This is a genomic window from Pseudonocardia sulfidoxydans NBRC 16205 (assembly GCF_007989085.1).
In the GTDB taxonomy this organism is placed as follows: Bacteria; Actinomycetota; Actinomycetes; order Mycobacteriales; family Pseudonocardiaceae; genus Pseudonocardia; species Pseudonocardia sulfidoxydans.
In genome coordinates this window covers 57,147-100,901 of sequence record NZ_BJVJ01000013.1, presented here as the reverse complement: position 1 = coordinate 100,901, position 43,755 = coordinate 57,147, and the positions used below count along the sequence as shown (strand labels likewise).

44 protein-coding genes (1 of these 44 cut by a window edge) are annotated in these 43,755 nt (G+C 72.6%); 23 read left to right on the top strand and 21 right to left on the bottom strand.

Features of this window, described 5'->3' with window-relative positions:
- A partial coding sequence (locus PSU4_RS09460; RefSeq protein WP_246115014.1) for a hypothetical protein occupies nt 1–679 on the top strand: 679 nt, incomplete at its 5' end.
- Nucleotides 676–3,120: a pyruvate, phosphate dikinase gene (locus PSU4_RS09455; protein WP_147105086.1), complete on the top strand. Its 2,445-nt coding sequence runs from the start codon at nt 676–678 to the stop codon at nt 3,118–3,120. The genes PSU4_RS09460 and PSU4_RS09455, both read left to right, overlap by 4 nt.
- A 169-nt stretch (nt 3,121–3,289) precedes the next feature.
- Here the strand turns inward: PSU4_RS09455 and PSU4_RS09450 are convergent, their stop codons facing one another.
- The 3 genes from PSU4_RS09450 to PSU4_RS09440 are packed head-to-tail and all read right to left on the bottom strand — an operon-like array spanning nt 3,290 to nt 6,022.
- Nucleotides 3,290–4,027: a tyrosine-protein phosphatase gene (locus PSU4_RS09450; protein ID WP_147105083.1), complete on the bottom strand. Its 738-nt coding sequence runs from the start codon at nt 4,025–4,027 to the stop codon at nt 3,290–3,292.
- Complete coding sequence (locus tag PSU4_RS09445) at nt 4,024–5,007, bottom strand: HAD family hydrolase (protein ID WP_147105080.1); 984 nt, start codon at nt 5,005–5,007, stop codon at nt 4,024–4,026. The genes PSU4_RS09450 and PSU4_RS09445 overlap by 4 nt, the downstream gene beginning before the upstream one ends.
- Nucleotides 5,008–5,014: 7 nt before the next feature.
- Nucleotides 5,015–6,022, bottom strand: a complete 1,008-nt coding sequence (locus PSU4_RS09440; RefSeq protein ID WP_147105076.1) for a DUF7064 domain-containing protein — start codon at nt 6,020–6,022, stop codon at nt 5,015–5,017.
- A 195-nt stretch (nt 6,023–6,217) separates the two neighbouring features.
- Between PSU4_RS09440 and PSU4_RS09435 the strand changes: the two genes are divergently transcribed.
- The 8 genes from PSU4_RS09435 (at nt 6,218) to PSU4_RS09400 (ending at nt 14,381) form a co-directional block, all read left to right on the top strand.
- Nucleotides 6,218–6,511 carry a EutN/CcmL family microcompartment protein gene (locus PSU4_RS09435; protein WP_147105073.1) on the top strand — a complete coding sequence of 98 codons (294 nt, stop codon included), beginning with the start codon at nt 6,218–6,220 and terminating at the stop codon, nt 6,509–6,511.
- Between the two features lie 38 nt (nt 6,512–6,549).
- Nucleotides 6,550–6,879 carry a BMC domain-containing protein gene (locus PSU4_RS09430; RefSeq protein ID WP_147105070.1) on the top strand — a complete coding sequence of 110 codons (330 nt, stop codon included), beginning with the start codon at nt 6,550–6,552 and terminating at the stop codon, nt 6,877–6,879.
- Between the two features lie 85 nt (nt 6,880–6,964).
- Nucleotides 6,965–8,353 carry an aldehyde dehydrogenase family protein gene (locus PSU4_RS09425; protein WP_147105068.1) on the top strand — a complete coding sequence of 463 codons (1,389 nt, stop codon included), beginning with the start codon at nt 6,965–6,967 and terminating at the stop codon, nt 8,351–8,353.
- Nucleotides 8,354–9,166 carry an ethanolamine utilization protein EutJ gene (gene eutJ, locus PSU4_RS09420; RefSeq protein WP_147105064.1) on the top strand — a complete coding sequence of 271 codons (813 nt, stop codon included), beginning with the start codon at nt 8,354–8,356 and terminating at the stop codon, nt 9,164–9,166. It abuts the gene before it with no gap.
- On the top strand, nt 9,163–9,804 hold the full coding sequence (locus PSU4_RS09415; protein ID WP_147105060.1) for a BMC domain-containing protein: 642 nt from the start codon (nt 9,163–9,165) through the stop codon (nt 9,802–9,804). Before eutJ ends, PSU4_RS09415 begins: the two co-directional genes overlap by 4 nt.
- Nucleotides 9,801–11,153, top strand: a complete 1,353-nt coding sequence (locus PSU4_RS09410) for a malate dehydrogenase (RefSeq protein WP_147105057.1) — start codon at nt 9,801–9,803, stop codon at nt 11,151–11,153. The genes PSU4_RS09415 and PSU4_RS09410 overlap by 4 nt, the downstream gene beginning before the upstream one ends.
- Entirely contained in the window at nt 11,150–12,184 is a 1,035-nt protein-coding gene (locus PSU4_RS09405; protein WP_147105054.1) for an alcohol dehydrogenase catalytic domain-containing protein, read from the top strand. The genes PSU4_RS09410 and PSU4_RS09405 overlap by 4 nt, the downstream gene beginning before the upstream one ends.
- A gap of 16 nt (nt 12,185–12,200) precedes the next feature.
- Nucleotides 12,201–14,381 (top strand): helix-turn-helix domain-containing protein, encoded by a 2,181-nt coding sequence (locus tag PSU4_RS09400; protein ID WP_147105051.1) that lies wholly within the window; start codon nt 12,201–12,203, stop codon nt 14,379–14,381.
- Between the two features lie 4 nt (nt 14,382–14,385).
- Here the strand turns inward: PSU4_RS09400 and PSU4_RS09395 are convergent, their stop codons facing one another.
- Nucleotides 14,386–14,679, bottom strand: coding sequence for a BMC domain-containing protein (locus tag PSU4_RS09395; protein ID WP_147105048.1), 294 nt, complete (start codon nt 14,677–14,679; stop codon nt 14,386–14,388).
- Nucleotides 14,680–15,001: 322 nt separating this feature from the next.
- Between PSU4_RS09395 and PSU4_RS09390 the strand changes: the two genes are divergently transcribed.
- From PSU4_RS09390 to PSU4_RS09380, 3 genes are all read left to right on the top strand, one after another.
- The gene (locus PSU4_RS09390; RefSeq protein ID WP_147105045.1) at nt 15,002–16,870 is read left to right on the top strand and encodes a helix-turn-helix domain-containing protein; all 1,869 of its coding nucleotides are present in this window, start codon (nt 15,002–15,004) and stop codon (nt 16,868–16,870) included.
- 164 nt (nt 16,871–17,034) lie between these two features.
- The gene (locus tag PSU4_RS09385; protein ID WP_147105042.1) at nt 17,035–18,078 is read left to right on the top strand and encodes an alcohol dehydrogenase catalytic domain-containing protein; all 1,044 of its coding nucleotides are present in this window, start codon (nt 17,035–17,037) and stop codon (nt 18,076–18,078) included.
- Nucleotides 18,079–18,248: 170 nt separating this feature from the next.
- Nucleotides 18,249–18,785 carry a GNAT family N-acetyltransferase gene (locus PSU4_RS09380; protein WP_147105040.1) on the top strand — a complete coding sequence of 179 codons (537 nt, stop codon included), beginning with the start codon at nt 18,249–18,251 and terminating at the stop codon, nt 18,783–18,785.
- On the opposite strand, the gene PSU4_RS09375 is transcribed toward PSU4_RS09380, so the two are convergent.
- The 4 genes from PSU4_RS09375 to PSU4_RS09360 all read right to left on the bottom strand — a co-directional run bounded on the left by PSU4_RS09375 (nt 18,758) and on the right by PSU4_RS09360 (nt 23,458).
- On the bottom strand, nt 18,758–20,731 hold the full coding sequence (locus PSU4_RS09375; RefSeq protein WP_147105037.1) for a flavin-containing monooxygenase: 1,974 nt from the start codon (nt 20,729–20,731) through the stop codon (nt 18,758–18,760). The genes PSU4_RS09380 and PSU4_RS09375 overlap by 28 nt on opposite strands.
- Before the next feature lie 95 nt (nt 20,732–20,826).
- Nucleotides 20,827–21,423 (bottom strand): TetR/AcrR family transcriptional regulator, encoded by a 597-nt coding sequence (locus PSU4_RS09370; protein WP_147105034.1) that lies wholly within the window; start codon nt 21,421–21,423, stop codon nt 20,827–20,829.
- A 9-nt stretch (nt 21,424–21,432) separates the two neighbouring features.
- Complete coding sequence (locus PSU4_RS09365; RefSeq protein ID WP_147105031.1) at nt 21,433–22,983, bottom strand: AMP-binding protein; 1,551 nt, start codon at nt 22,981–22,983, stop codon at nt 21,433–21,435.
- A gap of 25 nt (nt 22,984–23,008) precedes the next feature.
- On the bottom strand, nt 23,009–23,458 hold the full coding sequence (locus PSU4_RS09360; RefSeq protein ID WP_147105028.1) for a MaoC/PaaZ C-terminal domain-containing protein: 450 nt from the start codon (nt 23,456–23,458) through the stop codon (nt 23,009–23,011).
- A 163-nt stretch (nt 23,459–23,621) separates the two neighbouring features.
- On the opposite strand from PSU4_RS09360, the gene PSU4_RS09355 reads away from it, so the two are divergent.
- Complete coding sequence (locus tag PSU4_RS09355) at nt 23,622–24,917, top strand: IS110 family transposase (protein WP_281290666.1); 1,296 nt, start codon at nt 23,622–23,624, stop codon at nt 24,915–24,917.
- 23 nt (nt 24,918–24,940) lie between these two features.
- Here the strand turns inward: PSU4_RS09355 and PSU4_RS09350 are convergent, their stop codons facing one another.
- From PSU4_RS09350 to PSU4_RS09310, 9 genes are all read right to left on the bottom strand, one after another.
- Nucleotides 24,941–25,444 carry an FAS1-like dehydratase domain-containing protein gene (locus PSU4_RS09350; RefSeq protein ID WP_147105022.1) on the bottom strand — a complete coding sequence of 168 codons (504 nt, stop codon included), beginning with the start codon at nt 25,442–25,444 and terminating at the stop codon, nt 24,941–24,943.
- Complete coding sequence (locus PSU4_RS09345; RefSeq protein ID WP_147105019.1) at nt 25,441–26,778, bottom strand: MmgE/PrpD family protein; 1,338 nt, start codon at nt 26,776–26,778, stop codon at nt 25,441–25,443. Before PSU4_RS09345 ends, PSU4_RS09350 begins: the two co-directional genes overlap by 4 nt.
- 14 nt (nt 26,779–26,792) lie before the next feature.
- Nucleotides 26,793–27,845, bottom strand: a complete 1,053-nt coding sequence (locus tag PSU4_RS09340; RefSeq protein WP_147105015.1) for a zinc-binding dehydrogenase — start codon at nt 27,843–27,845, stop codon at nt 26,793–26,795.
- Nucleotides 27,842–28,657: an enoyl-CoA hydratase/isomerase family protein gene (locus PSU4_RS09335; RefSeq protein ID WP_147105011.1), complete on the bottom strand. Its 816-nt coding sequence runs from the start codon at nt 28,655–28,657 to the stop codon at nt 27,842–27,844. The genes PSU4_RS09340 and PSU4_RS09335 overlap by 4 nt, the downstream gene beginning before the upstream one ends.
- Nucleotides 28,654–29,520 (bottom strand): branched-chain amino acid ABC transporter permease, encoded by an 867-nt coding sequence (locus PSU4_RS09330; protein WP_147105009.1) that lies wholly within the window; start codon nt 29,518–29,520, stop codon nt 28,654–28,656. The genes PSU4_RS09335 and PSU4_RS09330 overlap by 4 nt, the downstream gene beginning before the upstream one ends.
- Nucleotides 29,521–29,524: 4 nt before the next feature.
- Complete coding sequence (locus PSU4_RS09325) at nt 29,525–30,232, bottom strand: ABC transporter ATP-binding protein (protein WP_147105007.1); 708 nt, start codon at nt 30,230–30,232, stop codon at nt 29,525–29,527.
- A complete protein-coding gene (locus tag PSU4_RS09320; RefSeq protein ID WP_222596209.1) occupies nt 30,229–30,999 on the bottom strand; it encodes an ABC transporter ATP-binding protein in 771 nt (256 codons plus the stop codon). The genes PSU4_RS09325 and PSU4_RS09320 overlap by 4 nt, the downstream gene beginning before the upstream one ends.
- Nucleotides 30,996–32,054 (bottom strand): branched-chain amino acid ABC transporter permease, encoded by a 1,059-nt coding sequence (locus PSU4_RS09315; protein ID WP_186816838.1) that lies wholly within the window; start codon nt 32,052–32,054, stop codon nt 30,996–30,998. The genes PSU4_RS09320 and PSU4_RS09315 overlap by 4 nt, the downstream gene beginning before the upstream one ends.
- Before the next feature lie 82 nt (nt 32,055–32,136).
- Nucleotides 32,137–33,300, bottom strand: coding sequence for an ABC transporter substrate-binding protein (locus PSU4_RS09310; RefSeq protein ID WP_147105001.1), 1,164 nt, complete (start codon nt 33,298–33,300; stop codon nt 32,137–32,139).
- A 211-nt stretch (nt 33,301–33,511) separates the two neighbouring features.
- Here PSU4_RS09310 and PSU4_RS09305 point away from each other — a divergent pair, with 211 nt between their 5' ends.
- Complete coding sequence (locus tag PSU4_RS09305; RefSeq protein WP_147104999.1) at nt 33,512–34,186, top strand: enoyl-CoA hydratase/isomerase family protein; 675 nt, start codon at nt 33,512–33,514, stop codon at nt 34,184–34,186.
- The gene (locus PSU4_RS09300; RefSeq protein ID WP_147104996.1) at nt 34,183–34,833 is read left to right on the top strand and encodes an enoyl-CoA hydratase/isomerase family protein; all 651 of its coding nucleotides are present in this window, start codon (nt 34,183–34,185) and stop codon (nt 34,831–34,833) included. Before PSU4_RS09305 ends, PSU4_RS09300 begins: the two co-directional genes overlap by 4 nt.
- 263 nt (nt 34,834–35,096) lie before the next feature.
- On the opposite strand, the gene PSU4_RS09295 is transcribed toward PSU4_RS09300, so the two are convergent.
- Genes PSU4_RS09295 through PSU4_RS09285 form a run of 3 tightly spaced genes read right to left on the bottom strand, consistent with a single transcriptional unit; the run spans nt 35,097 to nt 36,498 of the window.
- Nucleotides 35,097–35,723 carry a TetR/AcrR family transcriptional regulator gene (locus PSU4_RS09295; protein ID WP_147104994.1) on the bottom strand — a complete coding sequence of 209 codons (627 nt, stop codon included), beginning with the start codon at nt 35,721–35,723 and terminating at the stop codon, nt 35,097–35,099.
- A gap of 29 nt (nt 35,724–35,752) precedes the next feature.
- Complete coding sequence (locus PSU4_RS33000) at nt 35,753–36,064, bottom strand: DUF2752 domain-containing protein (RefSeq protein WP_373866038.1); 312 nt, start codon at nt 36,062–36,064, stop codon at nt 35,753–35,755.
- Nucleotides 36,065–36,111: 47 nt separating this feature from the next.
- Nucleotides 36,112–36,498, bottom strand: a complete 387-nt coding sequence (locus PSU4_RS09285; RefSeq protein ID WP_147104987.1) for a hypothetical protein — start codon at nt 36,496–36,498, stop codon at nt 36,112–36,114.
- 118 nt (nt 36,499–36,616) lie between these two features.
- Here PSU4_RS09285 and ku point away from each other — a divergent pair, with 118 nt between their 5' ends.
- Entirely contained in the window at nt 36,617–37,639 is a 1,023-nt protein-coding gene (ku, locus tag PSU4_RS09280) for a non-homologous end joining protein Ku (protein ID WP_147104984.1), read from the top strand.
- A 141-nt stretch (nt 37,640–37,780) separates the two neighbouring features.
- Nucleotides 37,781–38,797, top strand: a complete 1,017-nt coding sequence (locus PSU4_RS09275; protein ID WP_147104975.1) for a Dyp-type peroxidase — start codon at nt 37,781–37,783, stop codon at nt 38,795–38,797.
- Nucleotides 38,798–38,925: 128 nt separating this feature from the next.
- Here the strand turns inward: PSU4_RS09275 and PSU4_RS09270 are convergent, their stop codons facing one another.
- A complete protein-coding gene (locus PSU4_RS09270) occupies nt 38,926–39,219 on the bottom strand; it encodes a Dabb family protein (protein WP_147104972.1) in 294 nt (97 codons plus the stop codon).
- A gap of 158 nt (nt 39,220–39,377) precedes the next feature.
- Between PSU4_RS09270 and PSU4_RS09265 the strand changes: the two genes are divergently transcribed.
- The 5 genes in view from PSU4_RS09265 to PSU4_RS09245 are tightly spaced (at most 26 nt apart) and all read left to right on the top strand, a layout consistent with a single transcriptional unit that may run on beyond the window.
- On the top strand, nt 39,378–40,352 hold the full coding sequence (locus tag PSU4_RS09265; RefSeq protein WP_147104969.1) for an LLM class flavin-dependent oxidoreductase: 975 nt from the start codon (nt 39,378–39,380) through the stop codon (nt 40,350–40,352).
- Nucleotides 40,353–40,378: 26 nt separating this feature from the next.
- Nucleotides 40,379–41,152 (top strand): enoyl-CoA hydratase-related protein, encoded by a 774-nt coding sequence (locus tag PSU4_RS09260; RefSeq protein WP_147104967.1) that lies wholly within the window; start codon nt 40,379–40,381, stop codon nt 41,150–41,152.
- On the top strand, nt 41,149–42,294 hold the full coding sequence (locus PSU4_RS09255; protein WP_147104964.1) for an acyl-CoA dehydrogenase family protein: 1,146 nt from the start codon (nt 41,149–41,151) through the stop codon (nt 42,292–42,294). Before PSU4_RS09260 ends, PSU4_RS09255 begins: the two co-directional genes overlap by 4 nt.
- A complete protein-coding gene (locus PSU4_RS09250) occupies nt 42,287–43,330 on the top strand; it encodes an acyl-CoA dehydrogenase family protein (RefSeq protein WP_147104961.1) in 1,044 nt (347 codons plus the stop codon). Before PSU4_RS09255 ends, PSU4_RS09250 begins: the two co-directional genes overlap by 8 nt.
- Nucleotides 43,327–43,755 carry the start of an AMP-binding protein gene (locus PSU4_RS09245; RefSeq protein ID WP_147104958.1) on the top strand. Its footprint extends 1,176 nt past the window's final position, so only the first 429 of its 1,605 coding nucleotides appear in the window; it begins with the start codon at nt 43,327–43,329; its stop codon lies off the right edge, out of view. Before PSU4_RS09250 ends, PSU4_RS09245 begins: the two co-directional genes overlap by 4 nt.

Genomic DNA, 43,755 nt, shown 5'->3' with positions numbered 1-43,755 from the left:
CCCGGGCGGCGCGGCGGACCCCCGCCGCGCCGCCCGGTCCTGCTGTGAGAGGGCAGCCATGAGCGCGACCGTGTCCGACAAGACCGACTACGACGTCCTCAACGTCGTCGCACTGAAGAAGATGGCCACCGCACCCGCCGTCGCCGCGGCCTCCGGGGTCGCGCAGGCCGACGTCGAGGCCGCGTTCGACCGGCTCGCCGCGCAGGGCCTCGTCGTCGTCGCCGGCGGCGCCGCCCTGCCGACCGACGGTGCCGAGCCCGCGCTCGCCTCGGCCGCCGCGCTCCGATACGCCGCGGTCCGCGAGGATGCCGATGTCGCGGCGCTCGTCGACCGTTTCGAGACCGTCAACTCCCAGTTCCTGACGACGATGTCGTCGTGGCAGCAGATCGACGTCGGCGGCCGGAAGGTCGCCAACGACCACTCCGACTCCGAGTACGACGACAAGGTCATCGCGCGGCTGGACAAGCTGATCGCCCGGCTCGGCCCGCTGCTCGAGGCACTCGCCGGCCACGATCCGCGGTTCGGCACCTACCCGGCACGCTTCGCCGCCGCCGTCGACCGCATCGACCGGGGCGAGCACGAGTACGTCTCGTCGCCGACGCTCGACTCCGTGCACAACGTCTGGTTCGAGTTCCACGAGGACCTGCTGCGCACGCTCGGCCGGGAACGGACCGAATGACCGCGTTCACCATCGCCTTCGACGAGGCCGATCCCGCGGACGTCGACCGCTTGGGCGGCAAGGGTTCCGGGCTCGCCCGGATGACCCGTCAGGGCCTGCGGGTGCCGCCCGGGTACGTCATCGGCACCGACGCGTGCCGCGCATACCTCGGCGCCTCCTCGTTGCCCGACGGTCTCGTCGACGAGGTCCGGGGCCGGCTCGCGGCGCTGGAGTCGACGGCCGGCAAGACGTTCGGTGGTGGGCCCGTCCCGCTGCTGCTGTCCGTCCGCTCCGGCGCGCCGATCTCGATGCCGGGGATGATGGACACGATCCTCAACCTCGGTCTCGACCGGGCGGCCGCCGTCGCGCTCGCCGAGGCCACCGGCGACAGCCGCTTCGTCGCCGACGTCGTCGCCCGCTTCCACGCCATGTACGCCGAGACCGTGCTCGACGCGCTCGACCCCGGCGAGGGCGTCGACGCCCTCGTCGCCGCCGTCGACCCGGGCGAGGACCCCGGCGCGGTGTACGACCGCATCTGGGCGGCCTGCGAGGAGACGCTGCTCGGCGAGTCCGTCCCCGCGGATCCCCGCGAGCAGCTCGTCGGGGCGATCGAGGCCGTCTTCCGCTCCTGGAACACCCGCCGCGCCCGCACCTACCGCGACTTCCACGGCATCCCCCACGACCTGGGCACCGCCGTCGTCGTGCAGTCCATGGTGTTCGGCAACCTGTCCGACGACTCCGGCTCCGGCGTCGTGTTCACCCGCAACCCGGTGACCGGCGAGCCCGGGCTGTTCGGCGAGTACCTCGCGCACAGCCAGGGTGAGGACGTCGTTGCCGGGACCCGCACCCCCGACCCCGTGGCCGAGGCACTCGCCCCCGACGTGCTGGCCGAGCTGCGCGCGACCTGCGACGGGCTGGAACGTGCGCAGGGCGACGTCCTCGACATCGAGTTCACCGTCGAACGCGGGACGCTCTACCTGCTGCAGGTGCGCAGCGCCAAGCGCACCCCCGAAGCGGCCGTCCGGATCGCGGCCGACCTCGTCGCCGAGGGCCTGGCCGCGCCCGCCGCCGCGCTGCGCGGGGTCAGCGCCGAGCAGGTCCGGCAGGTGCAGCGGCCCGGGTTCGCCGACGCCGACGTCGCCCGGGCCCGCGCCGAGGGCCGCGTACTGACGACGGGCATCGGCGCCTGCCCCGGCCAGGTCAGCGGTGTGCTGGTGCTCGACCCCGACCGGGCCGGCGAACGGGCCGCCGCGGGCGAGGACGTCGTGCTGGCGCGGACCGTGACCAGCCCCGCCGACCTGCACGGCATGATCGCGGCCCAGGGCATCGTCACCGCCACCGGCGGCTCGACCAGCCACGCCGCCGTCGTCGCCCGGGCGCTGGGGACGACGTGCGTCGTCGGCGCGGGTGCGTTGCGTGTCGACGAGACCGCCCGGACCCTGCACGTCGACGGCCGGACCCTGCACGAGGGCGACGAGGTCTCCCTCGACGGGTCCACCGGCGAACTGTTCGCGGGCCGCTTCGCGGTGTCGACGCCCGCCGCCGCCACCGGCGCGCTCGGCGACCTGCTGGCGATGGCCTCCGACGGCGCCGGTGCCGAGGTGCTGGCGCGGGTCACGCTGCCGTCGGACGTCTCGGACGCCCGCGACGCCGGCGCGTCCGGGCTGGTCACCGCGATCGACGACGTCCTCGTCGCTACCGGGCACCTCGACGGGCTGGTCTCGCACCTGCTGGCCGACGACGGGGCCACCGCTCTCGACGGGGTCGCCGACCTCGTCGCCACCGAGTTCGCGCCGCTCCTCGCGGCAGCGGGCGACGTCGAGATCGGGGTCCGCGCGATCGACCTCGTCGCCGACGAGGCCCGCGAGCTGCTGCAGCAGACCGCTCTCACGACGCGGCACCCGGAGCTGACCGTGCCGCTCGGGCGGCCCGCGCTCGTCGAGGCGCAGCTGCGGGGGCTGGAGCGGGCCGCGGGCGCCGCCCGGGTGCACCTCGCCGTCCGGCACCTCACCGACGCCGCCGAGGCCGCTGCCCTGCGCGAGCTGGGCACGGGTTCGCCGGTGGGGGTGGGCGCCTACGTCACCGGGCCGCGGGCGGCGTTCGCGGCCAAGGAGATCGCGGCCGCCGGCGACGTGCTGTGGGTCGAGGTCCGGACGCTGCAGGCCGCCGTGTTCGGCATCCCCGCCCGGCACCTGCTCACCGCCGAGCCGCTCGACGGCTACGTCCGCCGCGGGCTGCTCTCCTGCGATCCGCGGGTGGCGCTGGACCCGGCCGTGGAGGACCTGCTGGTGCGGGTCGCCGCCGCGCAGGACGCGGGGTGCCGGGTCGGGATGCGACTGTCGGGGCGAGTCTCGGAGCAGATGGTCGCGCAGCTCTACGCCCTGGGGTTCCGACGTTTCGCCGTCGACGTCGGCGAGGTCCGTCCCGTGCGCCTGGCCCTGGGCAAGGCGGCGCTGCAGTAGCCCCGCGACCTCACCCCGCGCGCACCCTCACGGTCGTCCTGGACGCCGAACCACCATCGGGTTGCGCGCGGAGTGGGGTTCACCCTCACACCGCGCGCAACCTCACGGTCGTCCGGCGCCCGGATCACGACAGTGAGGTTGCGCGCGAGGTGGGTCGCGGGGCAGGACCTCAGGTGAGCAGGCCCGCGCGGAGACGGTCCAGGTCGGCGTCCGCGATACCGCGTTCGTGGGCCCACTGCCGGGCGCCGCCGAAGCGGGTGTCGAGCTCGGCGAGGAAGCCGCGGATCGTGTACTCCAGCGCGTCGTAGACCTCACCGGGAACCGTCGCCATGTGGTCGCGGTAGCGCGGCCAGCCCAGGAACCGCTCCTTGATGCGCGGCATGTTGAGCCCGGAGCGCAGGTAGTCGGCGACGATGTCCTCGTCGTCGACGCCGAGCAGCCCTAGCAGCAGGGCGACGACGAGACCGGTGCGGTCCTTGCCCGCGGCGCAGTGCAGCAGCACCGGGCGCCCGGCCATGGCGGCGACGATCCGCACGACCGTGGAGAGCACCGAGGTCGGCGACTCCACGTGTTCGAGGTAGAACTGCAGGCTCTGCTCGTGCGGCGGGAGGTCGGAGACGGGCAGGTCGCGCAGCGGGGCGTTGAGGTAGCTGACGGGCACCTCGGCCATGGGGCCGCGGCCCTCGGAGACGGCCTCCGGCCCGATCCGCAGGTCGACGATCAGCTCGAGGCGCAGGCGTTCGGTGAGGTGCGCGACGTCGGCGGGGGTGAGGGCCTGGAGGGTGTCGCTGCGGAACAGGACGCCGGTCCGGACGTGCGCGCCGGCGCCGGCGCGCAGGCCGCCGAGGTCGCGGAAGTTGAACGCGCCGTCGAGGCCTCTCTCGGTGACGGGCGAGGGGTCGGTCACCGTCGCACCACCCGTCGGACGGCGTCGAGGAGCTCGGCATCGGCAGAGGGGTGCGACGGGGCGGACGAGGGCGGGGCGGACGAGGGCGGGGCGGCAGAGGGGGGCGGGGCGGCAGGAGAGGGCGGGGCGGCAGGCGACACGGGCACCGCAGCCCGGCGGCGTTCCCGGCGCACCGACGCGGCACGAACACGCTCGTCCGGCCCTCGTGAGCGGGAATAGTCGCCATGGCGACTATTCCCGCTCACAGGCTCTACCGCGCAGGCGCCCGTTGCGGGCTCGGAGGCGGTGTCGCCCAACAGGTGCGCGGTGATCTCCTGCGGCCACAGGGCGACGAACTCGGCGCCGGCCGCGGTCAGCTCCTCGACGCTGTGCATTCCCCACGCCACCCCGACGACGCGGATGCCGACCTCGACCCCGTCGCGGACGTCGCCCGCGGTGTCGGTGACCAGCACGGTGGCGGCGGGATCGGGCAGGGGCCGGAGGCCGGCCTCGTCGTAGTCGGCGGCGCAGCGGCGGCCGAAGCCGCTGCCGGGGTCGGCGAGGAAGGTGCGCATGGCGGTCCGCTTGTCGGGGGTGACGTCGCCGCCGAAGACGTGGGCGAAGCAGAACGCCAGGTCGTTGGCGGTGAGCACGCGCCGCAGCACCTGCATGGCATTCGACGACATGACCGCCAGGGTGGACGAGGAAGCGAGCCGGCGCACCACGTCGGCGACCCCGGGCACGAGCGGCGGGGTGTACTCGCTGCGCAGCAGGTGCAGGAACTCGTCGCGGACGAGCGTGGCGTGCGCCTCGTCGCGGCACAGCTTCGCGATCGAGTCGTAGATGTTGCCGCGGAACAGGTCGAAGTACTGCTCGGGTTCGTCGACGCCCAGGTCGTGTCGCCGGTTGAGCTTCTCGAAGACCTCCCAGGACGCGATGCGCGTCTGGACGAGGGTGCCGTCGAGGTCGAAGATCACCGCCTGGACCGGCGGGGCGCTCACCGTCGGCTCACACGCCCGCGGCGGCGGCGTGCACGCGGTCGTAGACGCGGCCGAGCTCCCCCATGCCGACGAAGTCCATGCACTCGCCGTAGGCGGTCCGGCCGTCGAGGGTCCAGCGCAGCAGGCTGTTGTGGCCGACGACGCCGGGCTGGGACTGCCAGGGGAACGTCGTCAACGCGTCGCCGGTGGCGTCCCAGGTGCGGCCCTCGGCGTCGGCCACGGTGATCTCGATGTGCTCGGGGTAGAGGCCGGAGCGCGTCGTCTCCCCCGACCCGGACGCGAGCCCGCGGACGACGCCGTTGTCGAGGACGTAGCCGTGGGTCATCGTCAGCGGGGAGGGGCCGTCGGGGCCGTTGTCGGTGGTGAAGTCGAACAGGGCGTGCAGCGCGAGGTCGGGGCCGACGTGGGCGTGCATCCAGCTCAGCCGCGACGTCTGCCGTTCGGCGCGCACCCCCCAGCTGTGGTCCATCGTGGACACGCAGTCGATGGGTGTGGTGGTGCCGCGCAGGCGGATCTCGCCCTCGAAGTGCCCGGTCTGGTCGAAGTGCCCGGCGTAGGCGTGGCCCCAGGTCTTGTTCATGTCCCGGCCGGCGGCCTTGGGGTCCTGGTCGGGGTCGTTGATGTCGTAGGGCTCCATGAGCGCGGTGTAGCGGAAGTGCAGCTCGAGGTCGGCGGCGGCGTCGGAGTAGTCGACGTCCCAGACCTTGTTGGGCTCGGAGCAGACGACGTGCAGCCCGTTGGCGAGGGTGTAGTCGAGCAGGTTCGACGGCTGCGGGACGACGAGGTGCTCCCAGGCGTCCCAGTAGTCGGCGGCCCAGGGCATCGTGACGCGGCGGCTGTTGACCGACACCGTCGACCCGACGACGCCGAGGGGCTCGCGGAACAGCCCGTACACGCCGATGTTCATCGGCCGGTCGGTGTCCTGGCCCGCGTAGAGGCCGAAGTAGTTGGTCTCGGCCCACAGGGGGTCGTCGCTGGTCGGGGCGTGGAACTGCGCGTCCTCGGGGCGGATCACCGGTGAACCTCCTGGCACGGCGGCGTCGTGTCCGACCAGTCTCGTCGGTCCGGGAGCTGCGGCCAGTACGTCCGGGGACAACGACACCCGGAGACGTTGTCCGTCCGGGATAACGCAGCCGCGACGCGGGCCGCCTTACCGTTCGGCCAGCGGAGCCGCCGGGTGCGGCCCGCCGACCGACGGGGGTGACCGGGCATGCAGCTGGCCAAGGTGCTGGGCCAGGTCGTCTCGACGGTGAAGGACCCCGGACTCGAGCGGTTCACCCTGCTGCTGGTGCAGGACGCCGAGGACGCCGACCCGGAGGAGACGAGCGGGACGGCCTACGTGGCCGTCGACGTCGTCGGTGCCGGGGTGGGCGAGGTGGTCCTCGTCGCGACGGGAGGCGCCGCACGGGTTGCCGCCGGCGCCGACGCCCCGACCGACCGCGCGGTCGTCGCCATCGCCGACACCGTGATCCGCTCGGGAACCGTGAGCTACCGCAAGTCCTGAGCCACCCGAGCACTCAGCACACCGACATGGAGGACGACATGGCGACCACCGCCGCGGGAACCCCTGCCGCACCAGCGACGCCGCGCGGCGCGCTGGGCCTGATCGAGACGAAGGGCCTGGTCGGCGCCATCGAGGCCGCCGACGCGATGGTCAAGGCCGCGAACGTGCAGATCGTCGGGCACCGCGAGATCGGCGGCGGCCTGGTCACGGTCATGGTGCGTGGCGACGTCGGCGCGGTGAAGGCCGCCACCGACGCGGGCGCGGTCGCCGCGGGCAAGGCGGGCGAGGTCGTGTCCGTGCACGTCATCCCCCGCCCGCACGACGAGACCGAGGGCATCCTCGCGGTCCTCACCCGCCCGAAGAGCTGACCCGGCGCACGGGTAGCGGGCGCCGATCCCAGGTGTCCCGCGGCCCCGCCGTGCCCGCACGTCCGTCCGACCTCCGAGGTGGGAGATGACCGCAGCACTGGACGCCGATCTGGCCGGCCTCGCAGACGTCCGCGTGAAGGCCCGGGCCGCTCGGCGCGCCTTCGAGCAGCTCGAGGGCACCGACCAGGACACGCTCGACGGCTGGGTGCGGGCCATGGCCCGGGCCGGGACCGCCGCGGCCGAGGAGCTGGCCCGGCTCGCCGTCGACGAGACCGGGTACGGCGTCTACGAGCACAAGATCCACAAGAACCGCTACAACACGGGCTTCGTCGCGCGCTGGATGCTGGAGCGCCGCGCCGTCGGCGTCCTGTGGGTCGACGACGAGGCCCGGGTGACGGCCGTCGGCTGCCCGATGGGCGTGATCGCGGGGATCATCCCGGTCACGAACCCGACGTCGACGGCGCTGTTCAAGTGCCTGGCCGCGGTGAAGTCGGGCAACGCGATCGTGCTCGCGCCGCACCCGCGTGCCGCCCGCTGCACGCTGCGTGCCGCGGAGGTCATGGCGCGGGCCGCGGTGGCGGCGGGTGCCCCGGAGGGCCTGATCTCCTGCCTGGAGAACCCGACCCTGCCCGCCACCCGGGAGCTCATGAGCCGCAAGGAGATCGCGCTCGTCCTGGCGACGGGCGGGCCCGGCATGGTCCGGGCGGCCTACTCCAGCGGGAAGCCAACGATCGCCGTCGGCGCCGGGAACGTGCCGGCCTACGTCGGCGTCAGCGTGCCCGACCCGGCCGAGGCCGCCGAGATGATCATCACCTCGAAGTCGTTCGACAACGGGACGGCCTGCGTCGCCGAGCAGTCGGTCGTCGTCGTGGACGAGGTCGCGCCCGCGTTCCTGACCGCGTTCGAGGCCCGCGGCGCCTACTGGATGAACGCTCCGCAGCAGGCAGCGCTCGTGCGGGTGCTGTTCGACGAGCGCGGCGCGCTGCGCCCGGACTCGGTGGGGCAGACCGCGATCAAGCTCGCCGAGCTGGCCGGGTTCGGCGTCCCGTCGACGACACGGGTGCTGGCCTGCAAGCTCGACGCCGTCGGCGCGGACACGCCGCTGTCGCGGGAGATCCTCGGACCGGTCCTGTCGGTCTACCAGGTGCCCGATCCCGCGGCGGGTCTGCGGCGCTGCCGCGAGATCCTCGCCCTCGACGGCGAGGGCCACACCACCGCGGTGCACGCGTCGGACCCGGAGGAGATCGCGCCGTTCGGGGCGCTCCCGGCGGGGCGGATCGTCGTCAACACCCCGGCGTTGTTCGGCGGCATGGGGTTCTCGACGGAGGTCGATCCCTCGTTCCAGCTCGGCACGGGCACGTGGAGCGGCTCGATCTGCTCGGACAACGTGACGCCGCTGCACCTGATCAACATCAAGCGGATCGCGCACGAGGTGCGGCCGTGGCGGACCGTCTACGACCCGGTGGAGCTGTAGATGCTCCTCACCGGCGTGCACCGCCTCCTCGACGACGCCGCCGCGGTCGCCGCGACCGGGGTCGCCGGCAGCATCGACGGCGAGCCACTGCAGGTCGGCGTCGACCTCGGCACCGCCAGCTGCGTGCTCGTCGTGCTGGCGGGCGACCGGCCGGTGTGGGTCGACAGCCGCCCCTCGGGCGCGCTGGCCGACGGTGTCGTCGTCGACTTCGCGCGGGCCGCCGCGACCGTCCGCGACCTGCGTGACGCCGCGCAGGAGGCCCTCGGCACCGAGCTGGCCTCCGCGGCGACCGCCTATCCGCCGTGCATCCCGGTCGCCGACGCCCGCGCCTGCACCTTCGTCTGCGAGGCAGCGGGTTTCGACGAGGTCGCGCTCGTCGACGAGGTCGCCGCGGCCCAGCGCACCCTCGACGTGCGGGACGGGGTCGTCGTCGACGTGGGTGGTGGGTCGACCGGCGTCGGCGTCTACCGCGACGGCGCGCTCGTGCGTCTCGACGACCGGGCCGGCGGCGGCCACCACCTCGATCTCGTGCTGGCGGGAGCGCTCGGCGTCGCGCTGGAGGAGGCCGAACCGTACAAGCGCGCGAACCCGCGCGAGGCCCTGCCCGTCCTCGTGCCCGGGCTGCAGCGGATCGCGGAGAACGTGCGCGCGCTGACCGTCGGGCACGAGGACCTGCCGCTGCACCTCGCGGGCGGCGCACTGATGATCCCCGGCGCGGGTGACGTGCTGGCCGGCTACCTGGAGCGAACCGTCGTGACCTACCCGCACGCCCTGCTGATCACCCCGGTCGGGATCGCGAGGTCGGCCCTGTGAGCACCTCGAACCCGGCGCCGACGCTGCGCACCTACGCCTTCGTCGACCGCATGCAGCCCCAGTGCGCGGCGCACATCGCCGCCACCAGCCCCGGCGACGTGCCGCTCGCCGGGATGGCCGAGCTCTACATCGAGATGGCCCCCGGCAACGAGGTGTTCCGCGCCGCCGACATCGCCCTCAAGGCCGCCGGGGTGCGCCCGGCGCTGCAGATCATCGAGCGCGAGTTCGGGCTGCTGGAGATCCACTCCGAGCAGCAGGCCGAGGTGCTCGCCTCCGGGCAGGCGGTGCTCGACGAGCTGGGCATGACCGAGGCCGACCGCATCCGCCCGACGATCGCGTCGACGCAGTTCATCACCAACGTCCATCCCTACCAGGCGCAGCTGCTCAACAAGTGGCGCAAGGGATCCATGCTCATGCCGGGGCAGAGCCTGTTCGTCATGGAGGTCGCCCCGGCCGCGTACATCTCCGTCGCGGCCAACGAGGCGGAGAAGGCGGCGTCGATCACCGTGATCGAGCTGCGCGCCGTGGGCCGGTTCGGGCGGATGTTCCTGTCGGGCACCGAGAGCGAGGTGCAGACGGCCCGCGACGCGGCCGTCGCCGCGCTGGAGGGCATGCACGGCCGGGAGGACCGGCGATGACCGTGTGGGGTGCGGCTGCGGTCGACGAGGCAGCCGGGGCCGGCGTCGTCCACGTCGGGACTCGTGACGTCGTCACCCCGCTGGCCCGGGAACGGGCCCGGGAGCTGGGGGTGGAGATCGTCGTCGGCTCCCCTGCCGGACCCCCGGCGGCCACCTCTGCGACCACCGCGGCCCGGCCGACGGTCGTCGTCCCCGCCCCCGCGCCGACCGCCGCGCCGACCGCTGCGCCGCTGAGCCCGGCACCGGCCGCGTTGTCGGCGGCGCTCGGGTCCGCGCCGCGACCGGTGCGCCCGCCGTCCGGGGCGCTCTACCGCCGCGGCGCCCCGATCGGCCGCTCGCCTGCGCGCTCGCACACTCCCGGCCACGCTGCGTCCGCTCCCGGCGCCGCCCCGACCGGTCCCGGCCGCGCCGCCGCGGGCGGGCGGGTCGGCCGCGTCGTCGTCGTGGGCGCCGGGAACGTCGGCATGATCGCCGCGATGCGCCTGGCCGACGCCGACACGTTCGACGAGGTCGTCCTCGTCGACATCGACGAGGGCCGCGCCGCCGGCATCGCGCTCGACCTCACCCACACCGCCGCGCTCAGCGGGTTCACCACCCGCGTCCGTGGCGTCGGGACCGTCGAGGAGGCGGGTCGTGCCGACTACGTCGTGCTCACGGCCGGAAAGCCCCGCACACCGGGGATGAGCCGCTCCGACCTCATCGCGACGAACGCCGCGATCGTCGGCGACGTCGCGTCCCGGGTCGCGCGGACGTCACCGGACGCGGTGATCGTCGTCGTCACCAACCCGCTCGACGAGATGACCCAGCACGCCTGGACGTCCTCGGGGTTCCCGTCGCAGCGGGTCGTCGGGATGGCCGGGGTGCTCGACACCGCGCGGTTCCAGGCGCTCGCCTCGCTGGCCGGAGCCGGGCCCGCCGACGGTGTCGCCGCACTCGCACTCGGCAGCCACGGCGAGGAGATGGTCATCCCGTTGTCGCAGGCCACTGCGGGCGGACGGCCGATACTGGAGCGCGTCGGGCCCGCCGACCTCGACGCCGCCGTCGACCGCGCCCGTGGCTCCGGCGCGGAGGTGGTCGGGCTGCTGCGCTCGGGCAGCGCGTTCATGGCTCCCGGGATGTCCGCGGCGCGGATGGTGCTCGCGATGGTCGCCGACCGCGGCGAGGTCATGCCCGCCGCGGTGCTGGCCGACGGCAGCTACGACATCCGCGACGTCTACGTCGGGCTGCCCGCCCGGCTCGGGCGCCGCGGCGTGGAGGGCATCGTCGAGATCGACCTGCGGCCCGCCGAGCTGGCCGCGCTGCGCGACGCGGCGGCCCGCATCGGAGAGCGGCTGGGCGCGCTGGCATGAAAGCCGTCCTCTACGCCGGTGACGGCGAGGTGAGCGTCGAGTCGGTCGCCGAACCGCTGCTCGACGACCCCGCCGACGCGGTCGTGCGGGTGCGCCGCGCGGCGGTGTGCGGCACCGACCTGCACGCCGTCGCCCACGGCGAGCACCTCCCCCGCGGCAGCGTGCTGGGACACGAGTTCGTCGGCGAGATCGTCGAGACCGGTCCCGCGGTGCGGGGGCACGCCGTCGGGGACCTCGTCGTCGGCGCCGACTTCACCGCGTGCGGGACGTGCTGGTGGTGCCGCCGCGGCGACCACTGGGAGTGCCCGCAGCGGCGGTTCTTCGGCACCGGCGCCGCCTACGGACCTCCCCTCGCGGGCAGCCAGGCCGAGCTCGTGCGCGTGCCCTTCGCCGACACCGTGCTGCGGCCCGTGCCCGCCGGGATCGGGCTCGACGCCGCCGTCTTCCTCGGCGACACCCTCGCCACCGGCTACGCCGCCGTGCGGCGCGCCGAGCTCACCCCCGGCGACACCGTCGTCGTCATCGGGGGCGGACCGGTCGGACAGCTGACCAGCCTGACCGCGCAGGCCTGCGGTGCGGGGACCGTCGTGGTCGTCGAACCCGTCGCCGAGCGCCGGGCGCTGGCCTCCCGGGAGGGCGCGGTCGTCGCCGACCCCGCCGGCGCGGCCGATGTCGTCACCGGCCTGACCGACGGCCGCGGCGCCGACGCGGTGGTCGACGCCGTCGGCGGCCCCCGCGGGCTCGACACCGCGTTCTCCCTGGTCAGACGTCGTGGCACGATCGTCTCCGTCGGCGTGCACACCGACGACGCGTTCGCGCTGCCCGTCGCCCGGGCCTTCGCCGACGAGCTGACGCTGCGCTTCGCGATCGGCAACCTGATGCGCGACGGGGAGGCGCTCGTCGCGCTCGTGGCCTCCGGCGTCCTGGACCCGACGGTCGTCGCCGACGGGACCGTCTCCCTCGACGACGTCCCCGACGCGTACCGGGCGATGGCGCAGCGACGTACCCTCAAGACGCTGATCGCGACCTGACCGGGCCGGGGGTGACATGACATCAGCCGGATCCCGGCAGCTGCCGGTCCCCCGGGCCGCGGGCCGCCCCGGCCTCGCCGGTCTGCTGGAGTCGGTGCCCGCCGACGTCGCCGCCGCGGCCGGGGACGTCGCCGCGCACGCGTCACTGCTCATCGGCACTCCCGTGACCGTCGCCGCCTGGGCGGACGACGGCTGGCGGGCGCTCGCGGGTGCCGGCACCGGGCTGGCCGGGCTGCCCCCCGCCGGACCGCCCGCCCGGCGGGCCGACCGGCGCGGGCTCGTCGTGCCCCCCGGCACCACGGTCGCGCTGTGCTGGGATCCCGGCCTCGACATCGATCCCGGCACCCGCGGGCTGCTGCGTCAGACGTGTGTGTGGCTGTCCCTCGCGCTGGCCGGACGCTCGGCCACCGGCCGCGTCGAGGACTCCGACGCCGAGGGCGAGGCCGTGCGCGAGGTCGTCGCCCAGCTGCTGACGGCCCGCGACGTCGACCAGGCGCTGCACACCATCGCCGAACGCACCCTGCGGCTGCTGGACTCCGACATCTGCGGCGTCATGCTCCGCGAGGACGACATCGTGCGGATGCGCGCGTGCGTCGGCAACCGGGTCGCCGAGACCGCCCGGCTGCGCATGCACCGCGGCCAGGGGGTCGCCGGGCTCGTGTTCCTCACCGGGGAGCCGGCGAAGATCGACTCCTATCTCGACGACGAGACGATCAGCAACGACTTCATGTCGCTGGCCGAGAAGGAGGAGACCCGGTCGGCGCTGGCCGTGCCGATGCGGCTGCAGGGTGAGTTCGTCGGCGTGCTCGAGGTGTGGCGGCGCCGCCGGTCGACCTTCACCGACCGCGACGTGCGCCGCATGGTCACCCTCGCCGACTTCGCGACGGTCGCGATCGACAACGCCCGCCTGCACGACGAGCAGGCCGCCGCCCGAGCCGACGCCGAACGCGCCCGCGACGCGCTGCAACACCAGGTGTCGGTGCTCGACCGCAGCTCACGGCTGCAGCACGACCTGCTCACGACGGTCGTCGAGGGCGGCGGGCTGCCGTCGATCGTGCGCACCGTCGCCGCGGAGCTCGACTGCGAGATCGGGGTCTACGGCCCCGACGGCACGCTGCTCGCCTCGCACAGCGGCCGACGGCTGGTGTCGTCGCTGCCCGCGACCGTCGGGCGGCCGAACCGGCGGCGCCGCACCACGGCGGCCGACCGCAGCTGGACCCGTCCCGTCTACGCCGACGGCGACCAGGTCGGGCAGGTCGTCCTGCTTCCCGGCGGCGGCTCCGACGAGACGATGGAGGCCACCGCCGGGCAGGTCGCGATGGCCTGTTCCCTGGCGCTGCTGCGCGAACGCGCCGCCAGCCGGGCCCGCGCCGAGGCCATCGAGCAGGTGCTGTGGGACCTGTTGCAGGGACCCGTCGAGCACCGGCTCGCCGCCCGCACCCGCGCCCAGCAGCTGGGCCTCGCGCTCACCGGCGCGCTGCGCGTCGTACACGGGCGCATCGAGAACGTCGAGGACCTCGCCGCCGAGCACGGATGGGACACCTCCGGCACCGAACGGCTGCGCCGCCAGGTGCTGCGCACCGTCCGCACCCTCGACGACGGTCGCGGGCTGGGCCTGGCGAGCCTGCGCGGTGACCTGCTCGTCGCGATCGCCTCCGACCTCGACCGCAGCGAGGCGAAGGACCTGGTCAACGCGTTCTCCGCGGCCGTGCACACCGAGTGGCCCGACCTGCGCATGACCTGGGGCATCAGCCGGGAGCACGGTGACGTCGTCGACCTGCCCGGCGCCTGGAACGAGGCCCGCACCGCCCTGTCGGCGGCGCGCCGCCTCGGCGGGGAGAACGCGTTCCTCTACGAGGAGCTCGGCATCGTGCGGCTGCTGCTCGGTTCCGGCGACGACCCCGACCTGCAGACCTTCATCGACGACGTCACCGGCCCGCTCGTGGCCTACGACCGCGACAACGACGGCGCGCTCATCCGCACGCTGCGCGCGTTCTTTGACGCCGACTGCTCACAGCGGGTCGCGGCGGAGCGGCTGTTCGTGCACCACAAGACGCTGCGCTACCGGCTGGAGCGCATCCGCCAGCTCACCGGGCTGGACCTGAGCCGCCACGAGGACCGGATGCGCGCCGACTTCGCGCTGCGGCTGCTGCAGGTCAACCAGACCGCGACCGACGACGGCGCCGAGCCGGGCTGAAGCTCTAGTCGAGCGGGACGACCGCCTGGCCGATGACGCCCTCGGTCTCGCCGTGCGGGCGCGGGATGACGTGCGAGGTGTAGAGCTCGCCGACCCGGGCGGCCGCGGCGGCACCGGCGTCGACGGCGGCCTTGACGGCCCCGACGTCGCCGCGCACCAGCACCGACACCTGCCCGTTGCGCAACGTCCGGTAGCCCTCGACCTCGACGTTCGCGGCCTTGACCATCGCGTCCGCGGCCTCGATCGCACCCACCAGACCCTTGGTCTCGATCATCCCGAGCGCACCGCTGCCCGCCATCGTGGCTCCCTCCGCCGCTGCGTCCGACGGTAGCTCCGGCTGTGAGCCGCGACGCTGTCCCGCGGGGACAACGGCGCGGGGTGTGGTTGTCCGTGACGGAGATCGGCCCCCGCGCGCCCGCCTCCCACCGAACGTGTCGTGAGCGCTGCGCGCCGGCGCTGGTGACACGCTCGGCCCGGCAACCGCTGGCGAACGTGTCGTGAGCGCTGCGCACCGGCGCTGGTGACACGCTCGATGGAGAGAGCGGGCCGCGGCCGAACGGAATGTGTCGCAACCTGCGACGATCGGCCGGTCCGGCGCCGACCCGCCCTAGCCTGGATCGGTGGACCCCACCGGCGTCGAGGCCGCCGCCCAGCGGTTCCGACGCACAGGTCGCATCGACCCGGCGTCCGAGGCCGTGCGCCCCGAGGTACTCGCGTCGTGGCTGCGCGCGGTCGACGCCCGCGTGCGCCTCGACTCGGTCGAGGCCTGCTACGTCGGGCACGAGCCCGGCCGGTCGGCGGTCGCGGAGGCCGACGAGGTGTTCGGCGCGTTCTTCGCGCTCACCCCGCGCCCCCGGTGCTCGGTGGCGCTGGTCGACCACGACGGGGTCGTCCGGGTCCGCCACGACGGCGATCCCGCGCTGGCGGCGCTGCTCGACGGGGTGCTGTTCACCCCGGGTTTCCGCTACGCGGAGACCGACGTCGCCACGACGGCCGCGGCGCTGCTCCCCGGTGCCGCGGCCGTCGTGCGGGTCGACGGGCCCGAGCACCTGCACCCGGAGCTGACCTGGCTGTCCGAGGCGGCCGCGAGGGTCCACCGGGACGACGGAGCGCCCCCGGACGCGGTCGTCGTACTCCGCCACGCCGCGCACGCCGACGACACCACGACAGCGCTCGCGGGGCTGCTCGCCGACCGCGTCGCCCAGGCCGTCGCCGACCGCGCGCACCGGCGGGGCCTGCTGGTCCACCGCGGGTTCGCCGCGGCCCGCGACGCCGGTGCGGAGTGGGTGCTCGCCACCGACGGCGACGTGCTGCTCACCTGCCCGGGCGTGCGCCGGCTCGGACACGACGACCAGCGCGCGCTCGCCGACCTGACCCTCGCCGCCGCCGTCCTGGGTGAGGCCGACGCCGGCGACCAGCACGTCGACCTGCCGTCCGGGCACTGCGCGGGGCTCGCCGTCGAACCCGTGACCGACTCGGGGGTGGTCGTCGGCTGCGTCGTCGCCGGCGGCCCGATCGACCACGCCACCCGGGCGAGCGTCCCCGAGGCCGTCCGCAGGCAGGGTTCGCACGTCGCCCCGACGACGCGCCGCGACTACGCCGCCGACCTGCGCGGCGGCGACCACTCCGCGCGGCTGCACGCCGAGGCCCGGATGCGCGCCAACCGCGAGCTGCTCTCCCCCTATCTGCGGGCGCGGCACGAGGTCGCGGCCGCCGTCGGTCGCCGGCGGCACCAGCTGCTGATCGGGGAGGCGGGCGTCGGCAAGCAGACCCTGGTGGTGGGGCAGTTCCGGCGGGCGCACCCGTCGGCGATGGTGCACGTCGTCGACTGTTCCCGGATCGGCGACTCGACGGGCGGTCCCGACCCGCTCGACCGCGTCGCCCGCGAGCCCGGTGACCGCCCCCGGCTGCTCGTGCTGCGCCAGATGAACCTGCTCTCCCCCGTCGCCGCCCGCCGTCTCGACGAGTCGCTGCGCACCCTGGTCGCGATGCCGGACCCGCTGGTCGTGGCGGGGTGCATCGACACCGCGTCGGCCGACGCGACCCGCCCGTACGGGCTGCTGCTGCGGCACTTCCACGAGACGGTCCGGGTGCCGGCGCTGCGTTACCGCGCGGACGAGCTGGGCGACATCGCGATGTCGATCCTGCACGGCCTCGCGGGCGGGCGGTCGCTGACGTTGAGCATGCAGGTCGTGCGGGTGCTGGAGGGCTACGCGTGGCCGGGCAACGTCCGCGAGCTGGAGGACGTGCTGCGCTACGTCGTCGCCCGCAAACCGGTCGGGGTCATCCAGGCGCCGGACCTGCCGCCGTCGTGCTTCGCGCACCGGGCGCCGCGGATGTCGATGCTCGAGGCCGCCCAGTGCGACGTGATCATCCAGGCGCTCTACGAGGCCCGCGGCAACCGCTACAAGGCGGCGGAGATGCTCGGGATCGCGCGCTCGTCGCTGTACCGCAAGATCGACGCCTTCGGGATCTCCTACATCGGCTGAGTGTCCCGTCCCCGGGTCACTCGGGTCCTGCCGGTCGCGCGCGCGGCGCGGAGATGGTCCCAGAACGGGACACCGACCGGTGTGCTGCGTCACTAGCGTCGGTGACGCCGACGCCCCGGCAGCCCTGCGATCGACCCCACTACTTCGACCGACGGAGTGAGCAGATGAAGGCACTGGTCTACCACGGCCCGGACGACAAGGCCTGGGAGGACGTCCCCGACGCGGCGGTGCAGGACCCGACCGACGTCGTCGTCCGGGTCGACACGACCACGATCTGCGGCACCGACCTGCACATCCTGCAGGGCGACGTGCCCGCCGTGACCGACGGGCGCATCCTCGGCCACGAGGCCGTCGGCACGATCACGGCGGTCGGTGACGCGGTCAGCGGGTTCGCCGTCGGTGACCGCGTCCTCGTCCCGGCCATCACCAAGTGCGGCCGCTGCGAGTACTGCCAGCGCGGGATGCCGTCGCACTGCCAGACCGTCGGCGGGATCGGCTGGATCTTCGGCCACCTCATCGACGGCACCCAGGCCGAGTTCGTCCGCGTCCCCTACGCCGACACCTCGCTCTACAAGGTGCCCGAGAGCGTGTCCGACGAGCAGGCGATCTTCCTCGCCGACTCGCTGCCCACCGGCTACGAGGTCGGCGTCCTCGCCGGCCGGGTGCGCCCGGGCGACACGGTCGCGGTGGTCGGCGCCGGCGCGGTCGGTCTCTCCGCGGTCCTCACGACCGGGCTGTGGGGCGCCTCGCGCGTCATCGCGATCGACTCCAACAAGTTCCGGCTGGAGAAGGCCCTGGAGTTCGGCGCGACCGACGCCGTCGAGGTCGGGCCCGGCACGGTCGGCGACGTCACCGCGCTCACCGACGGTCTGGGGGTCGACGTCGCGATCGAGGCCGTCGGCTACCCGGAGACGCTGCTGACCGCGGCCTCGCTCGTCCGGCCCGGCGGCACGATCGCCAACGTCGGCGTGCACGGGACGCCGGTGGAGCTGCCGATGCAGGACATGTGGATCAGCAACGTCACGCTGACCATGGGGCTGGTCGACACGGTGTCGATCCCGACGCTGCTGAAGATGGTGGCGAGCGGCCGCATCCCGGCGGAGAAGATGGGCACGCACCGCTTCACGTTCGACCAGATCGACGAGGCCTACGACGTCTTCAAGAACGCCGCCGCGAACCAGGCGCTGAAGGTCGTCATCACCCCGTGAGCCCCTGTGAGTGGCGATAGTCGCTGGAGCGACTATCGCCACTCACGACCGCACGCGTCGTGCCCGAACGGCCCTTTCCCGCAGCCGAGTTGCGGGAAAGGGCCGTTCGTGCAGTCGGGCATCGGGTAATCCGGTCGACACCACGGTCCGGCCCCTCGACGATGTGCGACGTGCTGATCCGCCCCGAGACCCCCGCCGACCACGACGCCGTCCGCGCCGTCCATCTCGCCGCGTTCGCCCCGCCCGACGGGAGCCCGGCGATCGAGGCTGCCCTGACCGACCGGCTCCGCGGCGGCGCCTGGTACCTGCCGAAGTTCTCCCTGGTCGCGGTCGTGAGTGGTGATGGTCGCGATAGCGACCATCGCCACTCACAGGTTGTGGGGCACGTCATCTGCACCCGGGCCCACGTCGGCGAGACCGAGGCGCTGGGGCTCGGACCGATCGGTGTGCTGCCCGGCGCACAGGGCAACGGGATCGGGAGCGCGCTCGTCACCGCCGCCGTCGACGCCGCCCGCACCCGCGGGGAGCGGCTCGTCGGGCTGCTCGGGGACCCGAACTTCTACGGGCGCTTCGGGTTCGTCGACGCCCGGACCGTCGGGATCGAGGCGCCGGACCCGGCATGGGGGGTGCACTTCCAGGTCCTGGCCCTCGACGACGACGCCCCGTGGGGCGCGTTCCGCTACGCCACGCCCTTCGACGACCTCTGACGCGCCGGCGTCACGAGGTGCTCGTCGAGCGACGGACGGCGCGTCATCGTCCAGTAGTCCTGCAGCTTCCACGGACTGTTGGTGACGACGCGGCCCGCGGCGTTGCGGTACCAGGTGCTCATGCCGGGGTGGGTCCAGATCATGTTCTCGTGGGCGGCGTCGACGCGGGCGACGTAGTCCTCGCACACCTGCGGGCGCACCTCGACCGCGGCGACGTCGGCGGCGACCATCGCGCGCAGCAGCTCGACCATGTAGTGCACCTGGCACTCGGCGTGGAACATCGTCGAGCCGCCGTGGCCGAGGTTGGTGTTGGGCCCGTACATCAGGAACAGGTTGGGGAAGTCGGGCACCTCGATGCCCAGGTGCGCCCAGGCGTCGTCGTCGCCCCAGCGCTCGCGCAGCGACTCGCCCGAGCGGCCGCGGATGTCCAAGGGGTGCAGCATCTTCCGCGCGGAGAAGCCCGTCGCGAAGACGAGGACGTCGACGTCGTGGCGGCCGCCGTCGTCGGTGACGACCGTGGAGCCGTCGATCGCGGCGACGCCCGAGGTGACGAGCGAGACGTCGTCGCGGCGCAGGGTGGTGAACCAGTCGCAGTCGAGCAGCATCCGCTTGCCGTAGGGCGGGTAGTCGGGCAGCGACTTCGCGATCAGGTCGTCGCGGTCGCCGAGCTGTTCGCGCAGGTAGCGGGTGAAGAACTCGCGGTGCTTGTCGTTGGTGGCGTTGATGGAGCGGCCGTCTGCGGCGCCCTCCCACGAGGGGTCGCGCTGCAGCGTCGGGTGCAGCTTGTCCTGGAACATCCACATCAGCCGCAGCCGGTACCAGGGCCGGTAGTACGGGACCTGCTCGAACAGCAGCTGGGTGCGGGGGTCGACCTCGCGCAGGTAGTTCCCGTTGGGCGCCACCCACTGCGGCGACCGCTGGAAGATCACGACCGAGCCTGCGTCCGAGGCGATGGTCGGTACGACCTGCATCGCCGACGCACCCGTGCCGACAACCCCGACGCGCTTGCCGGCGAGGTCGACGCTGTGGTCCCACTCGGCGGTGTGGAACGCGGGGCCCGGGAACGTGTCGAGCCCGGGCAGCGCGGGGATCACGGGCCGGTTGAGCTGGCCGACGGAGCTGACGAGCACGTCGGACACGATCTCCGAGACGACGCCCTCGCGAGAACGGACCCGGACCCGCCAGGTGGAAGAAGGCGAGTCCCAGGTCGCCCCGAGCACCTCCGTCCCGAACCGGATGAGCGGGCGCAGGCCCTCCTGGTCGGCGACGCGGCGCAGGTAGTCGAGGATCTCGGGCTGCTTGGCGTAGTAGCGGGTCCAGCTCGGCCAGGGCGCGAAGGAGAACGCGTAGAGGTGGCTCGGGGTGTCGACGCCGGCGCCGGGGTAGTCGTTGTCGAGCCAGGTGCCGCCGACGTCGTCGTTGCGTTCGAGGATCGTGACGTCGACGCCGAGGCGGCGCAGTGCGGTGCCGGCGCAGATGCCGGAGATGCCGGCACCGATGATCACAACGGAGAGGTCGGCGCCCAGGGGCGGGCCGTCGAAGACGTCGGAGGGGACGAAGCCGGCGTCCTCGGCCATCGACTCGGCGTACTCGGCGGGGACCTGCTCGCCCAGCGACTCGCTGAGCATCGCGATCAGCTCTCCGTCGAGCGGCGGCGGGGCGAGCACCCCGGTGCCGTCGCGCAGGTCGCGCAGCACGTCGAGGACGGCGTCGCGGATCTCCTGCTGGATCTCCTCTGGCAGGCCGCCGGTGTCGTTGTCGTTCATCGCGATCGTGCGCGAGGGCCGGTACGGCGGGGAGAACCAGCGCGGGTCGCCGGTGAGGGTGCGCAGCACGAGCAGCAGCGTGGGGATGTTCCCGGCGACGAGCGCATCGCGCAGGGCGGCGTCGTCGGCGGTGACGGTGGGCAGCCCCACGGGGCCGGTGGCGCGGTGGGCGTCGGGCATCGGGTTCCCCTCCAGATACTCGACCGACTAGTCGGTCGGGTGGTGACGACGACAACATACCCCCAGGTGGGACCACACCGAGGGAGACCTACCTCTCAGGGAGCCGGCCCCGTGCACGTCGCCGCGACCCCCGACAGGAAGCACTGCCAGAAACTGACGGCGATCGCCTTCGCCGACATCGCGCCACCCGGCCGGTACCACTGGTAGGACCAGTTGCAGATGCCGAAGAACGCGAGCGTCGTCAGCCGGGGGTCGGTGACCGCGAAGTCGCCGCGGGCACCGCCGTCCTCGACCACCTTCAGCGTCGCCGCGAAGTACTCGTCGCGACGGGCCCGCGAGTTGGCCTGGTCCTCGGGCGGCAGCTCCCGGCGGTGCTCGTAGTAGCAGCGCAGGTTGGACGGCTCGCGGTCGAGCAGCTCCAGGTGGTCCTCGAGCACGCCGAGCAGGATCGCCGCGGGCGGCGCCCCGGAGCCGATCCGTTCCCGCAGCCTGGTCAGCAGCCGGTCGGCGAGGTCGTCGTGGATCCAGACGAGGATGCGGCCCTTGCTCGGGACGTGGTGGTAGAGGGTCGGCTTCTTGATGCCCACCGCCGTGGCGATGTCGTCCATCGACGTGTGGTGGTAGCCGCGCTCGTCGAACAGCCGCGCGGCCGCCTGGACGATCTCCAGGTGCCGCGACGACCCCCCGTCCATCCGCCGGCCCTACCCCTCGCCGCGCAGGAGCTTCTTCTCGATCTTGCCGATCGAGGTCTTGGGCAGCTCCTCACGGATGTCGACGATCGTCGGCACCTTGAACTTGGCGAGCCTCGTGGCGCAGTGCTCCTGGATCGCCTCGACGGTGAGCGCGCTGCCCGCGGCCAGCGCGACGAACGCCTTGACGGCCTCGTCGCGGATCGGGTCGACGACGCCGATCACCGCGGCCTCGACGATCTCCGGGTGGTCGAGCAGCACCGACTCGACCTCGACCGTCGACACGTTCTCCCCCGCGCGCTTGATCATGTCCTTGCCGCGGTCGAAGAAGTAGAAGTAGCCCTTCTCGTCGACGTAGGCGTTGTCGCCGGTGTGCAGCCACCCGTCGACGAGCGTGCGGGCCGTCGCCTCCGGGTCGTTGTGGTAGCCGAGCATCAGCGTGCGGCCGGGCCGGCCCTGCACGACGATCTCGCCGACCTCGCCGCGCCGGACCTCGTTGCCCTCGGCGTCGACGAGCTTGACGACGCGGTCGTGCAGCGGCACCCCGATCGACGGCCAGCGCTTGGGGCCGAACACCGGCGCGACGGTCACGAGCGTCATGGCCTCGGACAGGCCGTAGCCGTTGACGAGCTCGACGCCGTAGCGCTTCTCGAAGGTGTCGCGCTCGTCGACGGTGATGTTGAGGGCGTAGAAGACACGACGCACGTCGTGCTCGGCGTCGGTGTCGCGCGGGGGCTGGGCGAGCAGGGTGCGGGCCTGCATCGCGACGAGGCTGATCTGCGTGGCCCTGTGGGCGCGGACCTGGTCCCAGAACCGGGTGGCCCGGTACTCCTCCAGCACGATCGCCGTGCCGCCGACGGTCAGCGACGAGAGCACCGTCAACGACTGGGCGTTGACGTGGAACACCGGCAGCGACGTCAGGCAGCGTTCGGAGGAGTCGAGCAGCAGCGCCCGCGACGAGCGCTCGCCGGAGTGCAGCGCGTTGGCGTGGGTGAGCAGCACGCCCTTGGGGCGGGCCGTCGTGCCGGAGGTGAAGATCATCTCGACGACGTCGTCGGCGGTGACGCCGTTGTCGGGCGGGGTGGCGCCGGCGAGGCGCTGCGCGTCGAGGAGCAGCGTTCCCGAAGGCGCCGTGGAGGTGCGGGCCATCAGGGTGTGGCGCACCGACGGGCACTGCGCGACCGCGGCCGCGACGACGTCGGCGAACAGCGGCTGGGTGATCACCGCGACCGACTCCGAGTACGAGACGACGTGCTGGATCTCCCCCGCCGTGTTCGCGACGTTCGACGGCACGAACACCGCGCCCAGCGTCGCGAGGGCGAACCACGCCTCGATGACCTCGGGGCTGTTGCGCAGGTGGATCGTCACCCGGTCGCCCTTGCCGACGCCGAGCGCCGCGAGCCCGGCGGCGAGCTCGTCGACGCGCCGCGACATCTCCAGGTAGCTGTACTCGGTGACGGCGCCCTCGGCGTCCTCGTAGACGATCCAGGGCTTCTCCGGGTTGCGGGCGGTGCGCTCGTCGAGCAGGTCGCGCAGGGTCCGGTCGCCGATCAGGTCGTGCACGTGTCCTCCTCGGGAGTGGCCGCTGTCATGCGTCGCACTCCGGTAGCTCTACCGTCGCCCAGCCCGGAGCGCACGTCTCGCCGCGCTGGTTGGTCTCGACCAGCTCACAGTCGACGAGCCGCCCGTCGACCGCGGTGACGGTCCCGGTGATCCGCAGCTCGTCGCCGGGGATCGCGTACTGGCGGTTCTGCCAGCGGAAACGCGTGAGCCGCGCCCGCGGACCCGCCCATTCGACGACGAGCCGCGCCAGGTAGGAGCCGTGCAGGTGCGCGTGCACGAGCGGCCCCGGGTAGCCCTCGGTCGCGGCGTAGGGGGCGTCGAAGTGGATGCGGTGCGGGTTCCAGGTCAGCGCGCTGAACCGGAACAGGGTGATCTCGGTGGGGGTGACGACGAGCTCGCCGATCGGGTCGCCGACGGCGACGTCTCCGACGGCGGGGTACGCAGTGCCGCTGATGGCTCTACCTTCCCTTCGCACGGTGGATCCCGGCAGGGAGCGCTTCGGGCGCTTGTCCCGCGAGGACTGAGATGAGACGGCGCCCCTGCCGGGCCCCGGCGAAGGCCTGACGCCCAGGAGGGTGTGGTCCCGCGAGGACTGGTTCATCAGCACGACGCAGCGCCTTCCCGGTCCGCCGCGCAGAATGTCGCCGGCGGAAGGAGACACTCGCGTGCTGGGAATCGGCATCGACTGGGCTGAAGAGTTTCATGATGTCGCCCTCGGAACAGACGAGAAAGGGGTGATCGAACAGTTCCGCATTGCCCACAGCCCCAACGGTGTCGCCGCGCTGGTCGAGCGGGCGCTGCGCCTGGAGCCGGACCCGGCCGAGATCCGGGTCGTGCTCGAGACCCGCCACGGGCTGCTGGTCGAGGCCCTGCTGGATGCCGGGTTCACCGTGCTGCCGGTCAACCCGGACCTGGTCGCGCGACGCCGTGGCCCGGCGCGGAAGAAGGACGACACCGAGGACGCCCGGATCTGCTGTCTGCTCGCCCTCGACCGCCACCAGACGTTGAAGACGCTCATCCCGCACGGCGAGCTCGGCGGGGAGCTGCGCGCGATCGGCCGTGACGACGAACGCGCCGCCCGCGACCAGCGCCGGCTGCTCAACCGGCTCCGAGCCGACCTGCAGACCACCTACCCTGCTGCGCTCGCTCTCGCGGGCACGGATCTCGGCGCTCCGACGGTGCTGCGGCTGCTGGAGCGCTGGCCCACCCAGGACGAGCTCGCCGCGGCCTCCCGCGAGGAACTGGTCGCGTTCGCCCGCGCCGGCCGCCACGGCTGGCCCGACCGGTTCGCCGACCGCGTCACCGAAGCCCTCGCCGCGCCATCGCTGCCGACGCGGGACTACCTGGTCCGGGCCAAGGCCGCCGGGATCCGGCTGGCCGCGGTCCAACTGTTGGCCCTGCACGAGGCTCGTCGCGGCTGGGAACAGCGGATGGGCGAGCTCCTGCTGGGCGGGCGCCGCACTGGACGTGATCACACCGTCACCGACCCCGACCCGGGGAAGGCCTTCCCAGGCGGGGACATCTACCTGAGCTTCCCCGGCCTGGGAGACCGCCTCGCAGCTCGGGTCGCCGGTGAGATCGGCGAGCACATCGACCAGTTCGACTCCTCGAACGGTCTGCAGTGCTATGCCGGTCGCGCCCCGGTCACCCGACGCTCCGGAAAGAGCGACTTCGTCGTCGCCAGGCGGATGGCGCACAACCGCTACCTCGGCGACGCCGTGCACCAATGGGCGTTCTGCAGCCTCACCCAGAGCGGCTGGGCGAGAGAGTTCTACGACGCCAAGATCGCTGCCAAGAAATCCCACCACAACGCCCTGCGCGCTCTCGGCAACCGCTGGCTGGAGATCCTCTGGCACTGCCTGACCCGACGCGTCCTTTACGACGAAGACCTCCACGTCGCCAACCGCAACCGAGCCCTCGGACGAGCAGCCTGACCCGGAGGTTGACAGAGGGTGTCTCATCGGGCCAGGAAGCTCTCGTGACACTCGACGAGCAGCCGCCCGTCGGCCTCCACATAGCGGCGGTGGACCTCCAGCACCAGCAGCGGGCCCGACCTCCCCTCCTTGCGCGTCACCGCCGTCACCTCCGCGTGCATCGTGACGTCGAGCCCGGCGACGACGGGTTCGTGGAACGTCAGGTCCTGGCCGCCACCCATGAGCCGCAGCCCGGCGACGTCGACGTCGCCCAGCGGGGTGGTGGAGTTGCCGTCGGCGAGCAGGTCGGACTCGGCGGGCCCGGTGTCCCAGCCGAGGACCGCGGTCAGGTAGAGCGGCGCGGCGAGCAGGCCGTCGTACCCGAGGTCAGCAGCCGCCTCCGATGAGGCGTACTCCGGGGAGGTGTGCCCCACGACCAGGGAGAACCGTTGCAGCGCACGCTCGTCGAGGATCCCGATCCGGATCTCCTGGACCTTGCCGACGCCCGCCAGCGCCTTCTCGTACGCCTCGTCGATGGTGACCGTCACGACGTCACCGTGGCGGCCACGACGTCACGCACCGACCGGTTCTCGACGTCGAGCACGGTGTCGACGAGCGTCTGCACCGTCGACGCCGACGGCAGCTCGCCCGCCATCGCCGAGATCTGGGCGAGCAGCCCGGTGCGGTCCCAGTTGAAGTCGGCGGCGCCGTCCTCGCTGACGTGCTCGACGCGGCCGCCGTCGCGCAGGTCGATCTCCAGCTTGAACGACCGCGGCTCGAGTCCCGGGTCGGGGATCACCTCGATGCGCCGCGCCAGGTCGAGCAGCCCGTCGTCGTCGGTGCGCAGCAGGTCCGATGCGGTGACGGTGCCCCGCTCCAGCGCCACGGCGAGGCAGAACTGGGCGCTCATCAGCGCGTCGCCGGCGCCGCGGAAGGGGCCGACGGAGTCGGTGCCGGGGTAGGCGGCCTCGCCCGGGGACAGGGTGAGGCGAGCGGCGCCGACGAGCTCGGGGGTCAGGCTCTTCGAGGCGCGCAACGCCAGCGCGTCGGTCACCGGCGACTGCAGGATCGCGCACACCGGCAACGGCTTGTAGGTGACCTCTCGCACGCGCCAGGTGGAACCGAGGTCGGTGGCCACGGCCGACAGGTCGGTCTGCTCGCCCAGCATAGCCCGGTAGAACCCTTGCGCCCCTTCGAACGCGTCGGGCGCGCCGGTGCCACCGGCGGCGGCGAGGCGGGCGGCGAGCAGCCCGTTGCGGGCGCAGAAGCCGACCTGGAAGAGCCATTCCTGGCTCCCCGCGACCCAGGTCTGGTTGGTGCCGCCGGCCAGGCTCGTCGCGATGCCGATGGCGTCGGCGGTGGTCGCGGCGTCGAGCCCCAACAGCCGTGCGGCGCCCGCGGCCGCCCCGAGGACGCCGTAGACGCCGGTCGCCCGGAACCCGCGCGGGGTGGTGCGCGGCGCGAAGCCCTGCGACAGGGCACCGGCCGTCTCGTATCCGGCGGCGAGCGCGGCGACCAGCTCGGACCCCGGCGCATCCAACGACTCCCCCACGGCCAGCACCGCGGGGACCAGCGTCGCGCCGACGTGGGTGAGCCCCGGGAAGTAGACGTCGTCCTGCGCGCGGGCGTGGATCATCGTCGCGTTGACGAACGCCGCGGTGTCGGGCGCGACGGCCTTGCCGGTGCGGAACAGCCGCGCCCCGCTCCCGTCGCCCACGGCGTCGGCGTAGCGGAACGACACCCCGGTGACGACGTCGTCGGCCAGGGCCACCGCGAGGTTGTGCAGCAGCGTCACCCGGATCTTCTCGACGACGTCGGCCGGCAGCGCGTCGATGGTCAGGCCGCTGGTGAAGTCCGCGACCCGCTCGGAAATCGTGCTCATACAGGTCCCCCGATCTAGCGCGCCGGGTCCAGCAACAGCTTGCCGAACACGCCGCGGTCCTCCAGAAGTCGTTGCGCCCCTTCGATCCCGTCGAGGCCGACGGTGTCCTGCACGACGGGCCGGATCTCGCCGCGCCCCACCAGGTCCAGCACGTCGACGAGGTCCTGGCGCGACCCCGCGAACGACCCGATGACGGTGTGCTCCTTGACGAACAGGTGCCACAGGTCGAGCGAGACGGTGAAGCCCGAGTGCCCGCCCGAGGTGACCAGGCGCCCGCCGCGGGCCATGGCGTGCAGGCTGCCCTCCCAGGTGGCGGCACCGACGTGCTCGAACACCAGGTCGACGCCGCGCCCGCCGGTCCACGTCCGCACCTGGTCGGCCCACTCGGGGTCGCGGTGGTTGACGACGTGGTCGGCGCCGAGGTCGAGGGCGCGCGACATCTTGTCGGGGCTGCCCGCCGTCGCGATGACGCGTGCGCCCGCGAGCCGGGCGATCTGCACGGCGAGCACGCCGATCCCGGCGCCCGCGGCGATGACCAGCACGTCCTCGCCGACGCGGACGTCGGCGCGGCGGCGCAGCATGTGCCAGGCCGTCGGCCCGGTGACGGCGACCGCTGCGGCCGTGGAGTGGTCCATGTGGTCGGGGAGCGGGAGCAGCTGCGACGCCGGGGCGATCGCGTACTCGGCGTACCCACCGTGGGTCTGCACGCCGTAGATGCGTCCGCGCAGGCACATGTTGTCGCGCCCGACGCGGCAGAACGCGCACTCCCCGCAGGAGAGCACGGGGTCGACGACGACACGCTCACCGCCGCGCCACCTGCGGACGCCCTCGCCGACGGCGGCGACGTCGCCCGCGACCTCGGTGCCCGAGACGTGCGGGAGCGGGACGTCGGCGGGGGTCTTGCCGTCGCGGGTGAGCAGGTCGACCTGGTTGAGCCCGCACGCGCGGACCCGGATCAGCACCTCGCCCGGGCCGGGAGTGGGCACGTCGACCTCGTCGACGACGAGCCGGACGGTGCCCTCGATCTCGCGGAGCCGGGCCGCGCGCATGGTCCGTGGGAGAGTCACCGGGACCCCTTCTTGCGGAGCCCGTCCATGTACGCGGCCTTGCGGTCGGCGAACTCCGTGGACTGGAACGTCAGACCGTTGGAGACGGCCTCCATCGCGAGCTGCTCGCGCAGCGGGCTCGTCGCGCCGTTGCGGATGACGAGCTTGAGCATCCGGATCGCGTCGGGGCCCATGGTGTTGAGCTGCGCGACGACCTCGTCGACCCTCGTGCGGAGGGCCTCGACACCGTCGTGGACCTCGTTGACCAGGCCCCAGCCCTCCCCCACCTCGGCGAGGACGGGCTTGCCCAGCAACGCCATCTGCAGCGTCCGCGACGGGCCGATCGCCTTCTGCGTCAGCCACGACAACCCGAAGTCCTGCACCACCGCGAGTGTGCCGGGCACCATCCAGAACCGGGCGCCGCGCACCGCGAGCCGCATGTCGCAGGCCATCGCCAGCCCGAACCCGCCCCCGCCGACGGCGTCGCCGTTGACCGCCGCGATCGTCGGGAACGGCAGCTCGTAGAGGCCCGCGATGATGCGGTGCTGCCAGTCCAGCAGCCGCTTGCCGGAGAACACCGTCGAGGACTGCTTCTCGTCGAGGGCCTCCATGAAGAACGGCGTCGACAGGTCCACGCCCGCGGAGAACAGCCGGCCCCGGCCGGTGAGCACCAGCGCGGCGACGTCCTCGTCGGCCCCGATCCCGGCCACGGCGTCGAGGAGCTCCTCGAGCATCGCCGGGTCGAGCGCGTTGAGCTTGTCGGGACGGTCGAGGGTGATGCGGGCGACCGCCCCGTCGCGCTCGACGGAGATCGTCTCGTACTTCTGCGTCATACCTTCACCTTCGCCACCCGGCCGAGCAGGCCCGCCGGGCGGATCACGAGGACCAGGACGAACACCGCGTAGACCAGGGCGGTGCGGAAGTCCGCCGACACGTAGCCGGCGAAGAACGCCTCCAGCAGCCCGAGCACGATCGAGCCGGCGATCGCCGTCCCGATCCGGCCGAGGCCACCGAGGATCGCGCCGACGAAGCCGATCAGCGCGAGGTTGAGCCCCATGTAGGGCGAGAGCGTCAGCAGCGGCGCGGCGAAGATGCCCGCGACCGCGGCGAACACGCCCGACACCGCGAACAGGATCGTCGTCAGCCGGGCGGTGCGGATGCCCAGCACCTCGGCCGTCTCGGCGTCGGAGAACATCGCGCGCACCGCGGCGCCCCGCTTGCTGCCCAGCATCAGCACCAGCCCGGTGAACAGCACCGCCGACACGACGACGACGGCGAGCTGGTGCGCGGAGATCGAGACCGCGCCGAGCTGGAAGACGGTGCGCCCGAACGGCGAGGGGGCGGCGACGTTGACCCCGCCCGCCGAGAGTCTGATGATCTCCTCGAAGACGATCGCCAGCGCGAACGACATGATCACCGCGGCGAGCATCGCCCGTTTCGCGGCCCACTTGTAGAGCAGGTGCCACGAGCCCACCGACACCAGGGCGCCGACGACGAGCGAGACCACGATGCGTACCCACTGCGGCAGGCCCGGGAAGTACACGTAGGCCAGGTACCCGCCGAGCATCGCCTGGGCGCCCAGCGCGAAGTTGACGAAGCCCGTCGCCGTGTAGATGACGGCGTAGCCGGTCGCGATCAGACCGTAGATCGAGCCGGTGACCAGACCGGCGACGATCAGCTGCAGAAGCTTGTCCATACCCTCACACCGCCCCGAAGTAGAGGTGGGCGACCGCGTCCTCGTGCGACATCTCCTCGACCGTGCCGCCGAGCAGGATCTCCCCGCCCGACATCAGGTATCCCCTGCTGCACAGCGACATCGCGAGCGCGGCGTTCTGCTCGACCATCAGCACCCCGAGCCCGTCGGACACCAGGCCGCGCACGGCCTCCCCGACCTGTTCGTAGATCACCGGCGCCAGGCCCAGCGACATCTCGTCGATCACGAGCAGCCGCGGCTCCTGCACGAGCGCCCGGGCGATCGCGAGCATCTGCTGCTCACCGCCCGAGAGCAGCCCGGCGAGCTGGCCGCGGCGCTCACGCAGCCGGGGAAAGCGGTCCATCGCGGCGTCGATGCGCGCGCCGATCCGCTTGCCGCCGACGGCCCGCACCGCGACCTCGAGGTTCTCCCCGACGGTCAGCGGCCCGAACACGTGCCGGCCCTCGGGTACCAGCGCGATCCCGGAGTGCGCCCGCGACCAGGCGGCCTTCGACGCGTGGTCGGTGCCGTCCCAGCGGACCGCACCCGACGTCGGCTTCGTCAGCCCCATGATGCCGCGCAGCGTCGTCGTCTTCCCGGCGCCGTTCGGCCCGACCAGGCACACCGCCTCGCCGACCTCGAGGTGCAGGTCGACGCCGCGCACCACCGACACGTCGCCGTAGCCCACCGACAGGTTCTCGACCTCGAGCCTCATGCCGCGCTCCTGCCCAGGTAGGCCGTGATCACCTCGGGCATCACGCGGACCTCCGCGGGCGGGCCCTGCGCGAGCACCGCACCCTCGGCCAGCACCGTCACCCGGTCGCAGATGCCCATCACCAGCCCGATGTTGTGCTCGATGATCAGGATCGTGTACGCCGCCGCGGAGAGGTCGCGCAGCACCGCCTCCAGGAGGTCGACGTCGGCACCCGACAGGCCGGCGGCCGGCTCGTCGAGCACCAGCAGCCGCGGCTCGGTGGCCAGCGCGCGGGCGATCTCGACCAGCCGGCGTCGTCCGTAGGAGAGCTCGCCGACGTGACGGTGCGCGACGTCGGCAAGCTGCAGCGTCTCCAGCAGCTCCGCGCACCGCGCCAGGCTGGCCTTCTCCTCCCGCGACGTGCGCGGGGTGAACAGCACGTTGTTCGGGAAGCGGTACCGCAGGTGGCGGTGCCGGCCCGCCATGACGTTGGCCAGCACGTCCTCGTCCTCGAACAGCTGCGAGGTCTGGAACGACCGCGCGATGCCGCGCGAGGCCAGCTTGTGCGACGACAGCCCCGTCGTCTCCTCACCGGCGAAGTGCACGCTGCCGTCGTCGATCCGGTCGACACCGGTGAGCATGTTGACCAGGGTCGTCTTCCCGGCGCCGTTGGGCCCGATGAGGCCGTGGACCTCTCCGTCGGCGACGTCGATCGTCACCGAGTCGACGGCGACGAGGCCGCCGAAACGCCGGGTCAGGCCCCGCGCGCGCAGCAGTGGCTCGTTCACGAGCGCCCCTTCCGGTTCGCCAGTCGCCGCACCAGGGTCGACATCGCGCCGCCGATGCCCTGGGGCAGGAACAGCAGGGTCACGACGACCAGCGCCGCGTAGATCAGCAGCACGTACTCGGAGACGGCCTCGCCGTCGACGGCGCTGCGGAACCAGGTCAGCACGATCGCCGCGACGAGCACCCCCGGCAGCGAGCGCAACCCGCCGACGATCGCGATGGTCAGCACCGTCGTCGTCAGCGTGAGGCCGAAGACCGACGGGTCGAGGACGTAGGCGTAAGCGGTGTAGAGCGAGCCCGCGATCGCGGCGAACGCACCCGACAGCCCGAACGCCAGGAACCGGTACCGCCCGGTGTCGACGCCGATGCTGCGCGCCGCGACCGGGCCCTCCCGGCCCGCCATGAGCGCACGCCCCAGCTTGCTGCGGCGCATGCTCGTGATCATGACGCCGAACAGGATCACGCAGCCCAGGCCGATCCAGTAGATCAGCAGCGGGTCGTCGAGGGTGAGCCCGAAGAAGTGCAGGTCGAACCCCGCGATCCCTTGCGCCCCACCGAGGTAGTCGATGTTGCGCACGACGTTCTCACCGACGAAGCCGAACGCGAGCGTCGTCAGGGCGAGATACAGGTCCGACGCGCGCAGCGTCGCCAGCGCCATCAGCAGCCCGACCAGGGCGCCCGCCACCGCGACCAGCGGCAGCGCGATCGCGCCGTCCCAGCCGAGCTTGTCCATGAGCACGACGCCGACGTAGGCGCCGACGCCGAAGAAGCCCGCCTGCCCGAGGCTGAACAGGCCGGCGATGCCCATCAGGAAATGCAGCGACACCGCGAGCAACGCGATGATCGCCATGTAGGCCAGCAGGAACTGCTGGGCGCTGTCGATGCCGACGAACGGCAGGATCACCGCCACGATCGCGAGCACCACCGGCACGCCCCAGCGCACCCACCGCGGGGCGACGTGGCGTTCCGCGGTGAACGACGGCGGCTGCGGGTCGTCGTCGGGGGGCCCGTCGGGCCGGGTGTCCGGCGTCGCCGGGGTCGTCTTGGGGGTGCTCACCGATCCGCCTCCCGGTCGGACGGCCGCGGGCGCCAGCCCGCGGCCGTCCTGGTCGGTCATTCGTACTGCCGTGCCGGTCGGGTCAGCCCTGCGGCCACGCGGTCGTGAAGCCGGTGCCGTCCCACTGGCCGATGGTCGAGGTGGTCAGGCCGCGGCGGTTGTCCTTGGTGAACGTCCACGACTTGACCGCCTTGCCCGGCATGTCGGTCAGCGACTCCATGCCCGCGGTGATGTCGGCGGCCGTGAAGCCCTTGGCCTTCGCCGACTCGGCGGTGCCCTTCGTCGCGTCGTAGGCCATGGCCGCGATCCAGCCCGGGTCCTTGATGCCGGCCGCGACGAACCGCTGCGACAGCTCGACCGAGTTCGGGTCCGTCGCGTTGTTCGGGAACCACGGCGAGACGATCATGTAGCCCTTCGCGTCGTCGCCGGCGAGCTGGATGGCGCCCGAGGCGTCCGCGCCGACCCACTGCCCGGTCACGCCGTTCTCCCGCGACTGACGCAGCAGCTTCGCGACGTCGGCCGGGTCGGAGTCCGACAGCAGGATGTACTTGGGCTTCTTGGCGTTCAGCTCGACCATCACCGGTGTGTAGTCCGCCTGCGACGGGTCGTGGCCGATGTTCGCGACCGGGGTGATGCCCGCCGCGGCGAGGCCCTCGACCTGCTCCTTCGCACCGCCGTTGCCGAAGTCGGTGTTCGCGTGGACGATCGCGACGCCCTCGCCCGGCTGCAGCTTCGCCTTCACGAAGTCGACGACCGTCTTGTTGTTGACGTCGTTCTGCGCGCTCCAGCGGAACGTGTTCGTGTAGTTGTCGGTGATGTCGGGCAGCACCGCGAACACCGCGTGCGGGACGTCCGCGCGCTGCGTGACCTCGGCGGCCGGCAGGATGTCGAGGCTGACGACCGGGCCCATCACCAGCGGCATCTTGTCGCTGGTGACCGCGTCACGGGTCTTGGAGACGCAGATCGCCTGCTCGGACTGGCAGTCGTAGAACTTCGGCGCGATGGTGAACGGGTAGTCGCCCGAGGCGTTGAGGTCCTTGACCGCCTCGTTCACGCCGGCCTGCAGCTGCAGGCCGTAGGGGGCGTACTTGCCGGTGAGCTCGGCGACGACGGCGAACTCGAGCGTCTGCGTGTCGGCCCCGGACCCACCGGTTCCCGACGACGAACCGCCGCCGCCACACGCCGTCAGCACGAGTGCCGTCGAGGCCACCAGCGCGACGCCCAGTCGGTTTCTCCACCGCGTCATTACGGTCCTCCGGGGGTAGGAAAGAGCACGACCGACTAGTCGGTCGGGTGCCGTGGCCCGAAACTGTAGGGGCAGTCACAGAAGACCGTCAAGGACGTGTTTCGACCCTGTTACCCGGCTCCCGACACCCCTCCCTGACCGCGCTTGACAGCGCCCACGGCGCCGGGACACCCTCTCGACCGACCGGTCGGTCTGTCGTCAGGAAGGTCCTATGGCCTCCGTTCCGTTGATTGCTCGCGAGGGGGCCGTCGCCGTCGTCGAGATCGGGGACTCGTCCCTGGATGCGCTGGTCACAGCCCTGTCCACACTGACCGCCGACGTCCGCGCGGTCCTGCTCCGGCTGCCCTCGTCGCTCCCGGACGCGACCGGCTCGGGGCGGGACATCGCCGCCGTCGAGGCGCTCCCGCTGCCGACCGTCGCGCTCCTCGGGACCCGCTGCAGCGGCCTCGCCCTCGACCTCGCGCTGTGCTGCGACATCCGCATCGCCCCCACCGACGCCGTCGTCTCCGCAACCGGGCCGGCCGCCGGAACACCGCCCGTCGCCGGCACCGTCGCCCGGCTCGTGCGGACCACCGGCCAAGGCGTCGCCCGCGACATGCTGATCACCGGCCGCCCCGTCGCCGCACCCGACGCCCTCGCCTGGGGACTCGTCACGCGGCTGTCGTCGTCGGCCCCGACGGACGCCCTCGAACTGGCGACAACCCTCGCCGCTCTGTCCCCCGAAGCGCTCGGCGCCACCAAACAGCTCGCGCTCGGCGCCTCCGAGGACAGCTACGAAGCGGGCCTCGCCGCCGAACTCTCCTTGTGGCGCACCGTCCGCGACGGCGCCAACGCCCAGGAAGGCCTGTCCGCCTTCGCCGAGAAGCGCGACCCCCGGTTCACATGATCCACGTCGAACAACACGGCGACGTCGCCCAGATCGTCATGGACACCCCGCCCGTGAACGCCTTCGACCGGCCCTTCCTCGAACGGCTCGGCGAGGCGCTCGCGGGCGTCCCCGCCCACACCAGCGCCGTCGTCGTCAGCAGCGCCGTGCCGCGCATCTTCGCCGCCGGCGGCGACATCCCCTACATGGCCCGCGCCGACCTCGACGACCAGATGTCCTACGTGCAACTGTGCCAAGACGTCTACGGCGCGTTCGACCACATCGCCGTACCGACCATCGCCGCGGTCGACGGCGCCTGCCTCGGCGGCGGCCTGGAGCTCGCCCTGTCCTGCGACATTCGCGTCGTCTCGCCGGATGTCCGCCTCGGCCTGCCCGAGGCGACGCTGGGCATCCTCGCCGGAGGCGGCGCGATCCACCGGATCGTCCGGGCGCTCGGCCAGGGACCGGCCCGCGATATGCTCCTCACCGGCCGCCGCATCACCGGCGCCGACGCCCACGCCGTCGGCCTCGCCAGCCGTCTCGCGGACCCGGGCACGGTGACGGCCGCAGCCCTGGCGGTCGCCGCGGACATCGCCGCCCTCGACCGGGACGCGGTGACAACCGTGACGACGACAGCCCGCGCCGTCCTCCCCGTCGGCCGCCCGTGAGTCAGACCCCGACCACCCGCGCGCAACCTGACTGCTGTTTTTCGAGCCGGAACGAACAGTGAGGTTGCGCGCGATTCGAGTCCGACCGCGGATCGCCCTTCACCCGCGCGCAACCTCACTGCTGCGGTTCGGGCCCGGAACAACGCTGAGGTTGCGCCCGACAGACCGAGCGCAACCTGACCGCTGTCCGACGTGCCCGAGACAGCGCTGAGGTTGCGCTCGGCGTCGGGCCGTAGTTCGGGCGGCCGTTTCCCGGTAGCGGATCAGGCGTCGAGGCTCGCGGCGTGGCCCTCCAGCACCTCGGGGCCGGTGGCGATCCCCGTCATGAAGATCTGCCAGAAGTAGCGGGCGATCGACTGGTGCGTGAGCCGCCCACCCGGGCGGTACCACTGGTAGGCCCAGTTGCACATGCCGAAGAAGGCGAACGTCGTCAGACCAGGGTTCTCCACACGGAACTCCCCCGCCGCCGCACCCTCCTCGATGATCTGCCGCACCGTCTCGGTGTAGCGGTCGCGCATCTCACGCGCGACGCGCCCCTCCTCGCCGGGGATCTCGCGGTGGTGCTCGAAGTACACGCGCAGATGCCCGGGCCGGGTCTCAAGCAGGCCGAGGATGTCGTCCATGACCCGCAGCAGGATCTCGGCGCGCGGAAGCTTGTCGGCGACGCGCTGCTCGAGCCGGTCGGTCAGGTCGTGGACGAGCTCGTCGTGGATCCAGATGACGATCTGGGTCTTGCTCTGCACGTGGTGGTAGAGCGTCGGCTTCTTGATGCCGACCGCGGCGGCGATGTCGTCCATCGAGGTGGTGTGATAGCCGCGTTCGTCGAACAGCCGGGCCGCGGCGGCGACGATCTCGTCGCGACGGGCCGTTCCCTGGGGCGCCGCTTTCATGGTCCCCTCCTCAACTTCACCCTCGATGGTCACTCGGAGCCGCGAGAGTAGACCACCGCACGACCGTCCGGTCGGTCGGCGCGAGAACTTTCCGCGCGGAGCGGCCGTACCGCGGCCCGAGGCGTTGCGCGCCATACCTTCCCACTCAGCACGCGGACGAAGATCACGGCGAGCAGCACCACGCCCAGCGGATGGGCGTCGACAGAGTCCCGCACCCGTCCGCGCCAGGCCAGTGCCACCGAACGGGTCAGTCCGCAGGCGGGGCAGCGTCGGCCGGTCAGCCGTCGCCACGGGCACCCGACGGGCAGCTCCCCCTCCCCGGCCCACGCGGCGACGACCACGTACCCGGCGACGACCCGGTCCGGGGTCAGCGCCGGCGGTGCCGCTCTCACCGCGCCGAAGCCGAGACCGTGCGGGCGTAGTTGACGCGGGCATGCACGTCGTGGACCTGGTGCAGCGACCAGACAGGCAGCTGCGTCGAGTGCATCAGCCCCGGCGCCTGCACGACGACCTGCACCGAACCTCGCGTGCGCGTCTCCTTCGCCAGCAGGAACAGCAGCCCGAGGAAGCACACCAGGAAGAAGAGCACCGCGCAGACGACCGCCCACGTCGGGATCTCCTGCGTCGTGACGGACATGTCCGTCACGAACCACTGCGCCTGCCCGACGGGCGCCTGCCCGGCCGGGGTCACCACCCACGACGGTGTGACGGCGATGTCGCCGATCGTCACCAGCGGCACCTCGGGCATCGGGGCGGCCCAGTTCTCCAACGTCATCGCGTCTGCTCCTCGCGCCGTCCGGACCCGCCTGCGGCAGGCTACGGCCCGCGTGTGGAACAGGGCCCGTTGCGGGTACGTCCGATGCGGACGCAACGGCCGACGAGGAGGACCGGGCATGGCACGCGCGATCTGGACGGGCTCGATCACGTTCGGCCTGGTGTCGATCCCCGTCGGCCTGCACACGGCGACCGGCGACCACACCGTCCACTTCCACCAGTTCGAACGCGGCACCTCCGACCGTGTCCGCAACAAGCGCGTCAACGAGCGCACCGGCGACGAGGTCGAGTTCGACGACATCGTCAAGGGCGCCGACGTCGGCGACGGCGAACACGTCGTCATCGACCCCGAGGAGCTCGACGCCATCGCCCCCGGCCGGTCACGCAATCTGGAGATCAGCGACTTCGTCGAGCTCTCCGACATCGACCCGATCTGGTACCAGCGCACCTACCGGCTCGCACCCACCGAGGAGCAGTACGCGCGGCCCTACGCGCTGCTGCGTCGCGCGATGGAGGAGACCGGCCGCGCCGGTATCGGCACGTTCGTGATGCGTGGCAAGGAGTACCTGGCCGCGGTGCGACCCGACGGGGACCTGCTCGTCCTGCAGACGCTGTTCTTCGCCGACGAGGTGCGCGACACCGACGACCTCGACGTCCCGGGGCGCGTCGAGGTCAAGGGCAAGGAGCTGCAGATGGCGACGAGCCTGATCGACTCCATGAGCACCGACTGGGACCCCACGCGGTACCGCGACACCTACCGCGACCGCGTCGAGAAGCTGATCGAGGACAAGGTGGCCGGCAACGAGACCGTCGTCGAGGCCGAGCCGCCGGACGCGACGGAGATGTCCGACCTGCTCGCGGCGCTGGAGCGCAGCGTCGAGCAGGCGCGGGGACGCACACCGGGCACCGGCAGGAAGAAGGCACCCGGGAAGAAGACGCCAGGGACGAAGTCACCAGGAAAGAAGCCGCCGCAGAAGCAGACAGCGCGGAAGAAGGCCGCCGGGAAGAAGACGGGGAAGGCCCCGGACATCGACGGCGCCACGAAGACCGAGCTCACCGCGCTGGCCAAGAAGCTCGACATCCGCGGCCGCTCCTCCATGACCCGAGACGAGCTGGCCGCAGCAGTCCGCAAGGCGTCCTGACCGCCGTCGAGACCGACAGGAGTGCTGCCGGCGAGCGGGCGGACAGCACTGGCGTTGGTCTCGACGCACGGGCCGTGCAAACGGCATGATCGTCCGCGGACGCCGGGGCAGGCTCGGCGGTCCGACGATCGGAGACGCACGGTGCCGGTGGACCCCCAGCCGCAGGCGGTGCTCTCACCGCTCACCGAGAGCGCGGTGTTCCTCACCCTGACCGTGGCCGAGGGCGCCGAGCAGGCCGTCCGCGACCTGCTCCCGGAGCTGGGAGGCCTCGTCCGCTCCGTCGGCTTCCGCCTCCCCGACGAAGGTCTGACCTGCATCGTCGGCGTCGGAGCCGAGCTGTGGGACCGCACGTTCGACGGCCCCCGCCCCGCAGCCCTGCACCCGTTCCGCGAGGTCCGCGGGGCGCGCCACCACGCGCCGTCGACACCCGGCGACCTGTTCCTGCACCTGCGCGCGCTGCGGCTGTTCCCGTGCTTCGAGCTGGCCCGGCTCGTGCGGACCCGGCTCGGCGACGCCGTCGAGGTCATCGACGAGGTGCACGGGTTCCGCTACTTCGACCGCCGCGACCTGCTCGGGTTCGTCGACGGCACCGAGAACCCCGTCGGCGACGACGCCGCGGCCGCCGTCCTGGTCGGCGACGAGGACCCCGACTTCGCGGGCGGCACCTACGTCATGACGCAGAAGTACCTGCACGACCTCGACGGGTGGCAGGCGACCAGCGTCGAGGCCCGTGAGCACGCCGTCGGCCGTCGGATGCTCGACGACGTCGAGCTCGACGACGCCACCAAGCCCACGGACTCGCACGTCGCGCTGACGACGATCGTCGAGGAGGACGGCACCGAGCGGGAGATCCTGCGCGACAACATGCCCTTCGGCTCCATCGCCGACGGCGAGTACGGCACGTACTTCATCGGCTACGCCGCCGACCCCGACGTCCCGGAGCGCATGCTGCAGCGGATGTTCGTCGGCGAGCCGGAGGGCAACACCGACCGGCTCCTGGAGTTCTCGACGGCCGTGACTGGCAACCTGTTCTTCGTGCCGTCGACGGCGATGCTCGACGACCCGCCCCCCGCCCGCACCGCCGCTGTCGCCGACGAGCCCGACCCCGCGCACGCACACGGTGACCTGGGGATCGGCGACCTCCGCGGTACCGGCTGACTCCTGCGTCACACCGGGGTCGCACACCTCGACCACGGGATCTCCGCGTCAGGCCTTGGCGCGTCGGGGGCTTCGCGCTCCGTCCACAGGACGTTACGCGACCTGCTCGGTCGAACGCGGCCCGTGCATCAGTCGAGGTCGTCGACGATGAACTGGACGCTGTGCGCGGACTCGACGTGGTCGCGGGGCACCGCGAGGTGTGCTGGATGGGTGAGGTACCGGCGGAAGTCCTCGACGTTCGCGAACTCGCTGACCACCGCGTAGTCGGCGTTCGTCGCGCGCTCCCCGAGGTCGGGGCCCTGCCGGGTGCGGAGGGGGAAGTCCACCTGGCCCGGCAGCCGACCGATCGCATCGCGGAAGGCTCCGACGTCGGCGGCGCTCGCCGACGGCGTGAACCTGACCGTGAGGCAGTGCACGAGCATGGCGACCTCCGTTGCATCAGTGAGTAGTCATGGACATTAGCCTGCAGCCAACCTCGTGACCAGCACGATAGTCGCCTTCGCCAGTTATCGATGATTGACAAGTCTGAGCCGGTACACCTAACTTGCAGTCTCGACACCTTCGACCGGGAGACCCGACAATGAAGCTGGGATGCTCGTTCGCCACGTCGCTGGAGACTCCGGAGCACATCCGCATCGCGGAGGGGCTCGGTTATGAGCGGGCGCTGTGCTACGACTCGCCCGCGTTGTACCCGGACGTCTGGATGATCCTCAACCAGGCGGCCGAACGGACCGACCGGATCGTTCTCGGGCCGGGGGTGCTGATCCCGAGCCTGCGCCATCCGATGGTCACTGCCTCGGCGATCACCACGCTGGTCCACGCGGCCGGGTCCGACCGGGTCCTGATCGGGGTCGGGAGCGGCTTCACCGGCCGGCTCGCCATGGGCAGGCCTCCGGTTCCCTGGGCGCAGGTCCAGCACTACACCGAGGTCGTACAGGCGCTGCTGCGTGGGGAACAGGTCGAGTGGGAGGGCGCGATCATGCAGCTCATCCACCCCGACGTGCGGTTCGGCCCGGCACTGCCGATCGCTGTCGCCTGGGGTGTCGCCGGTGAGGGACCGAAGGGAACCCGGGTCGCCCAGGACCTCGGAGCGGAGCTGTTCCGGATCACCGTGCCCGAGCCCGACTTCCCCACGCAGATGATGATGCTGATCGGCACGGTGCTCGACGACGGCGAGGATCCGGGCTCCGCCCGGGCGATCGACGCCGCGGGCCACGGCGCCGGGCTGTTCCTGCACTGGGCCGTCGAGCACGGGGTGATCGACGAGCTGCTGGGCGAGGCGGGTCATGCCTGGGCCGCGGCCTACGACCACATCCCGGAGAATGTCCGTCACATCGCCCTGCACGACCGGCACGTGGTCGGCGTCAACGACATCGACCGTCCCTTCGTGAACGGCGAGGTGCTGACCGCGGCCGGGCTCGCGCTGTCCCGTGACCAGTGGCGGGACCGGTTCGCAGAGCTCGAGAAGGCCGGCTGCGACTGGGTCCACTTCCAGCCGGCGGGCGGCGACATCCCCCGTGAGCTCGAGGCGTTCGCCGCCGCCTACCACCGCTGACACCTCGACCGGAGGACTCCGACCCCATGCAGGACCTGACGTTCCTCGACTGGCAGACCGACGGCCCGGTCGCCACCGTGTGGTTGAACCGGCCGCCCGTGAACGCGGTCGACCAGCAGTTCTACCGCGAGATCCACACCTTCTTCAGCAACGTGGAGGAGTACCTCCCGGAGGCGAGGGTGGTGGTGCTGGCGGGGCGGGGCAAGCACTTCTGTGCGGGCAACGACCTTGCCGACTTCCAGACACTCGACCCGGGCAACGCGCCGACGCAGCTGGAGCGGGCCCGGGAGGCGTTCTGGGCGATCTACGACTCGTCGTACCCGGTGATCGCCGCGGTGCACGGCGTCGCCGTCGGTACCGGTCTGGCCATCGCGGCCTCGTGCGACCTCCTCGTCGCCGCGGAGGGAGCCCGGTTCGCCACGCCCGAGGTCAACGTGGGAGTTCTCGGTGGCGCGAAGCACCTCTCCCGGCTGGTGCCGCAGGGCATGGTGCGGCTGATGCACTACACCGGCGACCTCTACCCGGCGGAGCAGCTGCTGCCCTACGGCGGGATCGTCGACATCGTTCCGCAGGCGCAGCTCCTCGACACGGCCCGGGAGCTGGCCCGGTCGATCGGGCGGCACAGCCCCGTCACGCTGCGGCTCGCGAAGCGCAGCCTCAACGGCATCGAGTACCGCGATCTCAAGACCGGTTACGAGTTCGAACAGGGCAAGACACGCGAGCTGTCGGGCTACGCGGACTCCAAGGAGGCCGTCAACGCGTTCCTCGAGCGCCGCAACCCGGTCTACACGGGGCGGTGACCGTGGAGTCGCTGGAGGAATTCCGGGCCCGCGCCAGGTCCTGGCTCGCCGACGTCGGTCCGCTCGAGGTCCCGGCGGACCCGGACGCCCGGTTCGACGTGTTGCGGCGCTGGCAGCGAACCCTGTTCGACGCGGGCTGGGTCGGGCTCGCGTGGTCGCGGGAGGCGGGCGGGAGCGGCCTGACCCACGCTCACCAGCTCGTGTTCGTCGAGGAGCTCGTCCGGGCGCGGGCACCTCAGCCCGTCGGGCTGATCGGGCTGGAGGTCGTCGGGCCGTCGATCGACCGCTACGGCACGGACGAGCAACGCCGCGAGCTGCTGCCCCGCCTGCTCTCCGGGGACGACATCTGGTGCCAGGGCTTCTCCGAGCCCGACGCCGGGTCCGACCTCGCCTCACTGCGCACCCGCGCGGTCGCCGACGGAGCCGATCTGCTGGTCACCGGCCAGAAGATCTGGACCAGCTGGGCGCACAAGGCGCAGTGGTGTGCCCTTCTCGTCCGCACCGACCCCTCGGTCCGCAAGCAGGCGGGCATCAGCTACCTGCTCGTCGACATGGCGAGTCCCGGCATCACAGCCCGCCCGATCCGGCAGATGACCGGCGACCAGGAGTTCTGCGAGGTCTTCCTCGACGAGGTCCGGGTGCCGCGGCGCAACCTGCTCGGCGCGGAGAACGAGGGCTGGGCGATCGCCACTCACACCCTGGGCAGTGAGCGCGGAGCCGCGACCCTGCGTCGCAGGGTGGAGCTGGAGGTCGCGCTGGAGGACGCCGTCGACGCGCTCCGGAGCCGGGGCACCCTCGGTCACCGGGCCCGGGCCGCGGTCGGGCGCGCGCACGTCGCCATGCGGGTCCTCGACGCCCAGACCCGCCGGACCACCGAACGGTTGCTCGCCGACGCGGGCCCGACCCCCGTGGACTCGGTTGACAAACTCGTGCTCAACGAGGTCGAGCAGACCGTGTTCGCCGAGATCGCCGCGCTGCTGGGACCGCTGCGCGCGGTGCCGGGCTCCCGGCCGGCAGGGCTGGGCTCCGGACGATGGGCCCACGAGCACCTGTACTCGCGGGCCGCGTCCATCTACGGCGGTTCCAGCCAGATCCAACGCACCATCGTGGCCGAACGACTCCTGGGACTGCCCCGTGGCTGAGCACGACGACCTCGCGTCCGCAGTGGACGACTACCTGACCCGGACCTACGACGGCGACCGCCGTCGCAAGCTCCTCGACGCCGGAGGCTGGGACACGCGCCTCTCCGCCGAGCTCGCCGACCTCGGGTGGTACTCGCTCGCCGTGCCCGAGGAGCGTGGCGGGATCGGGGCGTCGCCCGCCGACCTCGGCCGCGTCTTCATGGAGTACGGGCGGCACCTCGTCGTCGGGCCGCAGCTGGAGAACAGCCTGCTCCCGGCGCTGGTCGAGGGCCTCACCCCGGACCCCGCCGGCATCCCCGCCGCACTCGTGGACCCGGGCGTCACGCACGACTGGGTGGACGACCTGGGCACGCTCGCGTTGACCGGACGCGAGCTCGACGGCACCGTCGACGCCGTGCGTTTCGCCGTGCAGGCGGGCGTCCTGGTGGTCCTCGTCGGCGGGACGGTCTGTCTGGTCGACCCGGACGCCCCCGGGGTGCGCATCGAGGCTCTCGACAGCGCCGATCCGGGGACCGCGTTCGGCCGCGTCTGCTTCGACGGCACGGTCGTGCGCAGGGTCCTCGCCGACGGCGGACTCGTCGACCGGATCCGCGCGTGGGCGCGGCTGCTGCTCGCGTGCGAGCTCAGCGGCGTCGCACGAGGAGCCCTCGACCGCACCGTCGAGTACGTCGCGCAACGCGAGCAGTTCGGCAGGCCGATCGGCACCTTCCAGGCCGTCAAGCATCTCGCCGCCGACATGTCCGCCCGGTCGACCAGCCTGAACAATCTGTGTCTGGCCGCCCTCGCCGACGCCGATGGCGTGTCGGACGCGGACCTGGACCTGATCTCGGCGACGGCCAAGGCCCACGCCGCCGACGCAGCGGTACAGGTCTGCGAGGACGCGATCCAGCTGCACGGCGGCATGGGCTTCACCACCGAGGCCGACGTGAGCTGGTACTACCGCCGCGCCCTGGCGCTGCGCGGCTGGTACGGCGACGCGACCGAGCTGCAGCACCGGATCGGCACCGCGCTGCTGACCACCGGGAGTCCGAGGTGAAGGCCACGAGGGTCGACGCCGAGCAGGCCCGTCGGCATGTCGCAGCGGGATTCTGGGCGGGACGTCTCGTCGACGGCTACCTGGCCGCGGCCGCCACCCGGACCCCGGAGGCCGTCGCGGTCGTCGACCGGGGCCGGCACTGGACCTACCAGGAGCTCGACGACACCGTCGACCGGTTCGCCTCCGCGCTGCAGGGCCGCGGGGTGGGGCCCGGCGACGTGGTGTCGTGGCTGCTCCCCAACCGGGTCGAAGCCGTCGTCGTCCATCTCGCGACGATCAGGCTCGGTGCGGTCAGCAATCCGATCATCCCCATCTACCGGCACCGGGAGACGGCGTTCATCCTGCGCCAGGCCGCCACGAAGGTCGCCGTGGTCCCGCACGTGTTCCGCAACTTCGACTACCCGGCGATGCTCGACGAGATCCGT

Coding starts and splice junctions, on each gene's coding strand:
- PSU4_RS09455 (WP_147105086.1), top strand. CDS start 676: ATGACCGCGTTCACCATCGCCTTCGACGAGGCCGATCCCGCGGACGTC.
- PSU4_RS09435 (WP_147105073.1), top strand. CDS start 6,218: ATGCAGCTGGCCAAGGTGCTGGGCCAGGTCGTCTCGACGGTGAAGGAC.
- PSU4_RS09430 (WP_147105070.1), top strand. CDS start 6,550: ATGGCGACCACCGCCGCGGGAACCCCTGCCGCACCAGCGACGCCGCGC.
- PSU4_RS09425 (WP_147105068.1), top strand. CDS start 6,965: ATGACCGCAGCACTGGACGCCGATCTGGCCGGCCTCGCAGACGTCCGC.
- eutJ (WP_147105064.1), top strand. CDS start 8,354: ATGCTCCTCACCGGCGTGCACCGCCTCCTCGACGACGCCGCCGCGGTC.
- PSU4_RS09410 (WP_147105057.1), top strand. CDS start 9,801: ATGACCGTGTGGGGTGCGGCTGCGGTCGACGAGGCAGCCGGGGCCGGC.
- PSU4_RS09405 (WP_147105054.1), top strand. CDS start 11,150: ATGAAAGCCGTCCTCTACGCCGGTGACGGCGAGGTGAGCGTCGAGTCG.
- PSU4_RS09400 (WP_147105051.1), top strand. CDS start 12,201: ATGACATCAGCCGGATCCCGGCAGCTGCCGGTCCCCCGGGCCGCGGGC.
- PSU4_RS09395 (WP_147105048.1), bottom strand. CDS start 14,679: ATGGCGGGCAGCGGTGCGCTCGGGATGATCGAGACCAAGGGTCTGGTG.
- PSU4_RS09385 (WP_147105042.1), top strand. CDS start 17,035: ATGAAGGCACTGGTCTACCACGGCCCGGACGACAAGGCCTGGGAGGAC.
- PSU4_RS09375 (WP_147105037.1), bottom strand. CDS start 20,731: ATGCCCGACGCCCACCGCGCCACCGGCCCCGTGGGGCTGCCCACCGTC.
- PSU4_RS09370 (WP_147105034.1), bottom strand. CDS start 21,423: ATGGACGGGGGGTCGTCGCGGCACCTGGAGATCGTCCAGGCGGCCGCG.
- PSU4_RS09355 (WP_281290666.1), top strand. CDS start 23,622: ATGTCGCCGGCGGAAGGAGACACTCGCGTGCTGGGAATCGGCATCGAC.
- PSU4_RS09345 (WP_147105019.1), bottom strand. CDS start 26,778: ATGAGCACGATTTCCGAGCGGGTCGCGGACTTCACCAGCGGCCTGACC.
- PSU4_RS09335 (WP_147105011.1), bottom strand. CDS start 28,657: ATGACGCAGAAGTACGAGACGATCTCCGTCGAGCGCGACGGGGCGGTC.
- PSU4_RS09330 (WP_147105009.1), bottom strand. CDS start 29,520: ATGGACAAGCTTCTGCAGCTGATCGTCGCCGGTCTGGTCACCGGCTCG.
- PSU4_RS09325 (WP_147105007.1), bottom strand. CDS start 30,232: ATGAGGCTCGAGGTCGAGAACCTGTCGGTGGGCTACGGCGACGTGTCG.
- PSU4_RS09310 (WP_147105001.1), bottom strand. CDS start 33,300: ATGACGCGGTGGAGAAACCGACTGGGCGTCGCGCTGGTGGCCTCGACG.
- PSU4_RS09305 (WP_147104999.1), top strand. CDS start 33,512: ATGGCCTCCGTTCCGTTGATTGCTCGCGAGGGGGCCGTCGCCGTCGTC.
- PSU4_RS09300 (WP_147104996.1), top strand. CDS start 34,183: ATGATCCACGTCGAACAACACGGCGACGTCGCCCAGATCGTCATGGAC.
- PSU4_RS09295 (WP_147104994.1), bottom strand. CDS start 35,723: ATGAAAGCGGCGCCCCAGGGAACGGCCCGTCGCGACGAGATCGTCGCC.
- PSU4_RS09285 (WP_147104987.1), bottom strand. CDS start 36,498: ATGACGTTGGAGAACTGGGCCGCCCCGATGCCCGAGGTGCCGCTGGTG.
- ku (WP_147104984.1), top strand. CDS start 36,617: ATGGCACGCGCGATCTGGACGGGCTCGATCACGTTCGGCCTGGTGTCG.
- PSU4_RS09270 (WP_147104972.1), bottom strand. CDS start 39,219: ATGCTCGTGCACTGCCTCACGGTCAGGTTCACGCCGTCGGCGAGCGCC.
- PSU4_RS09265 (WP_147104969.1), top strand. CDS start 39,378: ATGAAGCTGGGATGCTCGTTCGCCACGTCGCTGGAGACTCCGGAGCAC.
- PSU4_RS09260 (WP_147104967.1), top strand. CDS start 40,379: ATGCAGGACCTGACGTTCCTCGACTGGCAGACCGACGGCCCGGTCGCC.